Source organism: Corynebacterium sp. KPL2838, from assembly GCF_040225455.1.
Lineage (GTDB): Bacteria > Actinomycetota > Actinomycetes > Mycobacteriales > Mycobacteriaceae > Corynebacterium > Corynebacterium rhinophilum.
The window spans coordinates 1-55,766 of record NZ_JBEHFT010000005.1 but is presented as its reverse complement, the minus strand read 5'-3'; the positions used below and the strand labels follow the sequence as shown (position 1 = coordinate 55,766).

Genomic DNA, 55,766 nt, shown 5'->3' with positions numbered 1-55,766 from the left:
ATTGTCATCGCGGTATTGCAGCTGAGCCCCATGTGGGCGCGCCCGGCGCGCGTATGGGCACCACTTGCCTTTTTATGGGGTTCTGGCATGGCCATTAGCTTGGCGGCTATAAGCTCCACACCGGTCATGCAGCTCGCCATCAATTCCGGGTGGGTCGATTCCTTCATGTCATGGAGCGGTGCCTATCCTGAAGAGATTTCCAAGGCCGCAGGTGTTTTATTCGTCCTGATGTCCTTCCGCCAACTCAACCGCCCCTGGCACGGGTGGATGGTCGGTGCCGTCGTTGGCCTAGGCTTTGAAGCCAATGAAAACATCCTCTACGGCTCCATGGGCGCTACCACTCACCCGGATAGCGATTTCGTTGGGCTCGTACAGATGTGGGGCCTGCGCCTTATCGCTGGCCCTGGCCTGCACGTTTTGCTCACGGCCCTAGCCGGTTGGGGCATCGGCTGGGCTCTCTACGCTGCGGCCAAGCCGCTCTGGTGGCGCATCGGCGTGGCTCTCGGCTGCCTCGCGGTATCCTTTCTCCTGCACTTTGGCTGGAATTACCTGCACGATTCCGATACCGCGGCCGTCATCCAAGCCCTTTCCGTGGCAATCATCTTGTACCCGCTGAGCATCTGGCTCATACTGCGCGGCAATAAATACGCCAACAACGATGACAGCTATAGCCACAGCACTGCGGAGGACGCGCTAGTCTTCACGCGCTAATGCCCAGCGTGCTTGTTCTCCCAAAATTGTCCAAAACAACCGCATTCCGCAAAAATTTCTCCCGATTTTCGGTGAAACGCGGTTGCTTTGGACGCCTAAGCCTTCTGGAACCCACCCCAGTCGCATAAATATGTGGTTTAAGGCACATGTTGGCAGTGGGCTTCGCTACACTTTCTACAAGGCGCTTTTGCCACTAATCCTCCATTTTAAGGACTGAGGACCTTCATGAATGCCCCAACCCACGAGTCCCGCACGGATGACAGCACGGAAAGTACCGAGGGGGCAGCTCCGACAAATTCCGCAGAGGAAGTCAACCGGCAAAAGGCGGTGGGCTCCACCCTGTCTTGGGTCATCGCGCTTTTTGGCACCGGTGTTGGTGCCGGCATCCTCTTCTTGCCGCTTAATGCCGGCGCCTTCGGATTTTGGCCGCTCGTCTTTGCGACCGTATTCATCTTCCCGTTGGTGTATTTTTCCCACCGGACCTACGCCCGCATAGTCAGCGGCGCGCCACAAGAACAACACGGTAAAGATGTCCTGGAGCTGGTGCGCTACTACCTTGGCCGCAATAGTGGCCTTTTCATCGCCGTCTTGTATTGGCTAGCCATCGTGCCGACGGTGCTCATTTACGGCATGAGCATTACCAATGTGGTCGATAGCTTCATCGTCAACCAGCTCGGCGGGCCGAGCATCAATCGGTGGATATTGTCCATTGCCTGCGTGGGCGTTATGACGGGCCTTTTTGCCATCGGCCGCCGCCCCATGCTGTGGCTGGCCCAGATGCTGGTCTACCCGCTCATCGTCGCCCTGGCGGCAACCTCCATTTATTTGATCCCCAAGTGGGATTTCGAAAGCTTCCTCAACGTTGAATACGAAGGCGGCCTCTGGGGAATCCTTAAAGGCATCCTGCTTATCCTGCCGGTGCTGGTCTTTTCCTTTTCCCACATGGCCGCGCTATCGCAGTTCTCCGTCGACGTGCAGCCGGCCTACGGCAAGAAGACGGAGAAGTTCGTCTCCCGCGTAGAGCTCTATACCGCTGCAATGCTCGTGGTATTTACCATGTTCTTCGTCTGGTCCTGCGTTCTCGCACTTGGCGCGGACGGAATGAAGGAGGCGGTCGATCAAAACATCCCGGTGCTGTCTTATTTCGCCAACGTCACGGGCACGCCATTCATTGGTTATATGGCACCGCTTATTACCATGTGTGCAATCATTTCTTCCTACTTTGGACACATGCTTGGTTCCGAGGAAGGTACAGAATATCTACTGCGCATTGCCGTGCCCCGCATGGCCAATAAGCTCTCGCGCCGCGCACTGCTCAACACCATCTATGTCATCGTATTCGTGGCAACGACCCTCGTCGCCGTCCTCAACCCCTCCATCATGGACATGATTTCGGTGGTTGGCGGCATCTTTGTGGCATTCTTGGTCTATCTGGTGCCGGTCTACATGTTTAAAAAGGTCGATGACTATTCCCAGTTCAAAAACGATATCTGGAATTACTTCGTCTTCGGCATGGGCCTTGTCATCATGGCCGTGACCGTCTGGAACCTGATCTAAAAACCAGTCCCTCGGCGCTTATTGGCACACCCGCACCTGGCTTACCTGTGCTAGGGCTTGATTAACGTTTGCGCACGCTTGGCGCTCAAGGTCGGCCGCGGTGCGGGTGGCATCGCGAAGCGCCTGCTGCGCAGGTCCTTGCAGGTTGAGGTCGTTTTCAATGCGCTCGCCGATGGCCTCACTGGATCCGCCGACTGGGGCATTGTTGACACCGCGCGTGACATCCGCGGTATGGGTCTGCGCATCGCCGTACGTGTTGGCGGCTACGGTAAACCCATGCCCAGTAGATACGGAGGCGTGGATGGTGCGATCATCAGACCAGCCGAATTTGGTGCCCCATACTCCGGGAATGTGATCGGTGCCGAAATCCTGGCGGTATCCATCCGCAGCCACGGGAGCGGCGGTAGCCATTCCCGCGAAAATGGGCGCCGCGATGGGATCGTTCTGGATCTCGGCAGTAAACCGCGCGACATCTTCGCTCGAGGTCTTCGTGGTTCCCCAGTAGCCGGTGTAGTGAGTCTCGCTCAGCCCGAATTCCTGGATGATGCTGGGAATGGCCTGCGGGTAGCGGCGGTCCAGGTCGCTGGCCACGTTATCGTCGCTGTAGCGAATCATATTTTCCACTTGGTCCTTATCGGCGGCAGAACCATACTTGAGCACCCAATATCCCAGATAGAGCTTGCTCAAGGACAGCGCCGGACGGGACTCGTGGCTATTGGCGGTAGAAACGGTGGCGCCGGAATCGTGCCTAACGGTGATTTGCGTACGATCAGGCACGGAATGGGGATCAAGGCTGACCGCTTGGGCAGCGGGAATGGTCACGAATGAAAGTGCGGTAACGAGAGAACCAATAGCTAATTTTTTCATAACGCATATAGCGTAGCTGGGGTTCTACATCGTCGCAGGCTATAAGTGCAAAAAGTTCCCTTATTGTACTATCTATTGCAGCAATACTTCTAGGTCCCGCGCGTCCATGCCGTGCTTATGCATGGCGACGCGCCCGTTAGAATGCTCGATGCCCTCGCGGTCCCAGTATTCTTCCGCGCGAACGGGATCGTGGGAGGCACCATTGGCGCGGACCACGCGCCACCAAGCTGCGTTACCACCGTGCCTATTCATGACGGTGCCGACGTTGCGGGCCCCGCATCCGGCGAGTTTTGCCACCTCCCCGTAGGAGGACACATTGCCGGGCGGGATAATGGCCACTATGGCTAGCACGCGCTGTGCCAAATCGGAGGAGCCTGACATAAACGCCTCTTCCCCCCGCGCTTAGTCCCTGGTGGGGTTGAGCACGTCATCAGATTCGGTGGGTTCATCCTCGGGCGCGTCTTCTACCTCAGTCAGGGTGATGGTGGCCCCGGTGGAATCCGCGAGCAAGCACATGCGGCCAAAGGGGGAATCCCACGGTTCACGGATGATTTCACCGCCGAGCTCTACCGCTTTCTTGGCGGCGGCATCGATATCGCGCACCCCTAGGTAGGTCTGCCAGAAGCTTGGCACCTGGGGTGGGAACTGGCCTTCGGCATTCCACAAGCCTGCAAACGGGGCGCCGTCTTCTTCCGCGGTGGCGTAAATGAAATTCTCGTCCTCGGACTCCATGGCGCGAATCTCCCAGTTGAATAGCTCGCCATAAAAGTCCATGGCCTGCTGGAATCGCGTCGTGGCGGTCAGTTCGTGCCATACCGGGGTGCCGGGTTCGCCACCGGCAACGAAGTGCTCCGGGCCGGAGGGCTGGATGAGGCCGAACATGCCACCGGCGGCATCGGCAAGCAAAGCCATGTGGCCCAGTTCCACGGGCTGGGGCTCGGCCAAGATGCGCCCGCCGAGGTTCTCCGTGCGCTGGCAATCGCCGTCGATGTCCTTGGAGAGGAAATAGGTCACCCACGTATCCGGCATGAGCGCCTCATCCGGCTGCGGGATGAGCCCAGCAATAGGCAGGCCCTGCAGGCGCGCCATCTGGTAGGGGTTTTCCTTCTGGGACTCGGCCGAGATTTCCCAGCCCAAGACCTGCTCATAAAAGTGGGCGGACTTGCGCGGATCCGAGGTGGTCAGATCGATCCAGTAGGGCATACCTACTTCGGCTTCAAATGCGGGCATTTATAGATTCCTCCACTTTTCCGGATCAAAGTCATCGTCTGCGGTGGCTTCATCAAAATAGTCATCATCATCGTCAGGCTCACCCACGCGCGCGCAGGTGCCTTCGATGCACACCTCATCGCCAATCTGCAGCGTGGCGCCGCGGCGGGTTTCGGCTTCACCGTTGACCGTCACGGCGCCTTCTGCGATAAGTTCCTTGGCTTCACCACCGGTGCCGACCAAGCTGGCCAGTTTAATAAACTGGCCCAATTTGATGGACTCGCCAGAAATTGCAACCTCAAGCATGCCGCCCAGCTTACCCAGAGCCCGTTCCCGCGCGGCTATGGGTGGGGGTGCAGGGGCTTAGTCACGCGCGCGCAGCGAGACCGCCGTGCCCGTGGCGGTGACCAACAGCATGTCATTATTGGTGCCCATTGGGGAATAGTCGAAGGCGATGCCCACCACACCATCAGCGCCCAATTCCTGGCCGCGGCGCCACAATTCATCCAGCGCCGCCTCGCGGGCTTTGATGGCTTCGCTTTCATAGCCAGAGGCGCGGCCGCCGGTGATATTGCGGATCGATGCCCCGAAGTCTTTCAGCATATTGATACCGGTAACGGTCTCACCAGCGATGATGCGCAGGTACTTGGTGATTTCATACCCGTCGACGGTATTTGTGGTAGTAAAAATCATAACTTCAGGCTACATCGCAATAAGCCCGCGGATGCCTTCAAAGAGGATAACCACGCCGAGGAGCAGGAAGACGATGCCACTGACAATGTCCACCCACGCCGAGTTCTTGGCCATCCACTTCGATACCGCGCGCGTGCTCAAGCCGACGCCGACGAAGAGCACCAGGCTTTCCAGCACCAGTACCGCGGCGACGACGACGTTTCCGCCGACACCCATGCCTGGGTCAATGAAATTGGCAAAGATGGCGCCGAAAAAGATGACCACCTTGGGGTTTGAAAGGTCACAGATTAATCCCATGCGGTAGGCCGTCTTCGCCTTGATAATGCCGTCCGGGGTAAACCCGCGCGGTTGTGGTGCCTGCTTCTCCGTGCCCACGACGGTGGCGGGCGCGCGCCGTTCGCGCAGGCCGGAGGAAATCGCGCTATAGGCCATCCACAGCAGATAGCTGCCGCCGAGGACCTGCAGGAGCACCAAGATGCCCTCATGCGTAGAGATCAATGCCGAAAGCCCGGCGAGCGAAGCGATGGTCCACAGGGCAAGGCCCGTCGTGCTGCCAATGGCCACCCACACTGCCGCGCGGGTGGAACGCGCACCCAGGCGGATAATCTGAACCACATCTGGCCCCGGCGAAGCCATGGCCGCGAACCATATACCCATCAGGGTCACAAGGGCGCCTATAGCCACCTAACACCTCCACATTCGTATGCATTTTTACTAACGCGTACAACTGTAGGAAGTGTCTCACCTGCAGCGAAACAGGTAACTACTGTGACTTCAGCAGCGCGGTGGCGCCCTCCCCGGCCATCACCACACCGAGCAGGCCAAAGACGAGGCCTGAGACAATATCGATGCCGGCGGAATACCGCGCCGTCCACCGCGCGGCCGCGCGCACGAGCAGCGCAAAGGCGGAAAACCACACGAAGGACATGACCGCGAGGATTAACGCCACCGCGATAGTCCACCCCACGGACATATCTGGGCGGATGAATTGAGCGAATACCGCACCGAAAAACACCAAAGCCTTGGGGTTCGACAGGTTAGTCACTAACCCCAGCTTGAAGGCCCGCCAGTTGGTCATGTCTTCGACATCGGCATCGCCAGCCGCCCGCGCCTGATCCGCGTAGTCTTTCGTGTCCACCTCGTGGGCGGGCGCGCGCCGCGCGGCTAACCCGCTGCGCAGGGACGATACGCCCATGTACAGCAAGAAAAGCCCACCGAGCAATTGCAAAATGCTCAGCACGCCCGGCCGCGCCGTAATTAGCGCCGATAAACCGGCCAGGGAGGCGACAATCCAAAAGACCGTTCCGCTAAATACCCCCACCGCGCACAATAGCCCGGCGCGCGTGGAACGCGGGGCCACGCGGATGACCTGAACGATATCCGGGCCCGGAGACACCAAAGCCGCGAGCCAAATCCCCATCAAGGTAAGAAGAGAAGAAATGGTCACGGCTTTAAGCTCCTTAAATTAAGCGGGCATTAGTAAGCACCCTTCGGTGCCTCCTTGTGGTCACGGATTGCCTCGCCTTCGGCGTAGAGCGGCATATCTTCGTGAGCCTTATACCACGGAGTGTAGTTAGGCTCGAGCGGCGTGCGGCCGGCAATAAGGTCCGCAGCCTTTTCGCCCACCATCATAGTCGGGGAGTAGATATTGCCGTTGGGAACCGAGGGGAATACGGAAGCATCGGCGATATACAGGCCATCGATGCCCCAAACGCCCATGGTCTCTGGGTTCACCACGGCCATGGGATCGGACTCATCGCCCATCTTGGCGGTGCAGGATGGGTGCAGTGCGGTCTCGCCGTCATTGCGGACCCACTCCAAGATTTCCTCATCGCTCTGGACCTCTGGGCCCGGGCTGAACTCGCGGGCGCCAACTTCCTCCATTGCCTTGGTATCCAGCAAGGAGCGGGCGACGCGGACGGCTTCTACCCATTCGCGGCGGTCCTGCTCGGTGCGCAGATAATTAAAGAGGATGGAGGGCTTTTGCCGGATATCGGAGCTCTTGATGTGCACGTGACCCTTAGTATCGGAGAACATCGGGCCAACGTGCCACTGGAAGCCGTGCTTAACGTCGGCCTTTTGGCCGTCATAGCGCACCGCCATGGGCAGGAAGTGGAACATCAAGTTCGGGTAGGCCTCATCCTCGTTGGAGCGCACGAAACCGCCGCCCTCAAAGTGCGAGGTAGCCACTGGGCCCTTCTTCGTCAGCAACCACTGCAGGCCCATAAACGGCCAACGCCACTTATCCAGGTAAGGCTGGGAGGAAGCGGTGGACTTGGTGGTCTCGTACTGGATGTAGACCTCGAGGTGGTCCTGCAGGTTCTCACCCACGCCTGGCAGGTGCTTGACCACGTCGATGCCGTGCTTTTCCAAGATCTCGCGGTCACCCACGCCAGAGACCTCTAGCAGTTGTGGGGTATTGATGGCACCGGCGGACAAGACGATCTTGTCTGCGAAGACGCGGTGGGTGCCACCCTGCCACTCGTATTCCACGCCCACTGCCTTGGTGCCTTCAAAGAGGATCTTGGTGGTAAATGCGCGGGTACGCACCTCAAGGTTGTCGCGGTCCTGGTTGGGGTACAGGTAGGCGCGGGCAGCAGACCAACGCTTGCCGTGCTTGATATTGCGATCGAAGGGGGCAAAACCTTCCTGGCGGTAACCGTTGACGTCATTGGTCAGGTTATAGCCTGCTTCTTGTACCGACTTGAATAGCGCCTGGAAAAGCTGCGAGGTAGCCGGACCGCGGGACAGGTAGAGCGGACCATCGTGCCCGCGACGCGGGTCATCCTCATCCGCAGCAGCGGTGGTTTCCATGCGGTTGAAATACGGCAAGCAGTGGGCAAAATCCCAGTTATCCATGCCTGGGTTCTGGCCCCACTTTTCGTAGTCCATGGGGTTGCCGCGCTGATAGATCATGCCGTTGATGGAAGAGGAACCGCCAAGCACCTTGCCGCGCGCGTGGTAGATGCGGCGCCCATTCATCTCCGGTTCCGGATCGGATTCATACATCCAGTCATAGTTCTTTGCCCCGATGGGGAAAGAGAAACCGGAAGGCATGTGGATGAAAAGGTCCCACAGGGAATCCGGACGGCCGGCCTCAAGAACGAGCACGCGGGTGTCTTTGTCCTCGGTCAGACGAGCCGCGATGACGGAACCGGCAGAGCCACCGCCGACGACGACCACATCGCTGACTTCATCCGTGGCCTTTTTTGTCGAGCGCTTCTTAGTCAACTTGTCCACAATACCCATAAATCCCCTTCCTTCTGTGAGCCATCTCACGCGTAGTTCTCACCGTATTTACGGCAGATCCATTGTATGGTGCGCAAAAAATCTGAGCTTTTCCGCTTTCACTTATGCACAATGGCCACCCCAGAATACATATCTGATGGACGTTTTCCCAGATTAATGTATATTTACGGTGTTCGGGTATGCATCTGAGTAGATGAAATCCGGGGTCTTTACGCATAGATTGCTCGCATATGATTTATGCCACCAACCTATCTCTCACCCCTCTTTTCGGGGACTGTGGGGCACTCTTGCGAAAGATTCGGCACTTAATCGATCAAGACTAGGAGAAGTAGATGGCTAACCGTGGTCCGCACGACCATGAAGAGTCCCGTACAGGGGATTCCGACACCTCTCTCGCTCACTCCCCTGGGGAGACGCACCCGGCTGGGGACAAGGGTCATAAACCGCGCAACCAAGTACGCGCCATCGTCGGCAGCTATAAGGCCGAAACCGGCGATGATGTCGGCGCAGACGAGGTGGCTGCGCCCAAACCCAATTGGCCGGTCTTTATCATTTCCGGTGTGCTGATTATCGCCATGGCCCTGTATGCGGGCTTCGGGCAAGAATCCGCGGCGAATACCCTCGCCAGCGTCACCGGATGGATCGGCACGAACCTGGGATGGTTCTACGTCCTGACCGCCACCATCGCCGTGGTCTTCGTCCTCTACATCGCCTTTTCCAATACCGGCAGCATCCGCATGGGCCCGGACCACTCCCGGCCCAAATTCAATACCTTCTCGTGGGTATCCATGCTCTTTGCCGCCGGCATCGGCGTGGACCTCATGTTCTTCGCGGTGGCCGAGCCGGTCACGATGTACATGGATCCGCCGGTGGGCGATGGTGAAACCATGGAGGCCGCCAAAGAGGCCGTGGTCTATGCCATGTTCCACTACGGGCTTACCGGCTGGGCACTCTATGCGCTGATGGGCATGGCCTTTGGTTACTTCGCCTACCGCCTGAATATGCCGTTGGCTATTCGCTCGGCGCTGTACCCGCTCATCGGCAAGCGCGTGCATGGGCCCATTGGTTCGGCGGTGGACATTGCCGCCATGCTGGGCACCGTCTTTGGCGTTACCGCATCCCTGGGCATCGGCGTGGTGCAGCTGTCCTACGGTTTCCACCTCATCTTCGGCATCGAGCAGGGGCTGGGGCTGCAATCAGGGCTCATCATTATCGCGGTCGCCATTGCGACGTTGTCTGCCGTATCCGGTGTGGATAAAGGCATTCGCTTCCTCTCTGAGCTCAATGTCTACCTGGCCATCGCGCTGATGATCTACGTCGTGGTCTTTGGCAAGACCGCCTACCTCTTCGACGCCATCGTCACCAATATCGGTGATTACGTCTCCAAGTTCCCCTCCTGGACGCTGGAAACTTTCGCCTTTGCTGAAGACCAGGCCAGCGTGGATACCTGGATGCAGTCCTGGACCCTCTTCTTCTGGGCCTGGTGGATTGCCTGGGCAACCTTCGTCGGCCTATTCCTGGCCCGCATTTCCCGCGGCCGCACGCTGCGCCAGTTCATCCTGGGCACGCTGACCTTCCCCTTCCTGTTCATCCTGATGTGGATGTCCTTCTTTGGCAATACCGCCCTGGACATGGTGCGCTCCGGCGACTATCCGGAATTTGCGGAAAACGCCATCAACGTTCCTGAGCAGGGTTTCTATGACATGCTCCAGGAATTCCCCGGCTCCGCCATCGTCATCTTCCTGACCACCTTCATCGGCCTGCTGCTGTATATCACCTCGGCCGACTCCGGTGCGCTGGTCATGTCGAACTTCACTTCCCGCATCACGGATAACCGGCAAGATGGCGCCCGGTGGCTGCGCATTTTCTGGTCCATCACCGTCGGCGCGCTCACCCTGGCGTTGCTACAGCTCGATGGCATTGCCACCGTGCAGTCTGCAACCGTGGTCATGGGCCTGCCCTTCGCGTTCGTGGTCTACCTCATCATGTTCTCGCTCTGGAAGTCGCTGCGCCTGGAAATCCTCCAGCGTGAGGCCCGGAAAACCGCGTTGCACGGCGCCATCAGCAGCCGCACCGAGCGCGAGCCGAGCGATTCCAACCTGTGGAAGAACCGCCTGGACCGCGCCAATTCCTTCCCCACCAAACAGGACATGGATGACTACCTGCGGGGAACCGCCACCTACGCCCTCGAGCAGGTGGCCACGCAAATGCGCACCCGCGGCTATGACGCTATCTTGCTCACCAGTGAGCTTCCCGATGCCGAATTGCCCCAGCTCGATCTCGAAGTCCGGCTGCACAACGAGCGCCAATTCCGCTACCAGCTCTTCCCGGTTTCCGCGGAGCGACCAGACTTCTGCGAGGGCGACGGCGAGTACTACCGCCTCGAGGTCTACGACATGACCGGTTCGCTGGGCTATGACGTTTACGGCTACTCCGAAAACCAGATCATCAATAACGTGCTGGACCTGTACGAGCGCCACCTGGCTTTCCTCTACATGCAGCAAAGCCAGCCGGGCGATTCCGATGTCTCCGATGGCGCCGAGCCGGAACGCACCTGGCGCGAAGATAGTTAAACTGGCGGGCGATACCGCCTCAATTAGAGAAAGGTTGCTTGCACTTTGAGCCCCCAGAACACCTTGTTCGATCCCACCACCACCGAATTGCTCCAGGGCGTGCACTCCGGTGATGCCCCGAAGTCGCTCTTCATCAACGGCCAGTGGGAGGCCGCCCAGGATGGCGAGACCCGCACCATTGTCTGCCCTGCCGATGGCTCCACCGTCGGCGTCGTCTCCGAGGCATCCGAGGCAGATACCCTGCGCGCCATCGAGGTTGCACGTGAAACATTCGATAAGGGCGAGTGGGCCGCAACGCCGTCCGCCGAGCGCGGCAAGATCGTCATCCGCCTGGCGGATTTCATCCGTGAGCACAAGGAACTTTTCGCTCAAGCCGAATCCGCGGATACCGGCAAGCGCTACGAGGAATCCCTGGGCGATATGGACGATATTGCCAATGCTTTCGAGTACTTCGGCACCCTGGCCCAGCACCAAGCCGGCCGCGTGGTCGACCCGCAAGATCCCAACCTGCGCTCGCGCATCGACGCCGAGCCGGTGGGCGTCTGCGGCCTGATTACCCCGTGGAATTACCCGCTGCTGCAGGTGTCCTGGAAGGTAGGCCCGGCCCTTGCTGCCGGCAATACCTTCGTGCTCAAGCAGGCGGAGCTGACCCCGCACACCGCCATGCTGATCATGGCTGCGCTGAAGGAATGCGGCCTGCCAGATGGCGTGGGCAATCTCATCACCGGCGCCGGCGCTGACTGCGGCAATCCGCTCTCCCAGCACCCCGACGTGGACATGGTCTCCTTCACCGGCGGCCTCGTTACCGGCAAGCTGATTGCAAAGAACGCGGCCGAAACCGTCAAGCGCACGGCGCTAGAGCTCGGCGGCAAGAACCCGAATGTTATCTTTGCTGATGCCAACTTCGACGTCGCCGTGGATAATGCGCTCAATGGCGCCTTCTTCCACTCCGGCCAGGTCTGCTCCGCCGGCTCGCGCATCGTGGTGGAAGAGTCCCTGCACGATAAGTTCGTTGCCGCACTGGTCGAGCGCGCCGAGAAGATCAAGATCGGTGGCCCCACCGATGACAAGGCCGAGACCGGCCCGCTCATCTCCGCTGAGCACCGCGAGAAGGTGGCGGCCTACGTGGACAAGGCCCGCGAGCAAGGCGCCAAGATCCTCACCGGCGGCCGCGCCGCCACCAGCGAAGACACCAATGGCCAGCACGGCACCGGCACCACGGACCTAGGCCAGGGCGTGTACTACCTGCCCACGATCATTGATGGCGCTACCCGCGAAATGGACTGCGTCCACGACGAGGCCTTCGGCCCGACCGTGACCATAGAGACCTTCACCTCCGAAGAAGAGGCCATCGAGATCGCAAACGATACCGAGTATGGCCTGGCTGGCGCGGTGTACACCTCCGATGCCGGCCGCGCCGAGCGCGTTGCCCGCGCCCTGCGCCACGGCACCATTTGGATCAATGATTTCCACCCGTACCTGCCGCAGGCGGAATGGGGCGGCTACAAGCAGTCCGGTAATGGCCGCGAGCTGGGCCCCACCGGCCTTGCCGAATACCAAGAGCACAAGCACGTGTACCAGAACCTGGCCCCTGCCGCATGGGATCAGTTTGGCCTGCAATAAGGCTCAAGCAGGACGATAAAGCCTACGGCCCCGCCCCGCCGATGCTCTTTTTAAGAGCCCCGCGGGGCCTTAGCTTTGCGTGCGCGGCTTGATGGTCATCGTATCCACGTTGACGTGGGTCGGTTGGGCAGCAACCCAGCGGATGGCCTCGGCAATATCCTCTGCCACGAGGTTGAGCTGGCCGTCATACACCTTGGCCGCGCGCTTTTCATCGCCCTTGAAGCGCACCAAGGAAAAGTCCGTGGCCACGCGGCCAGGATCGATCTCGGTAACGCGCACATCATGATTTTCTAGCCGCAGCGCGCGGGAAATCACGCGCACGCCGTGCTTCGCGGTGTTATAGCCGGAACCGCCTTCATACACGGTCCAGCCGGCAATGGAACCGACATTAATAATTAGCCCGGACAGATCTGGCACCCGCTCTAGCTTGGGCATGAGTGCCTGAATCATGCGCACGGTGCCGAGCACGTTGGTCTCGTACATCCATTGCCAATCATCGATGGAGGTATCAACCAGCGGCTCTAGGCCTTTGGCACCGCCGGCGTTATTGACCAAAAGGTCTACGCGGTCGAGGTGGGAGACGAACTTGGAGACGGAAACATCGGAGGTAACGTCCAGCTCATAGGCCTCGCCACTGATCTCAGAGGCAAGCTGCTGCAGGCGGTCTGTGCGGCGCGCGCCCACGACAACGTGCCAGCCGTCCTTGGCCAAAGAACGCGCGGTGGCCTCCCCAATGCCAGAAGAGGCGCCGGTTACTACTGCTACTTTCTTTTCACTCATGCACCCCATGCTACGCAGCGCGCTGCGCGGTGCAGGGCCTTTTACTTAAAGTGCGTCCTCGAGCTCAGCAAGCAGGGAGTTTGCGCGCTCGTAGGAGTCATCGCTGGGACGGAATTCGCCATCGTTCCAGTCGGTGAAGATATTAAAGTCCAGCTGGTTGCGCAGCTGTGGCATGGAGAAGTTAGCCACGACATTGCGCCATGCCTCGACCGCGCGCACGCCACCGACGGAGCCATAGCCCACGAAGGCCACCGGCTTGCCCGCCCATTCCGCGCCGAGCGAGTCGTAGGCATTCTTGAACGGACCAGGCACGGAGTGGTTGTACTCCGGGGTCACGAAGACAAAGCCATCGCAGGCATCGACGGCCTTGGACCACTCCTGCACGTTGGCGTCATCGTACTGCTTATTCGCCGCACCCGGAACAACCTCGCTGGTAAGGATGGGAACATTGAACTTCTTGAGCTCCAACAGCTGGTACTCCACACCGTTCTCGCGGCCTTGGGCGAGGTCATTGACCCACTCGCCTACTGCCTGGCCCGCCGCCTTATCGCGGGTAGAGCCGATGATGATGCCAATTCGGGACATAAGAAAAACCTCTTTCCTTCAACCTTTATGTAACCCGCCCTAGCCTACCGCGCTCGCCGAAACTTGTCTGATGGTGATATTGATTCTGCCTTCTTGCAGCCCGCAACCCTCCGGCAGCGTGCCATCGTTTACCCGCACCACGCCGTGGTAGGCAAAGCGCTTCGGCCCGCCAAAGACCACCAAATCACCCGAGCACAAAGTCACATCGTCCCAGGGCTTAGTGCGATTTTCGGTATGACCTATGCGGAAGAGGGCCTCATCCCCAATCGAAAGCGAAATCACGGGTGCGGGCGATTCCTCAGAGTCATCCACGTGCATGCCCATCGCCGAGCCGGGCGGATAATAATTCACCAGCGCCATCTCCGGCACGAAGTTATCCACCCATGGTTCCAGCTCCGGTGCAATCTGGGCCGCCTGTCGCAGCGCCGCCGGGGCCAATTCCCGCAGGCTATCCGGTACCGGCGGCACCACCGTGCCTTCCATATTGTCCACGTACCGGTAGCTGGGATAATGCCAATACCGGCCAAGATGCAGCTGAAATACGCTCATCTGCCCACCCGATTTCAGCCGCGGCTGCACCATCGCCATCGGCGTATGCGCATACGCGCGAGCAATCTCCCGCGTCTCTTCTACAAGGGCCTTTTGCTTGCCAATGCCCACCCACCCCGGCACGTGCCCCACGCCCGGCGCGACGTACGCATTCGGCCGCGGCAGCGAATCAAAAAGCATTCCTCCACTCTAATCGCCACCGCCGTGGAGGCCTCTACAATGGCTCACATGGATGAACAAAAGCTGCACGACCTGCAACGCTACGGCACTTGGGAGCGAATGACCGGTGGGCAGTGGCACCTGCCGGGCATGGGGGACATCGATAAGGAGCACCAGCGCACCTTTGGGCTGATTGGGCAGTTCAACGATCTGCACAACACCGATAAGGAGCAGGCGCAGGCAATCTTGCGGGAGATCCTGCCGGACGAATCGCACGTGCCGGGGGCGCACGCGCCGCTGAATATGGAATACGGCTGCAATATCGTCTGTGGGGAAGGCGTCTTCATCAACTTTGGCAGCAGCATTTTGGCCCAAGCCAAGGTCACATTCGGTGACCGCGTGTTGATTGGGCCCAATTGCTCGTTCATTACGGTGGGCCACCCCGTCAATGATCACGCGATGCGCGAGGGCGGGTGGGAAATCGCCCATCCCATCACCGTGGGGCGCAATACGTGGTTTGGGGCCAATGCCACCGTCATGCCGGGGGTTACCATTGGTGAAAACTGCGTTATTGGTGCCGGCACGTTGGTGACCAAGGATATCCCGGATAACTCCCTGGTCCTGGGCACGCCCGGCCGCGTGGTGCGCACCCTGGACGGCGATGAGGATTCGTGGGAGCGCAAGGATTTGGACGGCCCCGTGGAAGGTTTCGGGGCCGCGCAGTAAATGTTCGATCTCGCCAGCATTGGCGCGGGGCTGCCCGTAGCCGAGACCATCGATTCGCTTCCCCACACCGGAAACGTCGTCATTCAGGCACCGCCCGGCACGGGTAAAACCACGCTCGTGCCACCGGCGCTAGCCAATCATTCCGCAGGGCGCAGCAAGGTCATCGTCACCGCCCCGCGCCGCGTCGCCGTGCGCGCGGCCGCCCAGCGATTGAGCACCCTCAGCGGCACCCCGGAGAAGGTCGGCTTCGCCATCCGCGGCGAATCCCGCACGGGCAGCGAGGTCGAATTCGTCACCCCAGGCGTACTGCTGCGCCGCCTACTCAAAGATCCGGAGCTCGAGGGCGTGGCCGCCGTGGCCATCGATGAGGTCCACGAGCGCCAGCTGGATACGGATCTGGTGCTCGGCATGTGCCTGGAGCTGGCCGAGCTGCGCGAAGACTTCCGCGTCATCGCCATGTCCGCAACGGTAGACGCGCAGCGCTTTTCCCAGCTCATGGACGCGCCCGTCCACACCACAGAGGCGGTGACCTATCCCCTGGATATCCAGTACGCGCCGCAATCGGGGCGCGCGGCGGGGTCGCGGGAGTTTTACGGGGGCATCGCCAAGCAGGCGGCCCGCCAACACGAATCCACGCTGGTCTTCGTGCCCGGCGTGCGCGAGGTCAACCTGGTGTGCGAGGAGCTGCAGGGCCATAATGTTTTCCCGCTGCACGGCAAGCAGACCACCGCAGAGCAAGATGCCGCGCTTTATACCGATGAGCAGCGCATTGTGGTGGCGACGTCCATCGCGGAATCCTCGCTGACGGTGCCTGGCGTGCGCGTGGTGGTGGATGCGGGGCTGGCCCGCGTTCCCCGGCGCGATGCACAGCGCGGCATGTCTGGCCTGGTGACGGTCTCCACGTCGAAGTCGAGCGCGGACCAGCGCGCGGGCCGTGCCGGCCGTGAGGCGCCGGGTACGGTCATTCGCTGCTATTCCCAGGACGATTACCAGCACTTTTCCCCGCACACTACGCCGGAGATCCTGTCCGCGGATCTCACGCAGGCTGCGCTGTTTTTGGATTGCTGGGGCGCGGGCCCGGATTTCCCGCTGCTCGATCCGCCGCCCGCCCAAGCCCTTGCGGCCGCGCGCGCCACCCTCGAGCGCATTGGCGCGACGCAGGAACTCGCCCTGCTGCCCACCGATCCCCGCCAAGGCGCGGCCCTTATCCGGCACGGCAGCCAGGCGGCGCCCACCATCGCCGCGCTTGCCGATGCCCCCACCAACACCACCGATCTCACCCGCCGCCCCGCACCGCAGAAGGAAATCAGGCGCCTGTCTCGCCTGGTGGAGGATCTCGGACCCGCTGACCCTGGCGAGGTCGTCGCCACCGCCTATCCCGAGCAGGTGGCCAAGCGCGTGGGCGAAGATTACCTGCTGGCCAGCGGCACTCGCGCCCGGCTGCTGGATAACTCCGGGCTGGCCGGCTCGCCGTGGCTCGCCATCGCGGAGGTCACCCTCTCCAATGCCGGAAACCCCATCATCCGCACCGCCGCGCGCATCGAAGAGTCTGCCGCGCTGGATGCCATCGGCGTCACAGAAGAAACCCGCGCCTTCCTGCGTGGGGGCCGCGTGCGCGGGGTCAAAGTCCGGGCGGCCGGGGCGATTGTGCTGTCCGAAACCCCGGTCAAGGTCACCGGCGATGCCGCCGCGCAGGCCCTTGCCGCCGGCATCCGCGAAGAAGGCCTCGGCCTATTTACCTTCAGCGAGAAGGCCCAGAGCCTAAAAGATAGGCTCCGCCACCTGCACGCGCACTACGGCGACCCCTGGCCGGAAGTCGATGCCGCCGATCCCGCCGAGTGGCTTGGGCCCGAGCTGCACCAGATTGCCGCGGGAACCCCCACCGCCAAGATAGACATGTACCCCGCCCTGCAGCGCCTGCTTCCCTGGCCCGAAGCCACCCGCTTAGACGAGCTCGCACCTCAGCGCCTCCCAGTGCCCTCCGGCCGCGATGCCAAAATCGATTGGTCGGGCGAGCGCCCCGTGGTCCACATCAAGTTGCAGGAGTGCTTCGGCCTGGCCGAATCCCCGGAGCACTGCGGCAACCGCGTGCAATTTCACTTGCTCTCCCCCGCCGGCCGCCCGCTAGCGGTAACCGATGATCTTGCTAGCTTCTGGTCCGGCCCCTACGCCGGGGTGCGCGCCGATATGCGCGGGCGCTACCCCAAGCACCCGTGGCCCGAGGATCCATGGAATGCCATTGCCACCGCGCGGACCAAGAAGCGGATGTAGCCTAACCCCACTGCTGCCAGGATAGATAGCAGCTCATGACCACGACCAAGGTAAGCAGGGCGTAGCGGATAAACTTCGTTCCGCCGCTCAGCACCGTCCGCGCGCCCACCTGGGCGCCGAGGATATTGGCGGCGGCCAACGCGATACCAAGGGTCCACCACACGTGGCCGCCAAGGATGAAGGTCACCAGCGCACCGAGGTTCGTGGCGGTATTGACCACCTTGGCCATCGCCGCGGATTTTAAGAAGTTCTGGGAGAAGATGAAGGTAAAGGCCATAATCAGGAACATGCCGGTACCCGGGCCAAAGATGCCGTCATAAAAGGAGATGGCCGCGACCGCCGCAAGCCCCGCCCAGGTGCGCCATCCGCCACGGATACCGGGTGACTCGGTGGTGCCGAAGCTCGGCTTAAAGGTCACGAAGACGCCCACCACCACTAACAGCACGATAATGAGCGGGCGCATGATGTCACTATTAAGATTCGCCGCCACACTCGCGCCCAGCCCGGCGCACACGAGCGCGATGAGGGCGTAGCGAACTAGCTCCCCTGCGGGCGGGCGCACCTTGCGTACCAAGGTCACGGCGGCCGATGCCGTGCCGGATACCGCCGCAAGTTTATTGGTGGCCAGCGCCGTTGCCGGCGCGAGCCCCGGAACCACGGCAAGCAATAGCGGAATAAGCACGAGGCCTCCCCCGCCGATGACCGCGTCGATCCAGCCTGCCCCCGCCGCTCCCACAAGGAGCACCGCCCACTGCGCCACGTCGATATCCATGACGAGATCATAAACCCCGCGGCGGGGAGGTCTAGACTCGATCGGAGACGAGCAGAAGATGGGAGAATACGTGGCACAGCGGCACTGGGGAATAAGCGTAGACACCCACACCATCTTGCGGTGGGGCATCGTCGTGCCCGTCTCCGTCCTCTTGGGCTGGCTTTTTAGCATGTGGCACGTGCCGGCCGCGTGGATTTTGGCCGCGATCATCGCCTCTGGCGCCATGGCCCTTATCACCGGGGAAGACCTCAAGGTCAACCGCAAATTTTATGGGCTATCGCGCGGATTCATCGGCATCATGGCCGCGCTGCCGCTGACGGTAGTTTCCTTCGGCCAATTGGTGGGATACCTGCCGGCGGCCATAACCATGTCCTTTGTCACCATCGCGCTGGGAATCTTCTGCGGCGTCATGCTGCACCGCCAGCGGCCACGGGACGTCTCCTCCGAAACCGGCATCCTGTCCATGCTTCCCGGCGGTGCCTCGCTCATGCCCGCGCTTGCCGATGAACTCGGTGCCGACTACCGCTACGTCGCGCTCACCCAATACCTGCGGTTATTGATCGTTTCCGTATCCCTTCCCGCCGTCGTGACCTTCCTCGATACGCCAGCCGGAAGGGGCGGTGACTTAAGGCTGGAGGCGGAAACCACCTGGTGGATCATCGCGTTGGTGCTCGTTATCGCGCTGGTCGGTGAAAGCCTTGGCAAATTCCTGCACCTGCCCGCAGCGGCCGTGCTCGGCCCGCTGATCTTGACGGTGCTGGCCTCGTTCTTCCTGCCGGAGGGGCATACGCTGGAGCCGATTTATGCCTTTAAGGTTATTGCCTTTTTATCCATCGGATGGGTCTGCGGCGGCGGTCTTTCTCTCCCCTCGCTCAAGGCCTTTGCCAAGCAGCTTCCGGCGACGATTCTTTCTATCGCGGCGGTCCTCGGCCTCTGTGCGGCCACGGCGTGGCCGCTGATGCACTGGCTCAATATCAGCTACTTCGAGGCCTACCTGGCCACCAGCCCCGGCGCGCTAGAGACCGTGCTCGCGCTCTCCGCAGAAGGCGGGGCTGGCCCCGTGGTGATTGCGGTGCAGCTTACCCGCCTCATCGCCGTGCTGGTCATTGCGGGATACTTGCCGCAGCTCATCAGGGCCGTCAGCAAGTTTTCCACACGGCGCTAGCGTGCGCGGCTAGCCTGCGCGCTTAGTTATTGAGCACGGCCTCGCGCAGCACCGACATCGGCACCGAGCCAAGAGCCAAGGCCTCGGAGTGGAAATCGCGGGCGCTCATGCCCTGCTCCTCGGCGGCGGCGCGGGTTTCTTGCCACAGGCGCTGGCCCAAGGCATAGGACGGCGCCTGGCCCGGCCAACCCAGGTAGCGGTTGACCTCAAAGTTGAGGTTCGCATCATCCATGGCGGTGTTTTCGCGCATGTAGGTCTTCACGTGGGCCTTATCCCATACGCCGGATACGGTGCAGTCCGGCAGCTTCTTGCCCAGGTGCAATCCGATATCCACCACGACGCGGGCCGCGCGCAGGCGCTGGGCATCGAGCAGCCCCATCCGCACGCCAGGATCATCCATGTAGCCCAGCTCGGCCATGAGCTGCTCAGCGTACAAGGCCCAGCCCTCGCCGTGGCCGGAGTTCCAGGTCACCGCGCGGCGCCACAGGTTCAAATCCTCTTGTACCAGGGCAGAACCCAGCTGCAGGTGGTGGCCCGGCACACCCTCATGGTGCACGGTGGTCAGCTCCTGCCAGGTGTGGAAGGTATCTCGGCTCTCCGGCACGGACCACCACATGCGGCCCGGGCGCGAAAAGTCATCGCTGGGCGGGGTGTAGAAGATGCCACCGGTGCCCGCTGGGTCGATACGGCACTCGATCTCTTCTACTTCTTCCGGAATGTCGAATTCCTTGCCGTTGAGCTCGGCGATGACCGCATCGGCCTTGCTCTGCATCCACTCCACCAGGGCATCAGTACCGCGCAGGGTATAGCGCTCCTCGTGGTTAAGCTTGCGCATGGCAGAGCGCACCGAGCACTCCGAGCCATAAAGATCGTGCGCAATCTTTTCCTGCTCCCCGCGCAGGTAGCGCACCTGGTCAAGGCCCCATTCATAGGCCTCATCCAAGTCCACGGAATCGCCGAGGAACAGCTTGGAGAAACGCTCGTAGCGCTCGCGACCCACAGCGTCCTTATTGGAGGACTGCGGCTGCAGGTCATTAGACAGCCAATCCGAGAACTCGCCAAAGGCCTCCTTGGCCTTCTTCACCTCGGCAGAGTCGGGGTCGAGGCCTAGGCCCTCGAGCATAGAGTCGGCATCGGCAAGCCGCTCGCACTGCACAATGACCTCAGAGATCTGACGGTGCGGTGCCACCATGCCGTGGGAGGCCGCTTCCTTCAGGGACTCGCGGTAGCCATCCAGGGAGCTCTTGACCTTGGACAGGCGGGAGCGAATGGCCTCGCGATCCTCCTCGGTATCCTGCGGCATAAGCAACAGCGAGTCCCGGATGGTCTGGACGGGCGAGGCAATATTATTAAGGCTGCGAATATCCTCGCCGTGATGGTGCAAATCCAGATCTAAACAGAGCCGATCCCGCAAGACGGCTGCGGTGACGTAATCCACGTCATCGAAGTCATCCTCATCATCGGATTCATCGGTAGTGTCATCCAAGGCATCTAGATCCGCAACCATGTCGCGGGTGCGATCAGCAACAGCCTCAAAATAGTCGGGGGAAAAATCCTGCAATTCGCCTTCAAAACCGTCAATGCCCCACGCGGTTGCATCTGTTGGGGATAGCTCGGCTAGGTCGTGAACGAAGTTATCGCACGAAGCGTCCAGTAGAGAGGGCTGGCGCTTAGCGGTCTGCTCAGAACTCATAAGAGGGAAGTCTAACCCTTTATCTTGTTGATAGGCCACCCAGCCCCACCCAAATGTTGCAAACTTGTTAGCTAATCGTTGTTCCACTTCGTGCCCGGGTAGTGCCACTGGGCAAAACCATCCAGCACGGCCGCGGGATTTTCCTCTATGACCAGTGCTTTTACAAAGCGAGGCAGGATGAAGCCCGCCTCAGCCATGGCGGCATACATGTCATAAAAGGGCTGCCAAAAACCTTCCACGTCAACCAAGCCAACGGGCCCACGAATGCTGCCCAGCTGTTGTTGGGTCAGTACCTCTGTCACTTCCTCCAACGTGCCCACGCCGCCGGGCAAACAGATAAAGGCATCCGCCAGCTGCTCCATCCGGGTTTTCCGCTCGGCCATAGAATCCACGACCTCGAGGCGGGTCAAGCCTGGGTGGGAGATCTCTAAATCCACCAGGGATTGCGGCATGACGCCAGTGACGGTGCCACCAGCCTGCAGGCAGGAATTGGCAACCTCGCGCATGAGGCCAATATTTCCGCCGCCATAGACCAAGTTCAGCCCGCGACGGGCAAGCTCGCCGCCCAAGTGTTGTGCCGCTGCGCTATAGGCGGGCGAATTGCCCACGGCGGAACCACAATAAACCGCTACTGATTTCATGCGCCCCAGCATAGGGAATTTTCGGCCGACCTCCACCTTTAGACCATTCGGTACATACACCTATGAATAGATTAGACAAAGCAGTCTGTGACACATATACTTTCTTTCATGATCAAACCTGGCCCCGTGTTCACGCGCCCCCGTACACCGGCTGCTAAGTGCCTTCACCTGGTGCGCCTGAACCCGATCATTACCCGTAGTGAGCTGGTAGAAGCCACCGGGCTCTCCCAGCCCACCATTACCCGCGCTACCACCGCGCTCCTCAACGCAGGACTCATCCAAGAGCGCACCGACCTCACCCAATCCCAGGGCCGGGGCCGCCCTACCGTTCCCCTCGAGGCCGCGGATAATAACTGGGTGCTCGGCGGCATCGCTGTCGGCACCTCTGAGACCTATATCGGCCTCTATGACATCAAGGGCCGCACCGTTTCAGAAGAAGAGATCGCCACTCCTGTCGCCCGCCTGACGGAGGAAGACTTTCTTGAACACATCATGGCCGGCATCAACCGCATGATGACGGGCCTGGATCGCCGGCTCGTGGCCTTAGGGATTACCACCTCGGGCACCGTGGATGAAGAGGGCCTAGTCACCGCGGATAACCTGGGTTGGCACGGCGTGGATATCGCCGCGCGCCTGCGCTTCCAATTTAGCGTTCCCGTGGTTGTTACCTCTGCCATTTCCGCCATTTTGGGCTCGGAGACCCAGGCTGCCGAGATTGGCACGAACGAGCGCGTTCTCCTGCTCTTCGCGGATGATTCCTTAGGATCTGCGCTCTCCGTCGATGACGAGGTCAATTCCATCATCCCGCTCCCGCAGACCCACTCTGACGTGCTGGGCCACGGCGCTTCCGAACACCTCTTGGCCACCCAGTCCATCCTGGAGGCCGTGCGCCGCCACGGCATCGAGGCCAGTACCCTGCCCGAGGTCGCGACCATCGCCGAGTCCAATTCAGCCGTGCGCGCCATTTTGGATGAGCGCGCCCGCCAGCTGGGCCAGATTACGGCGGACATGGTCCACGAATACGCACCAAAAACCGTGGTCATTGCCGGCGGGGCCTTTACCGGCGATTCCCGCGCGCCCCAGCTTTTTGCCTCCACCGTGCGCGATTCCGCCTCGGAGGACCTGGAACTGCGCATGATTCCAAGCCACAAAGAAATCGTGCGAGCCGTCGCCCGTACCGTGGCCACCGATCAACTATTGCGCGAGCCATTGGAGCTCGGCCGCTCACTCCAGACCGCGTAATACCTCGCGCGCGGAGTCGATGCCGGTAAACAGGTGGGATTGCAACCCGCAATAGGTAGCGCCCTCGATGTAGTCGATGCGGTCATCAAAGAAGTGCGTGTCCTTAGGCTGCGCCGCGAGCGCGTCCACCGCCACCCGGTAGGCCTCAGGATGCGGTTTGGCCACCCCGATATCGCAGCTCAACGTTACCGCCGCACACTCTGCCAACCACGGATGCTGCGCGCGCACCTGTTCCGCCAGGGTCGTGGGTATATTGGATAAAATCCCGACGCTAAAGCCCTCCCCGATGAGCCCTTTGACCAGCGCTACCATCTCTGAGTCCGCCTCGAGCAGGTACTGATTCTCGCAGGCGACGGCCCCAGCGCAGTCAATGGGCCCCATTCCCGCGCGGGCGGCTATCTCATTCCAGTAGTGACTATCGCTAAAAATTCCGGCATCGTAATCCGGCCGGAAATAGTTATAGGCCTCCCAGAAGGCCTCCGGGTTCGCAGGCGCGAGGAAGCGCTCTAGTTCAGCGTGCGCTTCCGGCATGGCGGGGCGCAGCAGCGCGCCGTACAGATCAAACAGCAACTTCGGCATAATGCGTCCAGTTTATGCGCGCCTAGTAGCTTGGGTTTGCACTGCCACAATCCCTACCGCGGTACCGGCGATAAAAATCACCAGCGCCAGCGTCGCCTGCGCCATCGGCAAAACCATGAACACAGCCAACGAAGCCAAAATCAGCATTCCACTCAGGGAATATAAGGAACGGTTGACCAGCCCGCGCTTGCCGATGACCCCACACGCCAGCATCACCACCCCCACAAACGGGCTCAGCATGGGCGCCGCGGTGGTCAAAAAGATGCCGAGGGTCACGTGGCTTGAGATGACCGCAGCACCGATGATGAGGCTTAATGCCAAGACCGCCAAGGCGGTAGAGAGGATTGCTTTCAGGTGTGCAGACATACGTCAATCCTCCCACAGCAGCGCAGTACCATGGGAGGATTGATTTAAATCTTGATGGGTTTGTTATTCACAACTTAGGAGTTGCGGTTAGCCAAACGGGAATCGATGCGCAGCAGACCAGCACCATCGTTGCCGACCAGCTTGATCTGGTCAATAATCTCAGAAACGGTGTCCTCTTCCTCGATCTGCTCAGCCAAGAACCAGTCAATGAGCTGGCGGGAGTCCAGATCCTGAATGTCAAGGGCAACGCGGGCGATCTCGCGAATCTGCTCGGAGACCTTCTGCTCGTGAGCCAAGGAAGCCTCGAATGCATCCAGCGGGGTGGCAGCCTTGATGGAGCCAACCGGGATATCGTTAAGCTCTACGCGGTAGCCGCGTGCCAAGAGGTGATCCGCAAGCTTCTGTGCGTGGACGCGCTCTTCGCCAGCCTGCGCCATGAACCAGTCGCGCATACCCGGGAAGGACAGGTTATCCATCTCGTAGGCCAGCTGGGTGTAGACCATAGCGGCACCATGCTCGTTAATGACCTGATTGTTTAGCAGGGTTTGCAGCTTCTCATCCATTGCTAAATCCTTTCTGTAGGAATCAATTAATTGGTTGTAGGCACTACAATACCGAAATAAAATCCTCCGTCTAGCAAGGTATGCTTAATCAAACCCGCACCTCAGAGGCATTTTTCAGATTGGATCACCTAAGTTAGTTAAGACAAAGCTGCCCCACGGCGTGAAGTTACTATCGCCTAATAGTTCGAGGTCATCGACCCAAAAAGACGATCTCGCCGCGCTAGCCCACTCCATCCAACCCCCTGCAGCCAGTACGCTTATGCACATCAGGCCCGCAATGTGATATTAATCACCCAGTTGGCCGCTCAGGCGCTCCAGGCGCTGCGCGCTCGCCCCATCGAGGCCCCGAAACTCCACTTCAATGCCCCGATCCGTGTACTTTTTCTGCACCGCATCCAGCGTCGCCACCGTCGAGGCATCCCAGACCTCGGCATCGGTAAGGTCCACCACCACGAAGTCCGTATCAAGCGTGTAATCAAAGGCGTAGACCAAATCATTCGAGGAGGCGAAGAAGAGCTGGCCATGCACCACGTAGGTATATCCGTCTACCAACTCAACCTCCACGAGGTGTGCCACCCGGCGGGCAAAGCCAATCGATGCAGCCACCACGCCTAAGACCACTCCTACCGCCAGGTTATGCGTGGCCAGCGTGCCCGCGACCGTCAGCAGCATGACGAGGATTTCAGAAAGCGGCATCAGCTTGAGCGTGCGCGGGCGGATGGAGTGCCAATTCACCGTCGTCGCCGCCACGAGGATCATCACCGCGACCAGCGCGGCCATCGGAATGCGGCCTACCGCCTCGCCGAAAAGCAGGCACAGCACGAGGAGGAAGGCGCCGGCGAGGAACGTCGACAAGCGCGTGCGCGCCTGGGATACCTTGACGCCGATCATCGTCTGGCCAATCATCGCGCACACGCCCATGCCGCCAATCGCCGCGGCCAATATATTGCCAATGCCCTGACCAAAGGACTCGCGGGTCTTATCGGAATGGGTATCCGTAATGTCATCGACAAGCTTTGCCGTCAGCAGCGATTCCATGAGGCCCACCAGCGCCATCCCAAAGGCATAGGGCGCAATTACCTGCAGGGTCTCCAGGTTCCACGGAATATCCGGAATGAAAAGGCCCGGCAGCGTCGTGGGCAGCTCGCCCTGGTCCGCCACATCCGGCACCTTCCACCCTGCCGCGACGGCGATGATGCTTACCACCACGATGGTCACCAACGGCGCCGGAATTGCCTGGGTAAACCGCGGCAAAACGATCATGATGGCCAGGCCAATGGCCACCAGCACATAGACCATCCAAGGGACATCAATAAGGTGCGGCAGCTGCGCGGTAAACATCATTATGCCCAGCGCATTGACGAATCCCGTCATCACCGAACGCGGGATAAAGCGCATAAGCTTGGCGATGCCCACCCACGCCAACAGCACCTGGATAATACCGGCTGCAAGCACCGCCGCCACCACGTAATCGTGCCCATACTCGTGCGCGAGCGGTGCCACCACCAGGGCAACCGCGCCCGCCGCCGCGGAAATCATGGCGGGCCGGCCGCCTGTAAAGGCGATGGCCATCGCCATAACCACCGAGGAATACAGCCCCACCCGCGGGTCGAGGCCGGCGAGAATAGAAAAGCTTAGAACTTCCGGGATCAAAGCAAGCGCCACCGCCAGTCCGCCAAGGACCTCCTTGCGCAAACGCGCTGGTGAGGAAAATGCAAAGCGGAAACTGGCGATGACGCCGGTGGGTGCAGGCTGCTCGTTAATCACGCCTGCACATATTAGTAGCTACTACGAGCCTTCCTGAAAGGAGCCATCCGCCGTGATAACCGGCAGCACCGACCAAGCAAAGTTGATCCACTTATCCGTCTTCTTCCACGAATAATCCGGTTCAAAGATGGTCTTCGGCTTGGTGTACACCACAGCGGAACGCACCTCATCGGCGGTTTCTTCCAAGAAGTTCACCACCAGATCCAGGGTCTTGCCGGAATCGGCCACGTCATCAACGACGAGTACCTTCTTGCCCTTCAGGGAATCCGTATCCAACTGCGGGGACAAGATGATCGGCTCGTCCAAGGTCTGGCCAATATCGGTGTAGAACTCCACATTGATAGCGCCCATGGCCTTGACCCCGATGGCATAACCAATGGCACCGGCTGGGATCAGGCCGCCGCGGGCAACGCCCACGATCAAGTCAGGAAACCAGCCGGATTCCACGATTTGCTCCGAAAGATTCCGGCTCGCTTCGCCGAAGACTTCCCAGGTGAGGTTCTCCCGGTCCGGGTGGATCCAATTCTCAGTCACGATTGCGCGGCTCCTTTTGCGTCATGGGCTTTCTTTGTAGTTTAACTAGCGATACCTACCAAGGGAAAGCAGCTACCGGAAAGGAACCTCTCCCAACGTGCGCCGCAGCTTGCGCGTGCGCAGGCGCTCCGGGTTTTCTGCCAGCTGTTCCACCGCGCGCACGGCGCACATGACGTGGGCTTCCTTGGAGTTGGAATAAAACGCCTGGGCCTGTGCCGGCAGCTTCGGCACGGCGTGCAGGGGAAGATCCGATACGGATAGCAGCGTGCCATAGGGCACGCGGTAGCGGTACCCATTCGCCGCCAAGGCGCACGATTCCATGTCCACCGCTACCGCGGTAGAAGTGCGCAACCACTCCCACAGATCCCGGCTGGTGCGCCATTCCCAATCGCGGTCATCGGTCGATAGCACCGTGCCGGTGCGCATGAGCGAATTATCGCTGCCGTAGACCTCATCCACGGATGCCTCCAGCATGCGCTGGACCTCTGGAATGGCCGGAATCGGTGTGGAAGAAACCACCTGCCGGTCCAAGATGTGGTCGTGGCGCTCGTAGGCATTGCCCAAGATCAAGTCACCGATGCGCATGCGCCCATCCATGCCGGCGCAGTGGCCAATCATGATCCAGGCCTCCGGCCGCAGCACGGCCAAGCAATCCGTAATCGTCTTGGCATTCGATGGCCCTACACCAATGTTGATCATCGTGATGCCATCGCCGCCCGCGGTAATGAGATCGAACCGGGGCATCTGAAAGCGCGAGGTCAGCGTCAGCCCATCCAGGTCGAGGTCCACCGCATCATTGGGATGAATGGTCTCCCCATTGGGCAATACGAGCGCCGTATAACGCGAATCCTCCTTGGTCAGCTCGCGCAGGCCGAATTTCACGAATTCCGTGGTATGCATCGCGTAATTGGTAAACAGAATGTATTTCTGCACCGTATCGACCTCGATGCCGGTGTAATGCTCAATGCGCGCACAGGCAATATCGAAACGCTGCGCCCCGAAGTGAAAGAGCGGCTTTTCCCCGCCATGGAAGGCATCCCACTCGCCATCAATAATCGCATCATTGACCTCATCCAAGGTCGGGCGCGGGATGGGGCCGCGCTCCTGCGGCGCCGCCGGGGCATCCTTGATGTATTCCGGCGGGATGCGCTCATCCGATTGGCCAACGAAGATATCGCACGGATAGTTATTGGTCAGCCGCGTCAGCTGCTCGTGCAAGTACTCCCGGATGATGTGCGGCTTAGAGATGACCGCGGAGTACTTCCCCGCCTCATTCACATAGCCAAAGGGCTCGGAGCGGTCAATCGGCTGCCATTTACGGATCTCCACGGTCACCTTGGGATAGACCACGTGGCGATAATCATCGAGGTCACCCGAAGCAAGTGCCTCGCGCGCCAACTCGCACGAGGTTTCATAATGCTCAATCAAGCGAGTCACCGCTTCATCTACGGAGTGGACATGCTGCAGATCGGTCATAATCGCGAGTCTAGCGGGGACCGCGCAGCACGGCAGCGCTATTTAATATGATATCATTTCTGATATCATTACTAGTGAAAGGATGATGATAATGGCATCTATCGTGGTAAGACAACTAGAAGACGCAGTAAAAGAAGCCCTCGCACTGCGTGCCAAAGAGAACGGTAATTCCATGGAAGCGGAGGCCCGTTCAATTCTGACAGATGCGGTGCGCCCTAAAAATATTGGCGTCGCACTATATGAAGCTTCACGAGAGGCAGCAGAAGAAATCCCGATCCCTCCCCGCGATGACGAAGCACGTGCAGTGAGTTTCTAATGATCATTGCTGATACAAACGTCATTTCAGAGGTCATGAAACCCGCCCCAGATAGGCAAGTTCTTCAGTGGTGGCTTCGAACCACTACAGAAACAGTAGCGATAACAGCAATGACACTCTCCGAGTTGCATGCTGGCATCATGCTTCTACCCGACGGACATAGACGAGATTCGCTTGCGAAGGCTCTTGACACCACCATTCAGAACCAAATGGTAATTCCATTCGATGCACAAGCAGCAATTCAATTTGGGGCTGTAGTAAGCCTCCGCCGCCAGCTGGGAAAGCCAATTTCCACGGTGGACGCACAGATTGCAGCCACTTGCCGCGCATACTCAGCAACCTGCGCCACTAGAAACACTAAAGATTTTTCCGACACTGGCGTGACACTACTCAATCCCTGGGAGTAATAGCCTCCATCCGTAAGCTCGGCACCGATGAACACGTAACCAATCAATTACAGCTTTAAAATTATTCGAGGCATCCGCCTTTTAATACTGGACAAATGGCAAATCGAGTAACTTTAGGCAATGTCGCTAAGGCGGCGGGGCCAAGTCCGATAGATGGGTGAATTCGCCACACCCTTTGCTACGCAAAAGGATGGATGGTCTGGCCCGCTTTCGGTTCCACGGAAATTACGCCCGAGCGACCAATCTACAATCAAGAACTCGGGCCCGACCCCCGGAAAGTGGACACGTCGGGCGTCGGGCCCTTCATCTCCTTATGCGGGTTAGGTTCCCACACACAAACCATTAGACACTCTCCTCATTCATAAGGGGCCCACCGTCAGTTACAGATACACCACGCTACTGTACGCAACCCACAAACGGCTACACCACTACACGGGACTTGACCCATTTAATGCGCGAAAACCAGCGGTATGCGCCACAAAAAGCGTTTAACTTTTGCCGATATGGGAATAAAGTTTAGTAGTCCTTGGGGTGCCTAAGCCGCATGCCCGCCGGACCGAGCGCGAGAAAGAATGCCGCCTCCAACATTGCATGCGATTCCTAATAAAATTGCAAATAGCGCAGCAAGCAAAAGCCCCGTGGATGAAGGAAGCAAAAGACCCCCTACTGCAGAACCAACAGCTGAGCCCAGATAGTTTGCAGATGCATTCGCAGCGACTGCAGTCGCACCTTCATCAGGGTTCGCACTGAGCATGGTATTTTGTTGCGGCGCCATAGAAGCCCAGCCCAAAAGCCCCCATGCAAATAGGCACACCGCTGCCACCACATGACTCGAAGGGAAGAGCAGTAATAACGCGAAATCAGCCGCAAGTAAAGCAATGATTATTAACGTTAACGTGCGAGAACTGTCTACCTTATCGAGCACCCGCCCGATTCCAAATGCGCCCACTGCGCCACCGATACCCCATATCCACATGCCCGCAATGGTGTCTACCTGCACACGACCGAGCACGACAGAAATATAGGTGTACAAACCTAACGACCCCACTCCCACAAAGAAAGTAACTAGGACCGTAAGCAAATTATTTACTCGGCCGATGACTCGGACTCGCTGTCTCAGCGAGGAAGAAGACACAGCCGGTACGGCACTCGGATTGCGCAACGCTATACCTACCATCGCCACTATGCCAACTAGCGAAACCAACCCAATAGTAGCCCGCCAGCCTAACTGCTCAGCGACACCCAATCCCACCGGCACACCCACGACAGTTCCCACCGCCAATCCAGCTAGAACCAATGACAGTGCGCGCCCGCGACGCTCTGCTGCGACAGACACACCCGCAACCGCTGAGGACAACGGCGAATAGACTCCCGCCGCCACACCAGCAATTAGCCGCGAGACGATAAAAACTCCCACCGTAGGTGATACGGCAGTCATAATATTCGCCAGAGAAAATACAGCGATTGCGCCCAGCAGGGCGCTACGCGGATTCTTGCCCGCTTTACCCGATAACAGCGGACCAGATACAGCGTACGCACCGGTAAAAGCGGTGACGCCCAAGCCAACCATGCTGCCGTTCGTGCCCAAGTCTTCCGCAATCTGCGGCAGCAAGCCAGCAATAACATATGCATCTAAGCCGAGGGCCACGCTACCTATGACAAACGGCCACAGCTGCTTAAGCATTGTCAATCACCGCATCAAGCAAGCCCGGAAAACGTTCATTCAAGTCTTGGCTCCGCAAAGAAATCAAACAGGTTCGACCCTTACTTCTTGTCCACGTCACTCCCGCTTCGCGGAGCTGTCGAGTGTGATACGTCAGGGTAGATCTCGGGAGGTCATCGGCAAGCCTCAAGCTATCGTGCTCTTGGCCGTCCGCCATGCGCTTAACCATTTCCAACCGGATGGGATCGCTTACTGCGGCCAGAACACGGACGAATTCTAGTTCTTCGATGGCTGGATGCTCATACTTTCGCGGGCTCACTCTTACTCCAATCGTGCAAGAAATCCTGAACAATTAGCAAGGCTAAGCGGCCTGCGATAATCGTGCAAGTTTTCTTGCATAAACGAAGGCCCGCCGACTGCGCATCGGCGGGCCCTCTCCCCATGACTAATCTCTGGCACTTAGCGGCAAGGAGTGGAGCGCCCTACGCCGTAAGCACCGCCCGTGATTAGGCAAGCCTAAGTTTACAAAGATTATGGCGTGAGGTCAAGGGCTTTCTCCATAAATTTCTTCAACTTTTCTAAAGAGGCCATTTACCTGCATTAACGCGTATGATTGGAAGGCATGGCTGTCGAATCTCTTGCAGAGTTGAAAAGCATTATTTCTGAACAACTCCTCAAATTCGGGCGCGTGAACGAGGAAGATGCACCCGAAGAAAAAGATTCGCCACGCCTTGGCATCGCCTCCCCGGCCGCGGCCAGTGCTTTGCAGGATGACGTCGCCGACGAGATCGTTGACCGCCTCAAGGCCGAAAAGGACAAGACCAGTCCTGGCGATTCCGCCCTCGACGCCGATGCCGCACGGACCCTCCCCCTCGGCGCGCGCACTAAGCCGCGCGGCGTTTTCGAAGACGATTGGAGTGCCCGCCCGAGCGACACTCGCCCCTGGCCGGTCATCCTGGTGCACGGCACCTGCGATACCAAGGGCGTCTGGCAAATCATGGGCAATATCTTGCGCCAGGACGGCTGGGCGGTCTTTGCCCCTGACTACGGCCACCGCGCCACGCAGACCATCCCGGAATCGGCGCAGCAGCTCGGCGCCTATATCGATACCGTGCTTGCCGTCACCGGGGCAGAAAAGGCCATCTTGATAGGCCACTCCCAGGGCGGCCTGCTCGCGCGGTACTGGATGCGCATGGACGGCGGCGCCGAAAAGGTCATCCATCTCATCTGCATCAGTGCGCCGAATCATGGGACGACCCACGGGGGCATCGCCAGTCGCCTCATCCGCACCCAACGCCAAGAGGCGGTGATCCGCTCCATTATCGATGGCTGGTTTGGTCCCGCCGGCATGGACCAGGTGGTGGGCAGCGAGGTGCTTCGCGATGTCAACCGCGATGGCGACCTCGAATCCGGCGTGAGCTATACCTGCATCGCCACGCGTTCCGATGCCGTCGTTGTCCCGCCCGAAACCTGCTTCCTCGACCCAGAGGGCGCTCCTGAGGGGGCGGTGCGCAATATCTATATCCAAGATTTCGACCGCCATGCCGTGGTCATGCACGAAGATATGCCCATGGATAGGCGCGTACACGCCATCGTGCGCACGCTGCTCAGGATGGTGGAGCACACGCCGCGTTAATTAAATCTCCAGCTCATCGAGCAAGGCATCAAAAGCCGGGCCCACCTGCGTGCGCCACAGCGTATCCACCTTCTTATCCCCGCGGCCCGGCCCGCCGTTGATGACGGCCACGCGCTTGCCCTGCTTCTTCGCCTCAAGCACGAAGCGGTATCCGCTCATCACCGCCAGCGAAGAACCGGCCACCAGCAGCGAATTAGCCTCGTTCAATAGCGCAAAGGCCGCATCCCGCCGCGTGGCTGGCACGGGCTCGCCAAAATACACCACGTCTGGCTTGAGCAGCTCCGATCCGCAGCGCTCGCAGCCAGCCATCCGGAACGCCGCAACGTCTTTCTCATCCAGTGTCACGTCACCATCCGGGTTAACTTGGTCCCTTTCCACCACTAGGCGCTCCAGGTACCCCGGGTTCGCGGCCGCTAGGCGCGCATCGAAGTGCCCACGATCCTCATGGTGCCCACACAGCAGGCACACCACGGTTTCCATATCACCGTGCAGCGTCACCAGTCTCTCCGTACCCGCACGTTTATGCAGGCCATCCACGTTTTGGGTGACCACTCCATTAACCAGCCCGGCGCGCTCCAACTCCACGAGCGCATAATGCGTGCGATTCGGCGCCGCGGAATCCATCACGCGCCAGCCCACGAAGCTACGCGCCCAATACCTATGGCTAGCGGCCGGATCATGGCGAAATTCCTGATACGTCATTGGCCGGTGCCTACTCAGCGAGCCCCGCGGACCGCGATAATCCGGCACCCCCGATTCCGTCGATACCCCCGCCCCAGTGAGCACCATGACCGGCCCGTTACGCAGCTGCTTGGCGATGTCCCCCAAAGCCTTCCCCACCTCCGTGTGCGGCGCCGTCTCCTCCACGACGCGCGCAATCGATCTCAGCGCGGACTGATGAGCATGGGCTACAGCGGGATCCATACCCACCAATCTAATCAAGCGCCTTCAAGTACTGCTCAACGGGGACTACCTGCGCACCATTCGCTTCGAAGGAATGCTGGCCGCGGTATAGCACTGTGCGGTTTGCGGGTTTGATCTCCAGCTCTTCACCTACAGTCGCGAGATGACGTGTGTATTTGGAATGATAGGTCTGCGATGCCTTGATTTCATAAGCCTTAGGATCGCCGCCCGTAAAATCCAATAGGTCGATTTCTCTTTTAGAACTATCCCGATAGAACCGTAGATCCGGCTTGCGACCAGAGTGAATATGCGTTTTCATGGTTTCTGCTACCACCATATTTTCACACACTGCACCTGACTGTGGATGCACAGAAAGTTCTTCTGGTGAAGAAATACCAAGAAGGTGGCACAACAGACCAGTATCATAGAAATACAACTTCGCGGTCTTAGTAAGCACCTTCCGAGGACTGGAATGGTGGCTGGGTAAAGAAAATATGATGAAACTAGACTCCAGAATTGAGACCCAATTTTTTACCGTCTGGAAAGAAACATCAATCTCATTTGCGATTGCGGAATAGTTGATTAAGTTTCCAGCTTGCAGCGCACAGACCTTAATGAATCGCCAAAAGCTATCACTATTCCGAACATTGAGTAACCCACTCACATCCCGTTGGAGATAAGTCTGCACGTAGTTTTCAAAATAGATTTCCGGAGGAATTTGAGCCTGGTACAAGCGCGGATATCCTCCACGAACCATAAATTCATCAACGGTCAGATCAGCTGATATAGAGCGAGCTTCCATGAGGCCGAAGGGCAACAGATGACTGATCCCAACGCGGCCCGCCAGCGATTGCGTTATAGATTCCATAAGCAAGAAATTTTGCGATCCGGATAAGATATATTGCCCAGGGCTTCCCACTTCATCCGAACGAAGTTGGACAACGGAAAACAGATCCGGTGCATATTGAGCCTCATCTATAATCAACGGTCCACGTTGGCTCGAAAGGAAACCCACAGGATCTTCTTGTGCCACCCTTCGGATACTTGGATCCTCAAGATTGAGGTATGACAAGTCCGGAAACATTTCTCTCAGAAGGGTCGACTTCCCAGACTGCCGCGGCCCCGTCACGCTAACAACTGGAAACCATTTCATTAACTGCGCTATAGATCCACTGAGCTGCCGAGGAACAAACATATATTTACCAAATTTCGCAAGTAGGACGCACCAAATCTCTAAAGTAGAGAGTACCAAATCTCTAAAGTAGAGAGTACCAAATCTCTAAAGTAGGACGCACCAAAATTCGCAAGTAGGATTACCTACCCGCAGTTCACGGCTGTTTTTCAATAGAAAAAGGAGCCGCCTGCCATGCGGCAGCGGCTCCTTATCTTGGTAGTGCTAACTCTCTGGTAGCTGCTCTACGTATAACCACTCAGAATCTAGCTCCCCGTGGCGCGAGCACTTTGTGTGCCAGCCATCGGGGCGCACCTGGGCCACCATGCGGCGGCCACAGATCTGGCAGTAGCGCGGCACGTCGAGGCCGGCGGCTGCAGCGGGGTGCAGCGTGAAGACCTCTTCGATCGGCTTGCCGGTATTAGGGTGGAAAATTGGCTCGTCCCCAGCCAGGACGGCGGTTGCCAACTCAGAGTTCGGCTCGGACATTACAGAGCCTTGATCGGGAGATCGATGCGGCCCAGCATGTCCACATCCTTTTCGATTTCCTGACCCAAAGTGGTCAAGTAGTTGCCGGCAATGATGGCGTTGATGCCGCCGAGCAAACCGCGCTCGGTGCCGTCATCGCCAAGCGAAAGCTCGCGGCCACCAGCGAAGCGGAGGGTGGTGGAGGGCATCGCCAAGCGGAATGCAGCAACGGCGCGCAGGCCCTCACCCAGCGGAACCAGCGGGCGGTCAGCGAATGGGGTGCCCGGGCGAGGGTCAAGGAAGTTCATCGGAACTTCGCACGGATCGATTTCTGCCAGCTGGGCTGCGAACTCGGCGCGCTGCTCCAGGGACTCGCCCATGCCGATGATGCCGCCACAGCAGACTTCCATGCCTACCTCGCGCACGTAGTCCAGGGTCTTCTTGCGCTCTTCCCAGGTGTGGGTGGTGACCACGTTGGGGAAGTAGGAGCGGGAGGTCTCCAGGTTGTGGTTGTAGCGCTGTGCGCCCATGTCCTTCAGGCGCTGTGCCTGCTCGCGGGTCAGGGTACCCAGGGAGCAGGAAATCTCGATGTCAACGGCATCATTGATGGCGGCGATAGCCTCGCCCACCTGGTCCAGCAGGCGGTCATCCGGGGACTTCACCGCAGCAACGATGCAGAATTCGGTAGCGCCGGTCTTGGCGGTCTTCTGTGCCGCCTCCACCAGCTCAGGGATGTTCAGGCGCACTGCGCGCACTGGGGACTCAAAGAGGCCGGACTGGGAGCAGAAGTGGCAATCCTCTGGGCAACCACCGGTCTTGATGGAGATGATGCCTTCCACCGATACGTCCGGACCGCACCACTCCAGGCGGGTCTGGTGGGCGATATCAGCAATTTCTTCCAGCTGGGAATCTGGAACCTGCAGTACTTGTAGTAGTTCTTCCTGGTTAAGGCCTTTGCCTTGCTCCAGAGCTTTCTCACGGGCGATGTCGATGATGCTCATGCAGTGAACCCTACTTGAACGCCGTTCAACTTTGGCCAAAATCACAAAATTTTTTTCGCGGGATTACCCTAAGGGGCATGACGCTTTACGATGACACCCTCGAACTCCTCCAAGAACTCATCCGCAATGCCTGCGTAAACGACCTCACCCCGGATTCCGGGTTTGAAGTGCGCAATGCCGATTCTTTGGAAAGTTTCTTCGCCGGAGAAGACGTCCAGATTGAGCGCTTTGAATCCCACCCGGGGCGCGTGTCCATCGTGGTGACCGTTCCCGGTGATCCCGCCAAGGAGCCCCTCACCCTTATGGGGCATACCGATGTCGTGCCCGTCGATGAACCCAAGTGGACCAAGCCGCCCTTCGAGGCGCTTATTGAAGACGGCAAGCTTTATGGCCGCGGTTCCGTGGACATGCTCTTTATCACCGCCACCATGGCCGCCGTAACCCGCGAGGTTGCCCGCGCTGGCAATTCCGGCGGAACCCTCGCCTTCGTGGGCATGGCCGATGAAGAGGCCCGCGGCGGCTTAGGCGTGCGCTGGATGGCAGAAAACCATCCCGATGCCTTTTCCTGGAAGAACTGCCTCTCCGAAACCGGCGGTAGCCACCTGCCCGGCGCGGTGGGCTTCAACGTGGGCGAAAAGGGCGCCGGTCAGCGCCGCCTGCACGTCACCGGCGATGCCGGACACGGCTCAACGCCCTACGGCAAGGACTTTGCCATCGTAAAGATCGGCGAGGTCGCCCGCCGCATCGCCGAGGCCGAGCCACCAACAGCCTCCAATGAAATCTGGGAAGGCTTCGTCCGTACCTTTAAGTTCGACCCAGAGACCGAAAAAGAGCTTATCGATGGCACCGGTGACTACACCAAGTTCGGCAACCTCGATGCCTACGCCCACGCCTTTAGCCACACCACCATCGCTGAGACCGTCCTGCGTGCCGGCGGAGCCATCAACGTGCTGCCTTCTCACGCCTACCTAGAGATGGACATCCGTCCCTTCCCCGGACAAACCCAAGAGGACCTGGACGATTTCCTCCGCAGCGCGCTTGGCGATCTTGCCGATGAGGTAGAAATCGAACACCTCATTACCGAAAACGCCACCCAGTCCTCCACCGATACCGAGCTCTGGCGCACCATTGAGGCCACCGCCAAAGAGTTCTTCCCCAATAAAGACGTCGTCCCCGTCCACGCCACCGGTGGCTCCGACCTCCGCTTCGCTCGCCGCAAGGGCGGCAACGCCTACGGTTTCGCGATGCATGCCGAGGGCCGCGATATGGCCAGCGCCAACTCGCAATTACACAGCCACGATGAGCACCTCTACCTCGAGGACCTCGACCTCACCGTGCGCGCCTACCACAGCCTGGTCAACCGCTTCTTGGGCCTGAACCAGTAACACTGCTCCCGTTTTACGCGGCGACCTGAAAGTAGATCCCGGCATGCCCACTGCATCCGGGATTAAACATATGCCCACACTGCGGGCATGCCGCGACAGTAGAATACAGCCGGTAATCCATCTCGAGGCCGCAGGAACCGCAGAGGGCAGCGGGGGCATCGACAAGCATGGGCCCAAACTCATGATCCGTCAGCTCCGCATGGCACAGCGCGCACGCAAAGTACTCGCCGCAGGTCGCGCACTTATTGGCCACCACGTCGAGCGGGGAATGCCAATGCTTGCACCGGCCCTCCGCATCAATCGCGCCGCGAATCTTCATGGTTCTGCCACTCCTTCTTCTTCGCCTCCGACTTCTTTGCATTGCGCACCGCCATCACCCCAAAGGCAATGGCAATAACTATAGGCATCCACACCCTGCTGTAATCCATAAGGAAAACCACCCATTCCGGAGGTACAAAGTGCACCGCAAACTGCGGCGCGGGCAAGGTAATCTGCGGTGGCTCCGGCAGGTTCGGCAAATTTGGCAGCGGTAGGTAAATCTCTGGGAAATCTACATCTGGCAGCTCCCAATCCGGCAGCAAGCGCGAGAGGATGCGGCTAATAATAGGAGCCAAAACAATCATCGCGATGGCCCACCCGGACTTCCCCAGCCCACCGAGCAGTGGATACAGCACGCGCTTGAAGGGGCTTTCTTCCATTGCCTGGCGCCGCTTTTCGCCCAAGGAACCCGCCGGCGGATCAAAGGCCACGGCCTCCTCCCCATCGCGGTAGTAGACATCCTGTATCTCCCCAAAGGGCGTGGCTTGGATATCTACATAAGGCTTAGTCAGCGGCGCACTATTCTCACTGAATGAGAGATCGTTTTCCAGATTCTTCTGCAATGAATAACGGCCGCCACGCGGCTTGTCGTGCCGGCTGCGAACTTCGCCGTTGACCACCATCTGCATGCGGGGTGCAGGATTCTTGCGCCAGAGCTGGATGCGGCGGATAAAGGGGGCATCGCCAAGCACCGGCGTAAATTCCTTCGGCTCCTTGGGCCATTCGCCCTGCTCAGCGAACTCGGCATCGTAGCCGCGCTCAACCTCGAGCAGGCCAGCCTCAGGGTGATCCAACCGCCAGATTTCCATCAGCGCTTCCTCAACTTGGCGCCCAATTTGCTAGCACCCAACGCCAAAAGGACCACTACCGGCAGGTAAATCCATGTCCCCTCGTTGAAGTACATCTCTATGGCCGCGAAATAGGCGATGCCCGCAACCCAGAAGATGGTCCATGAGTAGCGGAATGTGGTGGCATCGATAAGAGCAATAAGCACGGTAAGCCCACCCATGATGCCGAGCAATACCGTGCCAGAAACCGCCTGGTAAATCGCCGGCGGGAGCACCAAGAAGACAGCGATCATCGCCAAGGGCGCCCACCACTGCCACCACGCGCGGCCGGGTTCTTCCTGCGTTTCCTGCTCCTGGCTCATACCTTCCTCAAGCTAGCACATAATTTGCTTTTAAGCTGGTTATCCTGACCGAAGAATATGCAGTTCTACCTGCGAAAACACGTTAAAACAGGCAAATGTCCGGCGGGTGTTCTATAGTGTTTTTCGTACAGATGTTCACACAACAAATTTAGGTTTTAAGCGCCATGGAAGATCCCTACTTTTCCACGACCAACACCAAAGACCCCACTACACGCTTAGCTTTTGAAATGCGGAAGACTGAATACGAGTTCTGGACTGAACAGATCCCCGATCTCGATTCTGATTTCGAATTAGTCACCCAATCCCTCTACCGCACCACCGGAGTTAATGAAGGGCGAATCGGCCATATCCTGATGGCCCTGTACCGCCTGGAAGAGCTCCCACAGCTAAAAGAGCTGCAACACGAGCTCTATCACTTAGATTTAGACCGCCTCATTGCCATCAATAAATCCCTTAACCGCCTGGGCAACCCGACCCCGGAGGTAGTCGCGCGCATCGATGAGCAGCTCACCGCCTACCTCACTCCCACCCGCGCCAACCAGTCCATGCGGACGCAAGCGCAGATTAAAAGAAAGATCAATGAGCTCATCAACCTCGAAGATGACACCCTTGCGGTCAAAAAGGGACCGACCCAGCCGCGCTACACCATGGAAAATTGGGGAAACAATACCGCGGCGATGACGCTGAGCGCGGAGCCTTCGGTGATGGCGTGCGTAGATAAGTGCATCAAGGAGACTGCGCTCAAGCTGGATTGCTCGCTTGCCGATGCCGCCATTTCCCTCCTCACCGGCAATACCGAAGCGCCCCAGGTCATCCTGAATGCCTACAAGGCAACCGATGTCCCCAACTCCCCCGCATTCATTGAATCCGTTGGGTGGCTCGACCCAGCGCGCTCCAACGCGCTACCCTACTCCAAGATCCGGGAAATGAACCCGGATAAAGAGGTAAAGGGATACGTAACCCCGCCGGATATGGCAGCCTACCTCGAAGGATTCGACGGCACCTGCCGCTACCCAGGCTGCAACCGCCCTGCCACGGTGTGCCAGAAGGATCACCGCATCAACCACGCGGATGGCGGGCCGACGACTCCCGCAAACCTTGCCTGCCTGTGCCAGCACCACCACAACATAAAGACCGATGGCCGCGTCTTCTACGTCATGGACCCACACACCCGGGACATTATTTGGCTCTTCGAAGACGGCACCTGGACCGTCACCGAGCCTTCCGGCCCACTGGCAGAAAAGAATAAGAATTGGGTGCAAACTTTTGCACAAACCATGACCGCCCACCGCGCGCGAGCCTACGAGGAGGCCCACCAAGCACAGGAAGAAGCAAAAACCACCCCTAGGGAGGAGGATTAAAAACGCCCACTGCCATACATTGGCTGGCATGATGCAAAACTTATTCACGCTCAACGAGCTGGTTATTTCCCAGACCAAGTCCCTCCTCAAGGATCGATTCATGATTTCTGATGTCAACGGGACCCCAGTGGGCACCATTGTGCAATCCACCAGCCTTAAGGAGATGGTGTTTAAACCCTCCCGGAGCTTGGAGGTCGCGCTCACGGATGCCGAAGGCAACCCCCAACAAACAGTCATGACGATTTCGGATCCGCCGAATCTTCTGCGGGATACCTACGAGGTGCACCTGCCGGGAATTGAACAGCCCATGGCCGTTATCACCAAGCGTTTCTCCATGTTCAAAACCAAGATGGAACTAACGATGGAGGGCTTTGCCGATGTCGAAGTACACGGCGATTTCTGGGACTGGAATCTCACCATCACCTCCCAGGATCGCCAGCTTGCCGATGTCTCCAATAAATGGACCGGCATGGGCAACTACTTCATGGGTAAAAACACGTATCTCCTGCGCATCGTGCCAGGCCTCAACGAGCAACAACACGCCGCCATCATTGGCGCCGTAATGAGCATGGATATGCTGCGCGCGAAGAAACAGAAAAACAGCAACTAGGTGCGCGCATGGTCATTGTTGCAAACGGTGTTTCAGGACTGGTCCTACTGTGAGCACCGAGGTTCCAATTCCGGATACGGCCAGTGCCGCGGCTGGGCCGATGGCACTTACGATTGGCGCCCCAATGATGTATCCAATAAGCATTGCAGAGCTATTTATCGATCCCATCGTAGAAAGGGCTTTGGGCTTAACCCCATCAGGTACGGTTCCAACAACGATGATTCGCAGTGCAGCCACCTGAACGGCATTGCATACTCCGCCAAGGAAGAAGCATGGAATACAGAGCCACAAGGAGGGAATTAGACCGGGTAAAGCAATAAAACACCCCATGGCGACGCCGGCTCCGGTCAGGGCCTTCTCGGCATTGTGTGCGCTGAGATGGGCTGAAAATCGTGCGCCAAAGATGCGGCCCACGATGAAAGCCTGGGCGATGATTGCATATACCGTACCGCTCGCTTGGAGGGTACTGGTCACATAGAAGACAAGCGCAATGTTGAAAATCGAGGTGCAAATGATTGCTCCCCAAATGCTGGTTAGTGCGGAGCGAGAACGTCTATTTTTCAATAAGAGAGAAGGAGCCTCGAGTACCTTTTGGAAAAAGCTCGGTGACGATTCCTTTGGTCTTAGCTGAGCTGAATTGTCCTGGGACGTGGATTTGTAGAGGATAAAAAAGACAAGTAACGAAACCGCCACGGCGCAAGCTTCAACAAAGAGTGCAGTCTGCACGTTTCTTTGGTCAAGAAGTAATCCTCCCAGCAGTGGCCCAAGGAATCCGCCGCCAAGGCGCGCGGTATCCAAGAGGGAGAAGGCTTTCGCTTGCCGGCCTTCACTGACTTGGGAGTCAACGATAGTGAAAATGGCTGGAATCGACAGTCCGCTTAAGCATGCGGTGACGAGGTTTCCAAAAATGAGGATCAACGGCTCTGGAAAGGCTGTCATTGCTAATAGGCCCAGCAGATCCAATAAGAGAACAGAAATTGCTATTCGATAGCTGCTGAATTGGTCTGGGCTGGATTAAATAGACCATGTGGTTTGATCGTGTCTTCCGTGACAGCCCCTTGTTGGGCAGGAAGACTGATAATCATGAAGAAGTTTTCAAAACACACTCCTGAGCAGATCGTGGCCAAACTTGATAAAGCCCGATCCATGAAGGCCTCGGGTAGTACCTTAGCCGAAGTCTGCCGCGACCTCGGTGTTAGCGAGGCAACCTACCGTCGCTGGGTCAAGCAGTACGGCGAGATGTCCCGCAGTAAACCCCGCCGCTTTAAAGAACTGCAGGAAGAAAACGCCAAGCTTACCCGCCTACTCGGAGAAGCCGAGTTGGAAAAAGCGCTACTAAAGGAGCTTGCGGAGGGAAAATTCTGACCCCGGCACGCAAATATGAAGCCATTGATTACGCTGTATCCGTGGGCTATTCGGTGCGCTTTGCCTGTCGCGTGGTCGGGGTATCTAGAGCGGCGTACTACAACGCCCGCACACGCCACCAGCAGCCCAGCGTGGATAAGTACGCTGCTCTACGCAGGTGGCTCGTCACTTTCGCTGGTGAGCACCGACGCTGGGGCTATCGCCGTGCTTGGGTGAAAGCCCGGCAGGCTGGTTTTACCTGTGGCCGTGATGTGGTGCGCCGGCTGTGGCGCCAGGAGGGTTTGCGGGCTTGTGCTTGCAAAGCTGGTAAGCAACGGTGCTTGCCTGTGCCAACGCCGCGTACGCAGCCAGCGACATGTCCGGGGCACGTGTGGGCACTGGACTTCCAGTTCGATAGCGACTACCAGGGCAAAGCCTTTTAAGATCCGCAACGTGATCAACGAGTTTACCCGTGAGCATGTTGGTTTCGAGGTCGCTCGGTCAATTACTGCTACTGCGGTGATTGACCTGCTGGAGAACGTGAGCTGCTGTGCGTGGCAGACCTCGGGTGTTACGTATGGATAACGGCCCGGAGTTCATCAGCCGTGAGCTGGCTAGTTGGGCTGCTAAGCAAGACACTGTCGAGGCGTTCATCCCACCGGGAATGCCATGGCATAACGGGTTTGTGGAGTCCTTCCACAACCGGCTACGCGACGAGCTGTGAGAGGACGAGATGTTCGACGACCCCGCCCATGCGTCGCGTTGCCTGCGACTGTGGTCGAAGCGCTATAATACCTATCATCCTCATTCGAGCCTAGGGTTTATCCCGCCGACTGAGTACGCCAACCAATGGCACCACACCCAGGAAGGCACTCAAACCGCCCGGTCTTAAAAACCAGCCCGGCCCATGGACAACCCGCACGGGGCCAGTGTGGCTATCCACAGAAATCCACCTTGTTTGCAGTGTTCGATAGCGTTTAGGCGGGCATGTCGGTCTTTGCGGTCATTGATACCGAAACCACCGGCTTTAACAAGCGCTACGACCGCATCATTGAACTTGCTGCCGTGCGCGCTGACGCATACTTCAATCCCGTCGACTCCTGGCACACATTGCTCAACCCTGACACCAAAGCCGTGTCCACTACTCGGGGGACACCCCGCCCACCTCGGCACTCAACCCTGCTGTGGGGGTTACTCGTAGCGAAGCGAGCTGAGCATCCCGGTTTCCATGTGATAGGCGTTATGGCAGTGAAATGCCCACTCACCGGGGTTGTCAGCGATCAGGTCGGCGATCATGGTTTCACCGTGGCGGAGAAGGACGGTGTCCTTGCGTAGTCCGCCGCTGCCGGGCAGCGCCCACGTGTGGCCGTGGATGTGCATGGGATGGGGCATCATGGTTCTGTTGCGCATGACCATCCGCAGGCGCTGGCCCTCCTGCACGGTCGCGGAGGAGGATTGGCCGTCGGTGAGAATGCTCCATTCATACGGCATCATCTGCCCGCCCAGGTCGATACTGACTTCTCGGTCTGGTGTGTCCTCGGGCAGGAGTGCACGGTCTGCTGGCTTCAGGGAGGACAGAAGCAGTCCGGTGGACGACAACTCGGGGAAGTCGACATCGGGGTGGGGGGCCTGGCCGCCGGCGGTGCGGATGACGGCGAAGGCGCGGTCGTCCTTACCCACCGCCAAAGCCGTGAGCGGGAAGATGCCGTCGCCGAGGATGACCTCGACGTCGACACGCTCGCCCATCGACAGGTAGATCGATTCGGTCTCCCGAGGCTGGACGGGGAAGCCGTCGGTGTGGGTGACGGTCATGCGGTGACCACCGAGGGCCACCTTGAAGATGGTGTCACCGCCGGAGTTGATAAACCGCAGGCGGGCCTTGTCGCCCGGGCGAGCCTCGAAGGTCCGGTGAGCACGGGGGATACGTCCGTTGATGAGGTAGTGCGGATACATCACATCGCCGGCATCCCCGCCCAGTACCCGGTCCGGGGTGCCGTGCATCATCTGGCCGTGACCTCCCATTCCCTTCTTCCCGTTATGGTCGCCTGAACCCATTCCGGTGAGCTTGTCGAGCTCATCGTCGGGAGTGCCCTGAATGCCATCGACCCAGTCGTCGAGCACGATGGTCCACTCGACGTCCTGGTCCTCAGCGTCTTGCGGGTCACGGACGATCAGTGGGGCGTGGAGGCCGCGATCAAGCTGCAGGCCGGAGTGGGAATGGTAGAAGTAGGTGCCACTGTGGGGGACTTCAAAAACATAGGAGAAAGACTCGCCAGGTTCAATGGGGTCCTGGGTCATGCCGGGCACACCGTCGGCTGCGTTGTGGAGTGCGATACCATGCCAGTGGATGGAGGTGCTCTCAGGAAGTTCATTGGTGATATCGACCTGGAGGACGTCGCCGGCGGTGGCCTCAATGGCCGCATCCCCGGTGTCAGAGACGTATCCCCACGTCTTGGCTTCGATGCCGCCGATATCCAGAGAGAGGGGCCGGGCGGTCAGTGTCCGGCGCACCGTCGGCTCACCGAGCGCAGTGGGGGTGGGAGTGGGGCGAAGAGAGGAACCTGGTGCCGAGGCAGCGGGTCCAGGGTCGCTGGTGCAGGCGGCCACGGCCCCGGTGCCGGCGAGGACGAGCCCGCCGAGCAGAAACTGTCGTCGGGAAAATCCGTTCATCATGATTTAACCTTCCTTGGTGTTAGATTTCAGTGACACGGGAGACAGGCGCAGGTGAGGACCCTGCTGAGCCATCACGTCAGGTGCAGGTCTGTGACACAGGTGGCACCATCGTCGGCGGTGGAAAACTCCGCGGTGCCGGTACGCCCCTGGTAGCTGACCTCAATCAGGCCGGTGGCATCATCGGGAAGCCAGAAGCCAATAAACCCGTTGTCGAAGGTGGTTGTCGCCTCGTCCACCAGCACCTCACCGGTCGCCTCATCGGTGATCGTGATCTGGATATCCTCATTGTCGAGTTCCCCCAGGCAGGTCGTGAGGCTGTGGTAGAAGCAGTCGTGGGTGGAGGTGAGATAGGGCGCGATCGAGACATACGTCTGATTGTCGGGAAGATCGACCACGACTTCCTGTTCATCGCTCGAGAGCAGCAGTTCATCGGCACGCACTGAAGCGATCAGATCCGTGGGACGCTCAGTGACCTTCTGCCGGTCGAGGTGATCAATGATCTCCACCGCGTCCATGGCGGCCAGGCCATGGGTAGTCAGGAATGTATCCCGGGACACCGTCCCGTCGGCGGTGGGTTCCGGGTCGGCGGCCGAACACCCCGTGAGGGCGAGGGCAAGGGCGGCGGCTGCGATCGCTGCTCGTTTCACGTCAATCTCCTTGGATCGTGGTAAGACCGTGAGAAGACACCGCCTCAAGGTCGATGTCATACCTTTATCTAGCACGGGTGCCTGACGGACTAGAAATCAAAAGCCCTGCTCACAGCCTTATAACAGGGCGAAAAGGGGGTGGATTCGGTGGGCTGGGTCACCACCGGGACACCACCCCACAGCCGTGGGCGATGTCCTTCTACCCGCCCCGGGTATGCGGTGCAGGCAGTGAAATCCCTGGTGGCGCCTGCTGAACCGACCAGGGGAGGCGATGCCACCGGCCCGGGGTGGGGCACAAGGGTGACGGCAGTCGAAGGGTGATGTTTGAAGATTTGATGAAGATTGCCCCGCCGGGCACTGAGCGAGGGTGGTATTCCCCCCTGACCGGAGCAATACTGGGGCCTATGGCTGACCGCACACCGACCACCGCCACGCCCCCGGGGCGGGTGCTGGTCGTCGATGATGAACAACCCCTGGCTCAGATGGTGGCCTCCTACCTCATCAGGGCCGGCTTCGATACCCGCCAGGCTCACACCGGCACCCAGGCCGTGGACGAGGCTCGTCGCTTTTCCCCTGATGTTGTGGTGCTGGATCTGGGGCTGCCCGAACTCGACGGCCTGGAGGTGTGCCGACGGATCCGCACCTTCTCGGACTGCTACATCCTCATGCTCACCGCGCGTGGCAGCGAGGACGACAAGATCAGCGGTTTGACCTTGGGGGCGGATGACTACATCACCAAACCTTTTAGCATCCGGGAACTGGTGACCCGGGTGTATGCGGTGCTGCGCCGCCCGCGCACCAGCACCACCCCACCGCAGGTGACCACCCCCTTGATCGTTGGTGACCTCATCCTTGACCCCGTCGCCCATCAGGTGCGGGTGGGGGAGACGACCGTGGAGCTCACCCGCACGGAGTTCGAGCTGCTGGTTGCCCTGGCCCTGCGCCCCGGCCAGGTGCTGACCCGCCACGACCTGGTCACCGAGGTCTGGGACACCACCTGGGTCGGTGATGAACGCATCGTCGATGTCCACATCGGCAACTTGCGTCGCAAGCTCGGCACCGACACCCAGGGCCGGGGGTTTATCGACACCGTGCGTGGCGTGGGCTACCGGGTGGAGCAGCCATGAATCACGGACCCGGCCTGACCTTCCGCTTCCTGGCCGCCCAGGTGTTGGTCGTGGTGATTAGCCTGCTGGTGGCCGCGGCCGTGGCCACGATGGTGGGTCCGACCCTGTTCCATGATCATATGTTGATGACCGGCCGGGAGGACCCCTCGCTGGAGCTGTTCCATGCCGAGCAGGCCTACCGGGGCGCCAACCTGATCACCCTGGCCGTCGCCCTGCCCACCGCCTTGATCAGCGCCCTGCTTGCCAGCCTGTGGTTATCGCGTCGTCTGCGCACCCCCCTGCAGGATCTCACCCGCGCCGCTACCAGCCTGACGGCCGGCAACTCCCGTATCCGCGTGCCCGCCGGAAAAGCAGGCCCCGAGGTCACCACCCTGGCGCATGCCTTCAACACCATGGCCGATCGGCTGGAACACACCGAACAGGTCCGCCGCCAGATGCTCTCTGATCTGGCCCACGAAATGGGCACCCCCTTATCGGTGCTTACGGTCTACCTCGATGGTCTCCAGGACGGGGTCGTGGACTGGAATAATGCCACCCACACGATCATGGCTGACCAACTCACCCGCCTGACCCGGTTGATGGAAGACATTGACGATGTCTCCCGGGCCCAGGAACACCGGATCGATTTGGACCTGGCGGAGGAAGGGCTCGGGGATCTGCTCCATACCGCCGCTGCTGCCGCGGGGGAGGCTTATGCTGACAAAGGCGTCGATTTACAGGTCGAGACCATTACGGACACCGCCCGGGTGCTCGTGGACCGGCAACGCTTCGGCCAGGTGATGAGCAATCTCCTTTCGAACGCGCTACGACACACCCCGGCCGGCGGGCAGGTCCGGATCAGCGTCCACCGACAGGGGGCGTCCACCGCACTCATCCACGTCGCCGATGACGGCGAGGGCATCCCGCCTGACCAGCTCAGATACATCTTCGAACGCTTCTACCGGGGGGATGCCGCCCGCAGCCGGGACGACGGCGGGGCCGGTATCGGTCTGACCATCTCCAAGGCATTGATCGAGGCCCACGGCGGCACTCTCACCGCCACCTCCCCCGGACCCGGTCGCGGAGCGGTGTTTGCCCTCCGCCTCCCGCTGTCCCCTCCCGACAGTGAGGAGGCTGCTCGGTGACCACACCCTGCCCCGCGTGAGATCCGCGCCCTCCACCCATTGAAAATATACCCCTGGGGGGTATATGCTAGAGAGTGGCATCGCCGCATCCCACCGACTCGTAGGAGCTTTCCCATGATCACCTCCCCGCCCCGCCTCTTGCCGATGGCCTCCCACGGCTGCAGCTGTTGCGGACCTGCCTCACGTGCCGACACCGCCTCCATCCCTGCCGCCAGCGACTCGTCAGCAGGAGGGTCCTCCCCTAGCTACCAGGTCACCGGCCTGACCTGCGGGCACTGCGCGAAAAGCGTGACCCAGGCCCTTCAGGCCCTCCCCCAGGTCGACGACGTCCAGATTGATCTCGCTGCTGGTGGAGTTTCCACCGTCACGGTCACCGGTGTCGTACCTCCGGAGATGGTTCGCCGGGCCATCGAGGAGGCTGGCTACACCGTCTTATCCTGATCAGTTTTACCCATCATCTCGACCCCGACCGGGTTGAGCGAAAGGAACGTCATGAGCACTCCCCACCATTCGGGTGATCACCATGGTGATCACCCCGCTCCGGAAACAGACCACACCCACCACCCGGATCATGCCAGCCAAGAACACCACGCAGATGCCGACACCCACGGCCAGGCAATGCCCCACGATCACCCGCATTCCGCCCCGGACGAAGACCACCACGTTCATGGTCACAGCGAACACGCCGGACACAGCACCGCAATGTTTCGGGACCGCTTCTGGTGGTCGCTGATTTTGTCCATTCCCGTCGTTATTTTCAGCCCCATGGTCGCCCACCTGCTTGGCTACCACCTCCCGGCATTCCCCGGATCCACCTGGATCCCCCCGGTGCTGGGCACGATCATCTTCGTCTACGGCGGAACGCCTTTCCTCAAGGGCGGATGGAAAGAACTGAAATCTCGCCAACCCGGGATGATGCTCCTGATCGCCATGGCCATCACCGTGGCGTTTGTCGCCTCCTGGGTCACCACTCTGGGGCTGGGTGGTTTTGACCTGGACTTCTGGTGGGAGCTGGCCCTGCTGGTGACCATCATGCTGCTGGGCCACTGGCTGGAGATGCGCGCTCTCGGGGCCGCGTCCTCCGCGCTTGACGCGCTGGCTGCCCTGCTGCCGGATGAGGCCGAGAAAGTCATCGACGGGACCACCCACACCGTGACCATCTCCGAGCTGGTCGTCGACGACGTCGTGCTGGTGAGGGCCGGTGCCCGGGTGCCGGCCGACGGAACCATCCTCGACGGAGCCGCCGAATTCGATGAGGCGATGCTCACCGGCGAATCCCGTCCCGTCTTCCGCGACACCGGTGACAAGGTGGTCGCCGGTACCGTGGCCACCGACAACACCGTCCGCATCCGGGTGGAGGCTACCGGTGGGGACACCGCCCTGGCCGGGATCCAACGCATGGTTGCCGACGCCCAGGAGTCCTCCTCCCGGGCCCAGGCCCTGGCAGATCGGGCGGCGGCGTTGTTGTTCTGGTTCGCGCTGATCTCCGCTCTGATCACCGCGGTGGTGTGGACCATCATCGGCAGCCCGGACGATGCCGTGGTGCGCACGGTCACGGTGCTGGTCATCGCCTGCCCGCATGCCCTGGGCCTGGCGATTCCGCTGGTCATTGCGATCTCCAGCGAGCGGGCCGCGAAATCCGGGGTGCTCATCAAGGACCGGATGGCGCTCGAGCGGATGCGCACCATCGACGTGGTGCTCTTCGACAAAACCGGCACCCTGACCGAGGGTGCGCACGCGGTCACCGGTGTCGCGGCAGCTGTCGGCGTCACCGAGGGCGAGCTGCTGGCCCTGGCCGCCGCTGCGGAGGCCGACAGCGAGCACCCCGTGGCCCGCGCCATCGTGGCGGCCGCGGCCGCCCATCCCGAGGCCTCCCGTCGGCAAATCCGTGCAACTGGTTTCAACGCCGCCTCCGGCCGGGGATCCGGGCCACTGTCGATGGCGCTGAGATCCTCGTGGGCGGGCCGAACATGCTGCGCGAGTTCAACCTCACCACCCCGGCCGAGCTCACCGACACCACCAGCGCCTGGACCGGGCGTGGGGCCGGTGTGCTCCATATTGTCCGCGACGGTCAGATCATCGGTGCGGTGGCCGTCGAGGACAAGATCCGCCCCGAATCCCGCGCCGCTGTGAAAGCCCTGCAGGAACGCGGGGTGAAGGTCGCGATGATCATCGGCGACGCCCAGCAGGTGGCTCACGCCGTCGGTCAGGACTTAGGCATTGATGAAGTCTTCGCCGAGGTCCTGCCTCAGGACAAAGACACCAAGGTCACGCAGCTGCAGGACCGGGGTTTGAGCGTGGCCATGGTCGGTGACGGTGTCAATGACGCCCCCGCTCTGACCCGCGCGGAGGTCGGTATCGCCATCGGTGCCGGCACGGATGTGGCCATGGAATCTGCCGGGGTGGTCCTAGCCAGTGATGACCCGCGGGCAGTGCTGTCGATGATTGAGCTGTCCCAGGCCAGCTACCGCAAGATGATCCAGAACCTGATCTGGGCCTCTGGCTACAACATCCTCGCCGTGCCGCTGGCCGCCGGAGTGCTCGCCTCGATCGGGTTCGTGCTGTCCCCGGCCGTGGGCGCGATCTTGATGTCTGCCTCGACCATCGTGGTGGCCCTGAACGCCCAGCTGTTGCGCCGCATTGATCTGGAGCCGGCTCACCTGGCTCCGACCGACGGGAAGGAGGAACACAGTGGGTCGATATCCCCCGTAACCGTTACTGACTGACCTTGTCTCTCGACCCCTAACTCACACCACCTTTGAAAGGAACGCTCATGAAACGCAGCATTACCCTCGCCGCCTTGGTACTGACCTCCACCCTGGCGCTGACCGCCTGCAGCGACGCCACCGACAACTCCGACGATGCCGACACCACCAGCACCACGACGGCAACCGCAGAGACCAACGAGACCCACCAGGAAGACACCACCACTGCCGACGAAGAGCACGGCGGGCACGACCACCCTGCCGACGGCGAGGCACCGCCGGCAGGCATTGAAGAGGCCGAGGATCCCACGTACCCGGTGGGCACCGAGGTCATCCTCACCGCTGACCACATGCCCGGCATGGACGGGGCCACCGCCACCATTTCCGGGGCGTTTGACACCACGACCTATTCGGTCAGCTACACCCCCGCCGAGGGTGGAGCCCCGGTTACCGACCACCGCTGGGTCGTCCATGAGGAGCTCGTCGATCCGGGTCAGGCCCCCCTGCCCGACGGGGCGAGCGTTGTCCTGGATGCCGAGCACATGTCCGGCATGAAGGGTGCTGAGGCCACCATCGATTACTCCACCGAGGAGACGGTCTACATGGTTGATCTCACCGTCGACGGGATGACGATGACCAACCACAAGTGGGTCACCGAGAGCGAGATCCAACCCGCCTAATAGTCCACCCACCCTGAACCGCGAGACCAGACAAGGCACCCGCTCCAGAGTCGGTCATCAATCGCTGCCGACCATGCCGCAGCACACCAGCCACACACGGAACCTGCACGCCCAAGAGATACGCACACATGCCGCCGGGGCTACAGAAGTAATGACTGTAGCCACGTATAAGCGACCGACGTCCTGACCGACGGAAGAGTCGAAGAATCTAATTTTCCTCGTATACGTGCCTTTTTATCGCTGTTTTCAGCGACAAGAGGCACGGCGCTCCCTCTGAGCCATCCCTCAGGAAGGGGCTCAAGACGTTACCTAGACAGTTACGGTAGATTCGTTGAATCTACTTAAGTGGTCGGTGGCGTCGTGAGCACCGCTAGTGTCTACAAACATAATCGTATTGATGCGTCGAGCGAGAGCTTGTCGCCGAGACACTGAGGCCCACGAGTAGAAAGACCAAGGCTCTTCGTTAGAGACTAGTACGACTTGGGAGTAGGCGGCGACGCGGTCAGCGTAGCGGTCGGGGAGCATCGTAGGCCAGATATCGAGGACATTGAGGAGCATGCTAAGCCGCATTTCTCCGTCGAACTCGTCCAGGATTAGCGTCTCTTGTCCGCAGTAGGAATCGAAGGGGTGCTGGTAGTCGGTTACCCGGTAATAGCTTGTGCCTCCCATCTCTACAGCGAGACTGGTTTTCCCTGTTCCGGGCGGTCCGTAGAGCCAGATGACCTCTATTTGGCGGGGTTTAGTGTGGCGGGAGCGGTCTCGCGCAGCGACGAGTTTTTCTACCATTGCGGTCATGCAATTGGATTCGGGGACTTGAAGGAGAACCTCGTCGGCAGAAAGCCCTTTTTCAAGTACTGCTTCACGAACTACCTCGACATCCTTGCGACGCCCCTTTTCGTCACTGTGTCGTATCGTCCCGTGCTCTAACCTTGGTTCATCAATGATGCGGGTTTCTTTTTTGGTGACATAGTTAATGGCCTGTTGTATTGGACCACTGCGAGGCTCCAAGTGAGCGGTTGGGAGTTTTCTTTTGAGCGTGGAAAACCTAATAGGGGATTGTCCGCCGTCGATAATTAGCTGCCAGTGGCGGTATCCGTCTTCTTCGCCTTCTTCGAGCTGGCCTAGGTAGTTGTATGAGTCTAGTGCTTCTTCTATCTCCTTTCGAGTCATTTTCTCTGCTGATATTGTGACCATCCATGACCGGGACTGCGTAGTCTTGCTACAACGTTTGCTACGCATGTGCTTCACCTGAATACCCTTTCTGAGCTGGGTTGATACATGCTACAGAGGTGCCGGGGTAACACTACACCGGCACCTTCCTGCTGCCGCGGCGGCATTCGCCGCCTTGCCACTGAGAAATAACCTTTGATGCGCTGTTTCTAGGTAGTGGCCGGCGCCCTATCGGACGCCTTGTTCTGGGCGTTTTCTTTCGCGGCGCCGCGTCCTGCGCCGGCGTCCTCCCGCTGGGAGATCCGGCTCCGGCCGCTCTGCCGCTACCGAAGACACCCAGAACGGGTCTTATCTAGGCTCTAGGCATGTAGACCTGGATCATGCGCAGAGGCCTTTTTTCATCGTCGACAACAAGCTGCCCCGGGTGCGCTGAAACCGGGCTAGGATCCCCCTCGCCTGGGCGTATACCAAGTACCAACTCAGAATCTTCCGGGCGAGTCACCCGGCCAATCGCTTTCACACCACATAGGTCCCGGATTCCCGTTGGGACCACATCGGCAGTCATACGCTGCGTCGTTAGTATGACCAGTACGCCAGCGCTTCGTCCTCGTTGGACAAGATCACGTATAAGGGCCTCGCGCTCTGCTGCAGCTTCCTTGTCCGCCTTACTCCGAGACGCAGGGCTAAACCATTGCTGTACTTCGTCGAGGATTAGGACGAGGAGTTGCGGGCAGCTTTCCTCTGTCCAATAGTCCATACCACTGCTGAGGCGTTCTTCCATACAGCTTTGAATCTTGCGCGCCTTGCTGTAGAAATCCTCTGGTCTGGTTCGTTTTCCGTCGAAGACAACAATATCTGCGTAGGGGTGTAGGGCATGTCTGATTGTTTTAAGAGCAACGGTTTTACCGCTACCGGGTTTTCCGGCCATGAGCATTCCCGATTTTTCGCGAATTGAGATCTCAGCTGGGGCTCCAGTAACCGTGTCTACACCGATTACCAGGCCGCCAGAGTTCGGGGAAAATTTCGGTCTTCCTTGAATAGAAGAAGGAAGATTCACCGGAGTTTTTACTGTTACTAGACCTTCTCTCACTGTGAGACGAATAGGAGTATGCAGGAAACGCGATAACTCAGCTTCGAGCCCTGGCCGTAGCCATCTAGACGTCTCTCCTGGGGCGATGCGTATCGATCCGTTTCTTCTGACTTGATTGATGGTCAGGTCGAAAGCTTCTTCTAGTGTTTTGCGTGATGCTTGAACGTGCCGTGCAGCAGAATTTTCCTTATACCAAGCTCTTCTCCACAGCCACGGTGCTAGAGCCTGCAGCACAATAATGGTGATAATAAGCGCGATGGCCCAGGGGAGGAGGTCTAGGAATTTTTCTTGGAGGCCCTCTACGAACGTGTTCAAAGGCTCGAGAAAGTCTTCACCGCTAGAGGATCTCACCGCTAGCCTCCTCCACGCGCTCTACGCCTGTGGCCTGCAGGAATACGTTTCCGTCTACTGCGCCGACCATAAGGCCCTGGAAGACTACGACATCATCAGGTGCTACCGCTGGTCGTTCTGGCGACCATACGGTGACTCGGGAGGGCTTCACTTCGCGCTCTACGGCCCCATCGCGGTCAGTGTGCTCGCTCATGACCAGTGTGATCTCCAGGGACCATGCCAGGCAACCTGGGAGAAATCGATTTGATTGCGGAACACCGTTCTTCTCTCGCGGAGCATCTGGGGCAGTCCGCACGCGTACGCCTGTCGCTAGCTGATGGACTGGAACAAGGTATGGTGGTGTCATGGGCATAGTAATATGTCCTTTCTTCCCCACGTCAGTGGGGGTGTCAGTCCCTCCCGGTCTATGCTTGCAGGCTGAACCGGGAGGGCATTTTTCGTTTGCGCTCTCGACCCTACGCAGGTTTCAGCCCTTCCCGCAAGAGTCGGTGTTGACATCATTCCACGCGGATGGTATGGCACGCCATACCGCGTGACGTATCGGTTTACGTATTCCACACCTGTGCAAATACCTATTTGCCAGCACATATGTATCCAGATCTGGTGGATACTGCATTCCCTTAGGGGTGGATTCGCCCTCAACGGACATGATTACTGTTGCTATGGAGTGCCCTAGTACGGGGGTGGGGGGGAGAACAAGACTATAGGGATATTTGGAAGCGGTATTTTTACCGCTTTCCCAGAAACGTAACCGCGCTAATTGCCCCGACTGCAGATGACTCTTGTCCGATAACGGGTGTTATGTTCGCTTTCGCTATTTCCCCAGCATGCAGCTACACACCACGCCCTACATCCCCGCACACCCTGCCGCACCACCTGGTGCACCACCACAGTGCACCACATACAACCGCGTGGTGCGCCTAGTGCACCGCACTACACCACTACCATTGCACGCATGGACGACCACCTCGACCAACTACTCACCATCGCCGAAGCAGCCAAACTCACCGGCGTCGCCAAATCCACCATCACCCGCGCCAGAACCCGCGGAGAATTCCCCCGAGCCCAGCAAAAACAAGACACCTGGTACATCCCCATCGGCGACCTCATCAACAGCGGAAGACTCGACACCATCACACACAAAACCCCCGAAGAACCCACCAGTGCAACCAGTACACAAAACCACCAAAATCTAGTGCACGCACTAGAACTAGAAAAACAACGCGCACACTACGCCGAACAACAACTGCACCAAGCCCAACAACTCATCCAAGCCAAACAAGACACCATCGACGCCCTCAAAACAACCATCCACACACTAGAAAACACCCCACACAAACAACTCACCACCACCCCACACCAAGAAAACCCCACCCAAGAAAAGTGAACTGGCCCCCGAAAGTTGGACTGGTTTAATTCTAGGCGATGAGGGGTTCAAGGGTCTGATTCCGATATTGCATCGGGGTCAGGCCCTTGAGTCGTTGTTGGATGCGTTCGGTGTTGTACCACTGGATGTACTCGTCGATCGCTTGGTTGAAGTCTTCGACGGTGTCGAAGACTTCCCCGTGGTACATCTCGGTCTTTACGTGCCCGAAGAAGTTCTCCATTACTGCATTGTCGTAGCAGTTGGCTTTACGCGACATCGACTGAACACCACCGTTGTCACCGATCAGGTTACGCCAGGAGGAATGCTGGTACTGGAATCCTTGATCGGTGTGCATCATCCACCCAGGCTTCGGTGCACAGGCTGCGATCGTCTTGGACAAAGAATCGGCAGTAAACGCTGCCGTCGGCGATGTGGCCACGGTGTGAGCAACGATTGAGCGGTCGAACAAGTCCATCACCGGTGACAAATACACTTTTCGGCCTGCGACCCTGAACTCGGTGACGTCGCTGACAAAGACGGTGTTTGGCGTGTCTGGGGTGAATTTGCGGTCGAGTTTGTTGTCAGCGATGTGGCTTATAGTTCCTGCGTAGGAAACATACGGCCTGCGTTGGCGGATCTTGGCTCGAAGACCCATCTGACGCATGAGTTTGTAGGGCCTGACCCCCGGAAAGTGGACACGTCGGGGGTTAGCTATGCTGCTTTGGTCAGTGTAGCTGATGTGAGTGCTTC

Annotated in this window: 55 protein-coding genes and 4 pseudogenes (1 of these 59 running past the window's edge); 24 read left to right on the top strand and 35 right to left on the bottom strand. The window is 59.4% G+C overall.

The annotated features are described in order from the left end of the window. Both ABRP98_RS02995 and ABRP98_RS02990 read left to right on the top strand, forming a co-directional pair. Window positions 1-711 carry the 3' portion of a PrsW family intramembrane metalloprotease gene (locus ABRP98_RS02995; RefSeq protein WP_284783317.1) on the top strand. It extends 141 nt beyond the left edge of the window, so 711 of the gene's 852 nt are visible here — the last part of the coding sequence; its start codon lies beyond the left edge, outside the window; its stop codon occupies window positions 709-711. 225 nt (window positions 712-936) lie between these two features. Further along, window positions 937-2,268, top strand: a complete 1,332-nt coding sequence (locus tag ABRP98_RS02990; RefSeq protein WP_349857407.1) for an SLC5/6 family protein — start codon at window positions 937-939, stop codon at window positions 2,266-2,268. An 18-nt stretch (window positions 2,269-2,286) separates the two neighbouring features. Here ABRP98_RS02990 and ABRP98_RS02985 read toward each other — a convergent pair whose 3' ends face one another. The 8 genes from ABRP98_RS02985 to betA form a co-directional block, all read right to left on the bottom strand. Continuing rightward, window positions 2,287-3,090: a hypothetical protein gene (locus tag ABRP98_RS02985; RefSeq protein ID WP_349857406.1), complete on the bottom strand. Its 804-nt coding sequence runs from the start codon at window positions 3,088-3,090 to the stop codon at window positions 2,287-2,289. A 117-nt stretch (window positions 3,091-3,207) separates the two neighbouring features. Beyond that, complete coding sequence (locus tag ABRP98_RS02980; RefSeq protein WP_349857405.1) at window positions 3,208-3,516, bottom strand: MGMT family protein; 309 nt, start codon at window positions 3,514-3,516, stop codon at window positions 3,208-3,210. A 21-nt stretch (window positions 3,517-3,537) separates the two neighbouring features. After that, window positions 3,538-4,365 (bottom strand): VOC family protein, encoded by an 828-nt coding sequence (locus ABRP98_RS02975; protein WP_349857403.1) that lies wholly within the window; start codon window positions 4,363-4,365, stop codon window positions 3,538-3,540. Then, on the bottom strand, window positions 4,366-4,650 hold the full coding sequence (locus tag ABRP98_RS02970) for an RNA-binding S4 domain-containing protein (protein WP_349857401.1): 285 nt from the start codon (window positions 4,648-4,650) through the stop codon (window positions 4,366-4,368). 57 nt (window positions 4,651-4,707) lie between these two features. Then, complete coding sequence (locus ABRP98_RS02965) at window positions 4,708-5,037, bottom strand: YbjQ family protein (RefSeq protein WP_005276253.1); 330 nt, start codon at window positions 5,035-5,037, stop codon at window positions 4,708-4,710. A gap of 9 nt (window positions 5,038-5,046) precedes the next feature. After that, entirely contained in the window at window positions 5,047-5,673 is a 627-nt protein-coding gene (locus ABRP98_RS02960) for a LysE family translocator (RefSeq protein WP_232221023.1), read from the bottom strand. Between the two features lie 127 nt (window positions 5,674-5,800). Continuing rightward, window positions 5,801-6,484 (bottom strand): LysE family translocator, encoded by a 684-nt coding sequence (locus ABRP98_RS02955; protein ID WP_349857398.1) that lies wholly within the window; start codon window positions 6,482-6,484, stop codon window positions 5,801-5,803. 29 nt (window positions 6,485-6,513) lie between these two features. After that, a complete protein-coding gene (gene betA / locus ABRP98_RS02950) occupies window positions 6,514-8,286 on the bottom strand; it encodes a choline dehydrogenase (RefSeq protein WP_349857397.1) in 1,773 nt (590 codons plus the stop codon). 332 nt (window positions 8,287-8,618) lie between these two features. On the opposite strand from betA, the gene betT reads away from it, so the two are divergent. Beyond that, window positions 8,619-10,859 carry a choline BCCT transporter BetT gene (betT, locus tag ABRP98_RS02945; protein ID WP_349857396.1) on the top strand — a complete coding sequence of 747 codons (2,241 nt, stop codon included), beginning with the start codon at window positions 8,619-8,621 and terminating at the stop codon, window positions 10,857-10,859. Between the two features lie 45 nt (window positions 10,860-10,904). After that, window positions 10,905-12,482 (top strand): aldehyde dehydrogenase family protein, encoded by a 1,578-nt coding sequence (locus ABRP98_RS02940; protein ID WP_349857394.1) that lies wholly within the window; start codon window positions 10,905-10,907, stop codon window positions 12,480-12,482. Between the two features lie 69 nt (window positions 12,483-12,551). Here the strand turns inward: ABRP98_RS02940 and ABRP98_RS02935 are convergent, their stop codons facing one another. From ABRP98_RS02935 to ABRP98_RS02925, 3 genes are read right to left on the bottom strand one after another with little or no spacing between them, the layout of a single operon-like run. Beyond that, complete coding sequence (locus tag ABRP98_RS02935) at window positions 12,552-13,271, bottom strand: SDR family oxidoreductase (RefSeq protein ID WP_349857392.1); 720 nt, start codon at window positions 13,269-13,271, stop codon at window positions 12,552-12,554. A 36-nt stretch (window positions 13,272-13,307) separates the two neighbouring features. Then, window positions 13,308-13,847: an NADPH-dependent FMN reductase gene (locus tag ABRP98_RS02930; RefSeq protein ID WP_005280576.1), complete on the bottom strand. Its 540-nt coding sequence runs from the start codon at window positions 13,845-13,847 to the stop codon at window positions 13,308-13,310. 39 nt (window positions 13,848-13,886) lie between these two features. Continuing rightward, on the bottom strand, window positions 13,887-14,576 hold the full coding sequence (locus tag ABRP98_RS02925) for an alpha-ketoglutarate-dependent dioxygenase AlkB family protein (protein WP_349857389.1): 690 nt from the start codon (window positions 14,574-14,576) through the stop codon (window positions 13,887-13,889). Window positions 14,577-14,615: 39 nt separating this feature from the next. Between ABRP98_RS02925 and ABRP98_RS02920 the strand changes: the two genes are divergently transcribed. Next, window positions 14,616-15,281: a sugar O-acetyltransferase gene (locus ABRP98_RS02920; protein WP_005280571.1), complete on the top strand. Its 666-nt coding sequence runs from the start codon at window positions 14,616-14,618 to the stop codon at window positions 15,279-15,281. After that, window positions 15,282-17,552 carry an ATP-dependent helicase HrpB gene (hrpB, locus tag ABRP98_RS02915; RefSeq protein WP_349857388.1) on the top strand — a complete coding sequence of 757 codons (2,271 nt, stop codon included), beginning with the start codon at window positions 15,282-15,284 and terminating at the stop codon, window positions 17,550-17,552. Between the two features lies 1 nt (window position 17,553). Here hrpB and ABRP98_RS02910 read toward each other — a convergent pair whose 3' ends face one another. Next, window positions 17,554-18,324 (bottom strand): TSUP family transporter, encoded by a 771-nt coding sequence (locus tag ABRP98_RS02910; RefSeq protein ID WP_349838553.1) that lies wholly within the window; start codon window positions 18,322-18,324, stop codon window positions 17,554-17,556. A gap of 58 nt (window positions 18,325-18,382) precedes the next feature. On the opposite strand from ABRP98_RS02910, the gene ABRP98_RS02905 reads away from it, so the two are divergent. Further along, window positions 18,383-19,489, top strand: a complete 1,107-nt coding sequence (locus ABRP98_RS02905) for an AbrB family transcriptional regulator (RefSeq protein ID WP_349857386.1) — start codon at window positions 18,383-18,385, stop codon at window positions 19,487-19,489. Window positions 19,490-19,511: 22 nt separating this feature from the next. Here the strand turns inward: ABRP98_RS02905 and ABRP98_RS02900 are convergent, their stop codons facing one another. Continuing rightward, the gene (locus ABRP98_RS02900; RefSeq protein ID WP_349857384.1) at window positions 19,512-21,182 is read right to left on the bottom strand and encodes a DUF885 domain-containing protein; all 1,671 of its coding nucleotides are present in this window, start codon (window positions 21,180-21,182) and stop codon (window positions 19,512-19,514) included. A 71-nt stretch (window positions 21,183-21,253) separates the two neighbouring features. Further along, window positions 21,254-21,823, bottom strand: a complete 570-nt coding sequence (locus ABRP98_RS02895) for an LOG family protein (RefSeq protein ID WP_278723524.1) — start codon at window positions 21,821-21,823, stop codon at window positions 21,254-21,256. A 108-nt stretch (window positions 21,824-21,931) separates the two neighbouring features. Here ABRP98_RS02895 and ABRP98_RS02890 point away from each other — a divergent pair, with 108 nt between their 5' ends. After that, window positions 21,932-23,065, top strand: a complete 1,134-nt coding sequence (locus tag ABRP98_RS02890) for an ROK family transcriptional regulator (RefSeq protein ID WP_023016467.1) — start codon at window positions 21,932-21,934, stop codon at window positions 23,063-23,065. Here the strand turns inward: ABRP98_RS02890 and ABRP98_RS02885 are convergent. The 6 genes from ABRP98_RS02885 to amn form a co-directional block, all read right to left on the bottom strand. Continuing rightward, window positions 23,048-23,644 (bottom strand): HAD-IA family hydrolase, encoded by a 597-nt coding sequence (locus tag ABRP98_RS02885; protein ID WP_349857382.1) that lies wholly within the window; start codon window positions 23,642-23,644, stop codon window positions 23,048-23,050. The two genes, ABRP98_RS02890 and ABRP98_RS02885, sit on opposite strands and share 18 nt — an antisense overlap. Before the next feature lie 12 nt (window positions 23,645-23,656). After that, window positions 23,657-24,010, bottom strand: a complete 354-nt coding sequence (locus ABRP98_RS02880; RefSeq protein ID WP_349857381.1) for a hypothetical protein — start codon at window positions 24,008-24,010, stop codon at window positions 23,657-23,659. A gap of 74 nt (window positions 24,011-24,084) precedes the next feature. After that, entirely contained in the window at window positions 24,085-24,573 is a 489-nt protein-coding gene (locus ABRP98_RS02875; protein ID WP_023016464.1) for a ferritin, read from the bottom strand. Window positions 24,574-24,858: 285 nt separating this feature from the next. Next, on the bottom strand, window positions 24,859-26,340 hold the full coding sequence (locus tag ABRP98_RS02870) for a SulP family inorganic anion transporter (RefSeq protein WP_349857380.1): 1,482 nt from the start codon (window positions 26,338-26,340) through the stop codon (window positions 24,859-24,861). A 21-nt stretch (window positions 26,341-26,361) separates the two neighbouring features. Further along, window positions 26,362-26,874 (bottom strand): phosphoribosyltransferase, encoded by a 513-nt coding sequence (locus ABRP98_RS02865; protein WP_005276176.1) that lies wholly within the window; start codon window positions 26,872-26,874, stop codon window positions 26,362-26,364. A gap of 72 nt (window positions 26,875-26,946) precedes the next feature. Next, window positions 26,947-28,350, bottom strand: coding sequence for an AMP nucleosidase (amn, locus tag ABRP98_RS02860; protein WP_349857379.1), 1,404 nt, complete (start codon window positions 28,348-28,350; stop codon window positions 26,947-26,949). A 91-nt stretch (window positions 28,351-28,441) separates the two neighbouring features. Here amn and ABRP98_RS02855 point away from each other — a divergent pair, with 91 nt between their 5' ends. Both ABRP98_RS02855 and ABRP98_RS02850 read left to right on the top strand, forming a co-directional pair. Continuing rightward, entirely contained in the window at window positions 28,442-28,666 is a 225-nt protein-coding gene (locus ABRP98_RS02855; protein WP_349857378.1) for a FitA-like ribbon-helix-helix domain-containing protein, read from the top strand. Beyond that, window positions 28,666-29,073, top strand: a complete 408-nt coding sequence (locus tag ABRP98_RS02850) for a type II toxin-antitoxin system VapC family toxin (protein ID WP_349857376.1) — start codon at window positions 28,666-28,668, stop codon at window positions 29,071-29,073. The genes ABRP98_RS02855 and ABRP98_RS02850 overlap by 1 nt, the downstream gene beginning before the upstream one ends. A gap of 535 nt (window positions 29,074-29,608) precedes the next feature. On the opposite strand, the gene ABRP98_RS02845 is transcribed toward ABRP98_RS02850, so the two are convergent. Further along, window positions 29,609-30,757 (bottom strand): MFS transporter, encoded by a 1,149-nt coding sequence (locus ABRP98_RS02845; protein ID WP_349857374.1) that lies wholly within the window; start codon window positions 30,755-30,757, stop codon window positions 29,609-29,611. Between the two features lie 601 nt (window positions 30,758-31,358). On the opposite strand from ABRP98_RS02845, the gene ABRP98_RS02840 reads away from it, so the two are divergent. Continuing rightward, window positions 31,359-32,372, top strand: a complete 1,014-nt coding sequence (locus tag ABRP98_RS02840; protein WP_349857372.1) for an esterase/lipase family protein — start codon at window positions 31,359-31,361, stop codon at window positions 32,370-32,372. Here ABRP98_RS02840 and ABRP98_RS02835 read toward each other — a convergent pair whose 3' ends face one another. The 4 genes from ABRP98_RS02835 to bioB form a co-directional block, all read right to left on the bottom strand. Further along, window positions 32,373-33,296, bottom strand: a complete 924-nt coding sequence (locus ABRP98_RS02835; RefSeq protein ID WP_349857370.1) for a Sir2 family NAD-dependent protein deacetylase — start codon at window positions 33,294-33,296, stop codon at window positions 32,373-32,375. A 10-nt stretch (window positions 33,297-33,306) separates the two neighbouring features. Continuing rightward, window positions 33,307-34,428 (bottom strand): ATP-binding protein, encoded by a 1,122-nt coding sequence (locus ABRP98_RS02830; RefSeq protein WP_349857368.1) that lies wholly within the window; start codon window positions 34,426-34,428, stop codon window positions 33,307-33,309. Window positions 34,429-34,671: 243 nt separating this feature from the next. Then, window positions 34,672-34,935 carry a biotin synthase auxiliary protein BsaP gene (gene bsaP, locus ABRP98_RS02825; RefSeq protein WP_023024778.1) on the bottom strand — a complete coding sequence of 88 codons (264 nt, stop codon included), beginning with the start codon at window positions 34,933-34,935 and terminating at the stop codon, window positions 34,672-34,674. Next, complete coding sequence (gene bioB, locus ABRP98_RS02820) at window positions 34,935-35,915, bottom strand: biotin synthase BioB (protein WP_349857367.1); 981 nt, start codon at window positions 35,913-35,915, stop codon at window positions 34,935-34,937. Before bioB ends, bsaP begins: the two co-directional genes overlap by 1 nt. Before the next feature lie 77 nt (window positions 35,916-35,992). On the opposite strand from bioB, the gene ABRP98_RS02815 reads away from it, so the two are divergent. After that, window positions 35,993-37,300: a M20/M25/M40 family metallo-hydrolase gene (locus ABRP98_RS02815; protein WP_349857365.1), complete on the top strand. Its 1,308-nt coding sequence runs from the start codon at window positions 35,993-35,995 to the stop codon at window positions 37,298-37,300. Between the two features lie 13 nt (window positions 37,301-37,313). Here the strand turns inward: ABRP98_RS02815 and ABRP98_RS02810 are convergent, their stop codons facing one another. Genes ABRP98_RS02810 through ABRP98_RS02800 form a run of 3 tightly spaced genes read right to left on the bottom strand, consistent with a single transcriptional unit; the run spans window position 37,314 to window position 38,768 of the window. Further along, window positions 37,314-37,619 (bottom strand): CHY zinc finger protein, encoded by a 306-nt coding sequence (locus tag ABRP98_RS02810; protein WP_349857363.1) that lies wholly within the window; start codon window positions 37,617-37,619, stop codon window positions 37,314-37,316. Continuing rightward, window positions 37,597-38,427, bottom strand: a complete 831-nt coding sequence (locus ABRP98_RS02805) for a hypothetical protein (protein ID WP_349857361.1) — start codon at window positions 38,425-38,427, stop codon at window positions 37,597-37,599. The genes ABRP98_RS02810 and ABRP98_RS02805 overlap by 23 nt, the downstream gene beginning before the upstream one ends. Continuing rightward, complete coding sequence (locus tag ABRP98_RS02800) at window positions 38,427-38,768, bottom strand: hypothetical protein (RefSeq protein ID WP_005280532.1); 342 nt, start codon at window positions 38,766-38,768, stop codon at window positions 38,427-38,429. Before ABRP98_RS02800 ends, ABRP98_RS02805 begins: the two co-directional genes overlap by 1 nt. 164 nt (window positions 38,769-38,932) lie before the next feature. Here ABRP98_RS02800 and ABRP98_RS02795 point away from each other — a divergent pair, with 164 nt between their 5' ends. Then, window positions 38,933-40,129, top strand: a complete 1,197-nt coding sequence (locus tag ABRP98_RS02795) for an HNH endonuclease signature motif containing protein (RefSeq protein ID WP_349857359.1) — start codon at window positions 38,933-38,935, stop codon at window positions 40,127-40,129. Window positions 40,130-40,157: 28 nt separating this feature from the next. After that, the gene (locus tag ABRP98_RS02790) at window positions 40,158-40,739 is read left to right on the top strand and encodes an LURP-one-related/scramblase family protein (protein ID WP_349857357.1); all 582 of its coding nucleotides are present in this window, start codon (window positions 40,158-40,160) and stop codon (window positions 40,737-40,739) included. A gap of 12 nt (window positions 40,740-40,751) precedes the next feature. Here the strand turns inward: ABRP98_RS02790 and ABRP98_RS02785 are convergent. After that, window positions 40,752-41,726 (bottom strand): annotated as a pseudogene (locus ABRP98_RS02785) (MFS transporter); the annotation flags it as partial. Between the two features lie 96 nt (window positions 41,727-41,822). On the opposite strand from ABRP98_RS02785, the gene ABRP98_RS02780 reads away from it, so the two are divergent. The 4 genes and pseudogenes from ABRP98_RS02780 to ABRP98_RS02765 form a co-directional block, all read left to right on the top strand. Continuing rightward, window positions 41,823-42,104 carry a transposase gene (locus ABRP98_RS02780; protein ID WP_284783285.1) on the top strand — a complete coding sequence of 94 codons (282 nt, stop codon included), beginning with the start codon at window positions 41,823-41,825 and terminating at the stop codon, window positions 42,102-42,104. Window positions 42,105-42,145: 41 nt separating this feature from the next. Next, a complete protein-coding gene (locus ABRP98_RS02775; RefSeq protein ID WP_349857353.1) occupies window positions 42,146-42,526 on the top strand; it encodes an IS3 family transposase in 381 nt (126 codons plus the stop codon). A gap of 134 nt (window positions 42,527-42,660) precedes the next feature. Further along, window positions 42,661-42,975: pseudogene (locus ABRP98_RS02770) on the top strand (integrase core domain-containing protein). Between the two features lie 95 nt (window positions 42,976-43,070). After that, window positions 43,071-43,154 (top strand): annotated as a pseudogene (locus ABRP98_RS02765) (exonuclease domain-containing protein); the annotation flags it as partial. Between the two features lie 120 nt (window positions 43,155-43,274). On the opposite strand, the gene ABRP98_RS02760 reads toward ABRP98_RS02765, so the two are convergent. Together ABRP98_RS02760 and ABRP98_RS02755 are read right to left on the bottom strand one after the other, a co-directional pair. Beyond that, entirely contained in the window at window positions 43,275-44,756 is a 1,482-nt protein-coding gene (locus tag ABRP98_RS02760; protein ID WP_284770859.1) for a multicopper oxidase family protein, read from the bottom strand. A 71-nt stretch (window positions 44,757-44,827) separates the two neighbouring features. After that, window positions 44,828-45,403, bottom strand: a complete 576-nt coding sequence (locus tag ABRP98_RS02755) for a CueP family metal-binding protein (protein ID WP_349857351.1) — start codon at window positions 45,401-45,403, stop codon at window positions 44,828-44,830. Window positions 45,404-45,807: 404 nt separating this feature from the next. Between ABRP98_RS02755 and copR the strand changes: the two genes are divergently transcribed. The 5 genes and pseudogenes from copR to ABRP98_RS02730 all read left to right on the top strand — a co-directional run bounded on the left by copR (window position 45,808) and on the right by ABRP98_RS02730 (window position 51,039). Further along, a complete protein-coding gene (gene copR / locus ABRP98_RS02750; RefSeq protein WP_349857349.1) occupies window positions 45,808-46,530 on the top strand; it encodes a two-component system response regulator CopR in 723 nt (240 codons plus the stop codon). Beyond that, window positions 46,527-47,654, top strand: coding sequence for a two-component system sensor histidine kinase CopS (gene copS, locus ABRP98_RS02745; RefSeq protein ID WP_349819855.1), 1,128 nt, complete (start codon window positions 46,527-46,529; stop codon window positions 47,652-47,654). The genes copR and copS overlap by 4 nt, the downstream gene beginning before the upstream one ends. 114 nt (window positions 47,655-47,768) lie before the next feature. Next, entirely contained in the window at window positions 47,769-48,095 is a 327-nt protein-coding gene (locus tag ABRP98_RS02740) for a heavy-metal-associated domain-containing protein (RefSeq protein WP_005276120.1), read from the top strand. A 51-nt stretch (window positions 48,096-48,146) separates the two neighbouring features. Continuing rightward, a pseudogene (locus tag ABRP98_RS02735) lies at window positions 48,147-50,380 on the top strand (copper-translocating P-type ATPase). A 47-nt stretch (window positions 50,381-50,427) separates the two neighbouring features. After that, the gene (locus ABRP98_RS02730; RefSeq protein ID WP_349857347.1) at window positions 50,428-51,039 is read left to right on the top strand and encodes a YdhK family protein; all 612 of its coding nucleotides are present in this window, start codon (window positions 50,428-50,430) and stop codon (window positions 51,037-51,039) included. Window positions 51,040-51,348: 309 nt separating this feature from the next. Here the strand turns inward: ABRP98_RS02730 and ABRP98_RS02725 are convergent, their stop codons facing one another. The 3 genes from ABRP98_RS02725 to ABRP98_RS02715 all read right to left on the bottom strand — a co-directional run bounded on the left by ABRP98_RS02725 (window position 51,349) and on the right by ABRP98_RS02715 (window position 53,843). Continuing rightward, window positions 51,349-52,209, bottom strand: coding sequence for a hypothetical protein (locus ABRP98_RS02725; RefSeq protein ID WP_349857345.1), 861 nt, complete (start codon window positions 52,207-52,209; stop codon window positions 51,349-51,351). 352 nt (window positions 52,210-52,561) lie between these two features. Beyond that, the gene (locus ABRP98_RS02720; RefSeq protein WP_349857343.1) at window positions 52,562-53,614 is read right to left on the bottom strand and encodes an AAA family ATPase; all 1,053 of its coding nucleotides are present in this window, start codon (window positions 53,612-53,614) and stop codon (window positions 52,562-52,564) included. Window positions 53,615-53,636: 22 nt separating this feature from the next. Further along, entirely contained in the window at window positions 53,637-53,843 is a 207-nt protein-coding gene (locus tag ABRP98_RS02715; protein WP_349857342.1) for a hypothetical protein, read from the bottom strand. 762 nt (window positions 53,844-54,605) lie between these two features. On the opposite strand from ABRP98_RS02715, the gene ABRP98_RS02710 reads away from it, so the two are divergent. Beyond that, window positions 54,606-55,037, top strand: coding sequence for a helix-turn-helix transcriptional regulator (locus tag ABRP98_RS02710; protein WP_349857341.1), 432 nt, complete (start codon window positions 54,606-54,608; stop codon window positions 55,035-55,037). Between the two features lie 31 nt (window positions 55,038-55,068). On the opposite strand, the gene ABRP98_RS02705 is transcribed toward ABRP98_RS02710, so the two are convergent. Continuing rightward, on the bottom strand, window positions 55,069-55,766 hold a 698-nt coding region (locus tag ABRP98_RS02705; RefSeq protein WP_349857339.1), incomplete at its 5' end, for an IS3 family transposase.

What these genes read in the sequence shown, in the direction of transcription:
- ABRP98_RS02990 (WP_349857407.1), top strand. Translation starts at nt 937, where the DNA reads ATGAATGCCCCAACCCACGAGTCCCGCACGGATGACAGCACGGAAAGT.
- ABRP98_RS02980 (WP_349857405.1), bottom strand. Translation starts at nt 3,516, where the DNA reads ATGTCAGGCTCCTCCGATTTGGCACAGCGCGTGCTAGCCATAGTGGCC.
- ABRP98_RS02975 (WP_349857403.1), bottom strand. Translation starts at nt 4,365, where the DNA reads ATGCCCGCATTTGAAGCCGAAGTAGGTATGCCCTACTGGATCGATCTG.
- ABRP98_RS02970 (WP_349857401.1), bottom strand. Translation starts at nt 4,650, where the DNA reads ATGCTTGAGGTTGCAATTTCTGGCGAGTCCATCAAATTGGGCCAGTTT.
- ABRP98_RS02965 (WP_005276253.1), bottom strand. Translation starts at nt 5,037, where the DNA reads ATGATTTTTACTACCACAAATACCGTCGACGGGTATGAAATCACCAAG.
- ABRP98_RS02960 (WP_232221023.1), bottom strand. Translation starts at nt 5,673, where the DNA reads ATGGCTTCGCCGGGGCCAGATGTGGTTCAGATTATCCGCCTGGGTGCG.
- betA (WP_349857397.1), bottom strand. Translation starts at nt 8,286, where the DNA reads ATGGGTATTGTGGACAAGTTGACTAAGAAGCGCTCGACAAAAAAGGCC.
- betT (WP_349857396.1), top strand. Translation starts at nt 8,619, where the DNA reads ATGGCTAACCGTGGTCCGCACGACCATGAAGAGTCCCGTACAGGGGAT.
- ABRP98_RS02935 (WP_349857392.1), bottom strand. Translation starts at nt 13,271, where the DNA reads ATGGGGTGCATGAGTGAAAAGAAAGTAGCAGTAGTAACCGGCGCCTCT.
- ABRP98_RS02930 (WP_005280576.1), bottom strand. Translation starts at nt 13,847, where the DNA reads ATGTCCCGAATTGGCATCATCATCGGCTCTACCCGCGATAAGGCGGCG.
- ABRP98_RS02925 (WP_349857389.1), bottom strand. Translation starts at nt 14,576, where the DNA reads ATGCTTTTTGATTCGCTGCCGCGGCCGAATGCGTACGTCGCGCCGGGC.
- ABRP98_RS02920 (WP_005280571.1), top strand. Translation starts at nt 14,616, where the DNA reads ATGGCTCACATGGATGAACAAAAGCTGCACGACCTGCAACGCTACGGC.
- hrpB (WP_349857388.1), top strand. Translation starts at nt 15,282, where the DNA reads ATGTTCGATCTCGCCAGCATTGGCGCGGGGCTGCCCGTAGCCGAGACC.
- ABRP98_RS02910 (WP_349838553.1), bottom strand. Translation starts at nt 18,324, where the DNA reads ATGGATATCGACGTGGCGCAGTGGGCGGTGCTCCTTGTGGGAGCGGCG.
- ABRP98_RS02905 (WP_349857386.1), top strand. Translation starts at nt 18,383, where the DNA reads ATGGGAGAATACGTGGCACAGCGGCACTGGGGAATAAGCGTAGACACC.
- ABRP98_RS02900 (WP_349857384.1), bottom strand. Translation starts at nt 21,182, where the DNA reads ATGAGTTCTGAGCAGACCGCTAAGCGCCAGCCCTCTCTACTGGACGCT.
- ABRP98_RS02895 (WP_278723524.1), bottom strand. Translation starts at nt 21,823, where the DNA reads ATGAAATCAGTAGCGGTTTATTGTGGTTCCGCCGTGGGCAATTCGCCC.
- ABRP98_RS02890 (WP_023016467.1), top strand. Translation starts at nt 21,932, where the DNA reads ATGATCAAACCTGGCCCCGTGTTCACGCGCCCCCGTACACCGGCTGCT.
- ABRP98_RS02885 (WP_349857382.1), bottom strand. Translation starts at nt 23,644, where the DNA reads ATGCCGAAGTTGCTGTTTGATCTGTACGGCGCGCTGCTGCGCCCCGCC.
- ABRP98_RS02880 (WP_349857381.1), bottom strand. Translation starts at nt 24,010, where the DNA reads ATGTCTGCACACCTGAAAGCAATCCTCTCTACCGCCTTGGCGGTCTTG.
- ABRP98_RS02875 (WP_023016464.1), bottom strand. Translation starts at nt 24,573, where the DNA reads ATGGATGAGAAGCTGCAAACCCTGCTAAACAATCAGGTCATTAACGAG.
- amn (WP_349857379.1), bottom strand. Translation starts at nt 28,350, where the DNA reads ATGACCGATCTGCAGCATGTCCACTCCGTAGATGAAGCGGTGACTCGC.
- ABRP98_RS02855 (WP_349857378.1), top strand. Translation starts at nt 28,442, where the DNA reads ATGGCATCTATCGTGGTAAGACAACTAGAAGACGCAGTAAAAGAAGCC.
- ABRP98_RS02850 (WP_349857376.1), top strand. Translation starts at nt 28,666, where the DNA reads ATGATCATTGCTGATACAAACGTCATTTCAGAGGTCATGAAACCCGCC.
- ABRP98_RS02845 (WP_349857374.1), bottom strand. Translation starts at nt 30,757, where the DNA reads ATGCTTAAGCAGCTGTGGCCGTTTGTCATAGGTAGCGTGGCCCTCGGC.
- ABRP98_RS02840 (WP_349857372.1), top strand. Translation starts at nt 31,359, where the DNA reads ATGGCTGTCGAATCTCTTGCAGAGTTGAAAAGCATTATTTCTGAACAA.
- ABRP98_RS02835 (WP_349857370.1), bottom strand. Translation starts at nt 33,296, where the DNA reads ATGGATCCCGCTGTAGCCCATGCTCATCAGTCCGCGCTGAGATCGATT.
- ABRP98_RS02830 (WP_349857368.1), bottom strand. Translation starts at nt 34,428, where the DNA reads ATGAAATGGTTTCCAGTTGTTAGCGTGACGGGGCCGCGGCAGTCTGGG.
- bsaP (WP_023024778.1), bottom strand. Translation starts at nt 34,935, where the DNA reads ATGTCCGAGCCGAACTCTGAGTTGGCAACCGCCGTCCTGGCTGGGGAC.
- bioB (WP_349857367.1), bottom strand. Translation starts at nt 35,915, where the DNA reads ATGAGCATCATCGACATCGCCCGTGAGAAAGCTCTGGAGCAAGGCAAA.
- ABRP98_RS02815 (WP_349857365.1), top strand. Translation starts at nt 35,993, where the DNA reads ATGACGCTTTACGATGACACCCTCGAACTCCTCCAAGAACTCATCCGC.
- ABRP98_RS02810 (WP_349857363.1), bottom strand. Translation starts at nt 37,619, where the DNA reads ATGAAGATTCGCGGCGCGATTGATGCGGAGGGCCGGTGCAAGCATTGG.
- ABRP98_RS02805 (WP_349857361.1), bottom strand. Translation starts at nt 38,427, where the DNA reads ATGGAAATCTGGCGGTTGGATCACCCTGAGGCTGGCCTGCTCGAGGTT.
- ABRP98_RS02800 (WP_005280532.1), bottom strand. Translation starts at nt 38,768, where the DNA reads ATGAGCCAGGAGCAGGAAACGCAGGAAGAACCCGGCCGCGCGTGGTGG.
- ABRP98_RS02795 (WP_349857359.1), top strand. Translation starts at nt 38,933, where the DNA reads ATGGAAGATCCCTACTTTTCCACGACCAACACCAAAGACCCCACTACA.
- ABRP98_RS02790 (WP_349857357.1), top strand. Translation starts at nt 40,158, where the DNA reads ATGATGCAAAACTTATTCACGCTCAACGAGCTGGTTATTTCCCAGACC.
- ABRP98_RS02780 (WP_284783285.1), top strand. Translation starts at nt 41,823, where the DNA reads ATGAAGAAGTTTTCAAAACACACTCCTGAGCAGATCGTGGCCAAACTT.
- ABRP98_RS02760 (WP_284770859.1), bottom strand. Translation starts at nt 44,756, where the DNA reads ATGATGAACGGATTTTCCCGACGACAGTTTCTGCTCGGCGGGCTCGTC.
- copR (WP_349857349.1), top strand. Translation starts at nt 45,808, where the DNA reads ATGGCTGACCGCACACCGACCACCGCCACGCCCCCGGGGCGGGTGCTG.
- copS (WP_349819855.1), top strand. Translation starts at nt 46,527, where the DNA reads ATGAATCACGGACCCGGCCTGACCTTCCGCTTCCTGGCCGCCCAGGTG.
- ABRP98_RS02740 (WP_005276120.1), top strand. Translation starts at nt 47,769, where the DNA reads ATGATCACCTCCCCGCCCCGCCTCTTGCCGATGGCCTCCCACGGCTGC.
- ABRP98_RS02730 (WP_349857347.1), top strand. Translation starts at nt 50,428, where the DNA reads ATGAAACGCAGCATTACCCTCGCCGCCTTGGTACTGACCTCCACCCTG.
- ABRP98_RS02725 (WP_349857345.1), bottom strand. Translation starts at nt 52,209, where the DNA reads ATGACTCGAAAGGAGATAGAAGAAGCACTAGACTCATACAACTACCTA.
- ABRP98_RS02715 (WP_349857342.1), bottom strand. Translation starts at nt 53,843, where the DNA reads ATGAGCGAGCACACTGACCGCGATGGGGCCGTAGAGCGCGAAGTGAAG.
- ABRP98_RS02710 (WP_349857341.1), top strand. Translation starts at nt 54,606, where the DNA reads ATGGACGACCACCTCGACCAACTACTCACCATCGCCGAAGCAGCCAAA.